Origin of the sequence: Klebsiella sp. HMSC25G12 (assembly GCF_001807705.1) — a bacterium.
Taxonomy (GTDB): Bacteria; Pseudomonadota; Gammaproteobacteria; order Enterobacterales; family Enterobacteriaceae; genus Klebsiella; species Klebsiella variicola.
Map to the genome: position 1 here is coordinate 71,414 of NZ_KV789908.1, position 55,177 is coordinate 126,590.

The window sequence follows — 55,177 nt, forward strand, 5'->3', positions numbered from 1 at the left end:
TTGCTGCTGACGCTTAGGGGGATGTTCTTCAGATATTTCAGTGACACCAGGCAACTTAACACGGTAGCTGAAAAGCTCAGCGCCGGATATCCTGCCGCCCGGCCAGCGAAAGCCGGCGGCAGGTATACCATTCAAGAGCGCATCTTACCCTTTGGCGAAATTGGCCTGGATCCGCTGCTGCAGATAATCCTCGGCGCTGATGGGCGGGTACTTTCTCTGCGGCCCGAGGATCTCGACATCTTTATTGGCCTGGCAGAAAAACGCCAGGCTGTAGCGCGGCCCCTGATATTCGTGGGGCAGCGGATTTTTCACCCGGTGGAAGTTAGACGGCAGCTGGTCGTCGCTCCAGCGCATCAGCATATCGCCGATATTGCAGGTGATCACCTCCTCCCGCGGTTCAATGCTGGTCCACTGCTGGCTTTCGCGGTCTTTACCGGGACAAACCTGCAGGCCACCCTGGCCGGGGCGCTGGAACAGCAGCGTCAGACAGTCAAAATCGGTGTGCGCGCCGGCCCGCCACATCCCCTGCTGCGACTGCTCGGTCGCATAGTAATGCAGCATGCGCAAGGTGCTCTGGTAGGTGTCTCGCTGCGGATCGTGCGCGGTGGTGAAAAACGATTCCGGAAAACCGAGCTTCAAAGCAAAGCAGGAGAGGATCTTCATCCCCAGCTGCCAGCACTGCGATTCAAACCCGAGCATCGTCTGCTTGAATGCTGGCAACTCCCGATCGCTGGGCCAGCGCCCGGCCATCAGCGGCCGGGTGATCTGATACGACTCTTTTTGATCCGGCGTGCGGGTCGATGGCCGAACCTGCGCTTTGCTTTCCCAGCCGGCGTTGCCGGCCAGCGGATACTGGCGCTTCACCTCGTCGGGCAGGTCGAAAAACGCCTCGGTCATGCTGAACGCATGGCGGATATCCGCCAGCGGAATACCGTGGTGGCTGACCTGGAAGAAGCCGATCTCCACCGCCGCCTCCCACAGTTGTTCGGCAATGTCATTTTTTCTTTCGGCAAAGTTCGACAGGTCGATACAGCGCACTTCGCGGGCGAAGGTCTCTTCGCCCTGGGCGCCCATCAGCGCCTCTTTTTCCAGTTCCTGTAAGGCGTAGCGTTGATTCTGAGTGGTTGCGTTCATCGTCATTATCCTGTTATCAGTTAAACAGCGGCGCGCTGCTGGAGGGTACGGACGGCCGCCAGCGCGTCGTGGCGCATCGCGTCAAGGTCGAGACCGGGAATGGCGTCGTCTTCCACGATGGGGCGGCCATTGAGCAGCAGCGCCTTCAGCGCGGCGCGCCCACCGCAGGCCACCGGCCCAATGGCCATATCATGCAGGCCGAAGTAGCGCGGATCGTCCAGCCGGTAAATGGCGAGGTCCGCCTGCATGCCGACCTGCAGGGTGCCGGTCTGCGCTAAGCCAAGGATCTGCGCGCCGCCGGCGCTGCCCCAGCGCACCACATCCTCCACCGTGGCCGCATCGGCTCCCCCCTCGAAGGTGCCCCCGGCGTAGCGCGGCTGCGCCAGCATCCCCTTGCGCGCGCGTTGCAGCAGCCATGCGGCATGGGCTTCGCTTTGCATATCCGCCGCTTCATTGGAGGCAGCGCCGTCCACCCCCAGCGAGACCGGGACCCCGGCCTGCTCCAGCGCCAGCAGATCGGCGATGCCGCTGCCCAGCCGGCCGTTGCTTTGCGGGCAGTGGGCGATGCCGGTTCCGGTGCGGCCCAGCAGGGCAATCTCCTCCGGCAGCAGCTTCACCAGATGGGCAAACCACACGTCATTTCCCAGCCAGTCGTGTTCCGCGCAGAACTGAACCGGCGTCATGGCGAATTTCTGCCGCGCGGCGTCGAGATAATCGACGGTTTCCGATAAATGGCTGTGCAACCGGATCCCCAGCTGGCGGGCCAGCTTCGCCATCTCCCGCAGCTGGGCGCCCGGCGCGGAGTGCAAGACGGTAGTGGGCGCCATCACCACCCGGCGCAGAGAATCGGGCCGGGGGTCGTGATAGCGGCTGACCAGCCGTTCGATATCCGCCATATAGCCGTCGAAGGTTTCCGGACGCAGCGCCACAGGCAGATCCTGTTCCACCGCCCGACCCTGGGTCGCCCCACCCCGGCACAGAACGATGCGCATCCCCAGCGCTTCCCCTTCGCTGAAGACAATCTCCGAGGTATCGAAAGGCATATCCGGCCAGTAAAGGTAGTTGTGATCCGCCACGCTGGCGCAGCCCGAGCGCAGAAGCTCCACCAGGCCGATGCGCACCGCCAGACGAAAGGTATGTTCATCGAAAGCCGCGCGAAAGCGGTACGGCGTAGCGCTCAGCCAGGCCGTCAGGCTCTGGTTCAGCCCCTGCGGCTCGCCCTTCAGCAGCGACTGAAAAAGATGGTGGTGCGTGTTCACCCATGCCGGATAGATCACGCAGTCGCGGGCATCGATCTGTCGCTCTTCCGGCAGCGGCGTCAGGCTGCCGATGGCGGCAATCTTGCCGTCGCGGATGCGAATATCCGGCCCGGCCAGCCGCGCCGCCTCTCCGGGCAGACCGCTGAGGATGGCATGGGCATTTTTAATCATTAATGACATGGCGTCGCTCCTCAGGGTTTAACCTGCATGGCCTGAACAAATTCGGTGGTGTAGGCCTGTTTCCAGTCGGTGGCCGCCGCCAGCAGACCGGCGCTGACCATAAAGTCGCGGGTCTTCTGCCAGCGCGCGTCGGTCATCGTCCCCCAGCCCTGGCTGGCGGCATCCCCGCCGTCGATCAGGTGATGCTCACGGATCTGGGTCACGCCCCAGGCGAGCAGATCGTCGGTCATTTTCGGATTGTCCTGCTTAATCAGCGCATTTCCCGGCGCCGGATCCTTGAGATAGCTCACCCAACCCTCCATTGAGGCGCGGACGAACTTCGCCATCGCCGCTTTCCGCTCGGCGATGGTGTCCGGGCGGGCGATAAGGATGCCGCCATACGGGGGATAGCCGTGCTCGGAAAAGAGGAAGAAGTTCGCCTTCACCCCGGCCTTCTGCACCTGGAACACCTCGGAGCTGACATAGGCCTGCTGGGCGACAGCGTCATCGACGACAAAGGGTTGAATATTGAAGGTATAGGGGCGAACCTGAGCGTCGCTCAGCTGGTATTGCGCCTTCAGCCACGGCCACCACGTCGCCTGACCGGAGCTGGAGACCAGAAGCGTTTTGTCTTTCAGCCCCTGCAGGGAGGTGACATCGGCATGGGTCAGCAGCCCCTGGGGATCGTACTGAAAGGGCGCGGCAATGGCTTTCGCCTGGAAGCCGCGCTGAATGCCTTCCAGCAGTTGCAGATCGTAGCCGATGATCACATCGGCCCGCTTCGACAACAGCAACTGCATGCCGTTGACCTGGGGGCCACCGGAGCGGATCTCGACGTCGAGACCATATTTTTTGTACAGCCCAGTGGCCTGGGCCTGATAATACCCCCCCTGCTCCGCCTGAGCGTACCAGGAGGTCAGCAGAACGATTTTCTCCTCGGCCTGAACGGCCAGCGAGACACCGCCGAGAGCCATCAGGCCCAGCCAGCGAAAGCCCCGGGGAAGGCGTGCACGACTTTTCATTATCCCTCTCCTCTTCATGCCGGGAGAGGGGCGAGCAAACCACGGCTCAGCCTCCCATCCCGGTCAACATTGAACCGCGACATGGTGACTGAGCAATGTCCCGTATGGATAACCCGTACTGACCGCTTCTACTCACACTCAGCTATACAAAAACAATGCCAGATTTGATCGCCCACGAGCGGCCGCGAGAAACCGCCTGCGCCGCCGCCCACGGGTATGCAACCTTTGATTCATGCACACAAAAAATGCACCATCATGGTGCGTTAATGAATGATTTTAGTGCCTGACCGGTCGCTCACAGCTGACTGAAGAGCATCTCCAGCTGGTTCAACATCATCGAGGCGGCGAGGGAAAGCTGGCGGGCGGGCGAGACGCACAGCGCCAGCGTGAAAGGCTTAAGCTGCGGATCGGTTAGCGGTACAAACGCCAGCTGGCCTGACTCGATCTCATCGAGAATATCCAGCCGGCACAGGATGCCGATGCCCATCTGCTCTTTGATCAGGGTGCGGATCATGTGAATGTTATTCGACACCGCCACCTCCTTCACCTCGTTGCCGCTGATATTCACCAGCGCCTCCACCGGCTCGCTGATCATCAACGGGGCGGACGGCAGGATAAACGGGTAGTCGATGCACTGACTAAAGCGCACCGCGCTGCGGCTGGCCAGCGGATGGCCGGTCGGCACCACGATACCCATATTCATCTCGGCAAACGCCCGCACCTGCAGTTCGCGGGAGGTCTGGGGATTGAGCATGATGCCGAAATCCGCCTCGCCGGAGATCAGCGCCTGCTGAATGTGGATATTGTTGATGGTGGTCAATGTAAAAGAGATGTTGGGATAATGTTTATGCACCTCTTTGAGCATCGTCGAAAAAAAATGCCGGTTAATGGCATCGATGGTAGCGATGCGCACATGCCCCCGCCGCAACCCGCGCAGGTCATCCAGCTGTTCGCAGACCCGGGTAAAGTCTTTTTTCCAGTTATTGGCCGCGTGCAGGAGCAGCTCCCCGGCGGCGGTCAGCCGCAGCCCGGTGGGGTGGCGCTCGAAGAGCGGCATCGCCAGCTCCTGTTCCACGCGCAAAATCTGACGGTCGATGGAAGACGCCGACACATGCAGCGCCTCTGACGCTTTACGAAACGATCCCTGACGGGCCACTTCGGTGAAATAGAGCAGAAATCGGGAGAAGGCAAACATGGTTTGGGTGCTCTCTTTTTTGCAACGGGTTGTGCGAATCAAAGCTCTGGACGCAACAGTTTTATCACAATACCGTAGCATTCATAGCGGAGAAACGATCGTTTCACCCATTTTCTTGCACGCCGGACAGTTTACCGCGAAGAGGAGTTATCTCTTCGCCGACCCTGGCCGCCCTGCAGACAGCGGAATGAGGGAGAGTAAACGGTAATGCACAGCCACGATCTTATTTCGGTCTCGGTCGGGGAAATACGCCCCAATGGAGAGGGAAATCTATCATTAATATTGCAGGCGGCGGCTGGGGAAATATTACCGGCCTACTCTGCCGGGGCGCATATCGATATTATTATTCCCGGCGTTGGCCCCCGGCAGTATTCCCTGTGCGGCACGCCTGACCGCAGTAATACTTATGAAATTTGCGTCAGGCTGACTGACACCTCCACCGGCGGCTCACGCTATTTGCACCAGCAGGTGAAATCCGGCGATCGGCTCGCCATTTCGCCTCCGCGCAACCATTTTCCCCTGCCGGAGGCCGGGCGCTACCTGCTGTTTGCCGGCGGTATCGGCATCACGCCGTTGCTGGCGATGGCTGAAGCAATTGCCGCCAGAAAGGGGGCGCTGGAGCTGCATTATTATGTCGCCAGCTCGCGCCAGACGGCCTTCTCCCCGCGCCTGACCCAGCTGGCTGCGGGCGGCACGGTGGCGATCCACTGTAGCGAGGAAGGCGCGTCGTTTCGCCAGCGGATCCCCGCCTGCTTAACCACACCCGATCCTGATACCGCAGTGGTCGCCTGCGGCCCGGAGGGTTTTATTCAGCGACTGCAGTCGGTCATGGAGGAATATCGCTGGTCGCCGTCGCAATTCGTCTTCGAGCGTTTTACTCCCGCGGCGGAAAATAATACTGCGGCGAAAAATGCGTTTTATATTGAACTGGCCTCCAGCGGGCAGCGCCTGCAGGTCGCCGCGGATCAAACCATTGCTCAGGTATTACAGCACGCCGGCGTGGAAGTGATGCTCTCCTGCGAACAGGGAATGTGCGGGTCGTGTATTACCGGGGTCCTCGACGGGATCCCCGAACACCGGGACAGCGTGCTGACGGCGGAAGAGAAAGCTGGCAACGACCAGATCACGCTCTGCTGTTCGCGGGCGAAATCGCCGGTTCTGGTTTTGGATCTGTGAGGAGACTGACGATGACCTTCCCCTCCTCTTCCGCACCGCTCGCCGGTATCAGCCGCGCCCGACTCCCGGCCTGGGCGCTGCCCGACGGCTGGCCGACGCAGGCCAACGGTGAACCGCAGCTGGCGGACCTGGCCTTTCGCGATGGACGGATCGCCGCCGTGACGCCGTCCGTCGAGCCGGCTCCCGGCCTGTGGGACCTGGCGGGGGCGTTGACGCTCCCCGGCCTGGTGGAACCCCATGCCCATCTGGACAAAACCTTTACCATTGAACGCTGCCGTCCGGCGCAGGCCGGGCTGCTGGCGGCGATCCACGCCATGCACGAGGATCGCCAGCACTGGACCAGGGCGGATATTCAACGTCGGGCGTCCGCCGCGCTGGCCCGGGCAGCAGCAAATGGTGTGACCCATTTGCGTAGCCATATCGACTGGTTTACCGCCGACGCACCGGACGCCTGGCAGGAGATCGCCCGCCTCGATACCGTCGGCATCACCCTGGAGCGGGTGGCGCTGGTCCCGCTGACCCTGTTTCGCGATCCGGCGGACGCCGGGGCCATTGCCCGAACGGTCGCCACCAGCGGGGAGGGCTGCCTGCTGGGCGGCTTCATCCACTCCTCCAACTGGGACGCCGCCGCCATGGCAAACCTGCTGGATAGCGCGGCCCGCTGGGATCTGGATCTGGATTTGCATATTGATGAGGAGCTCAGCGAGGTGTCTCAGGGGCTGACCTGGCTGGCGGACCATCTCTCCCGCCACCCTTTTCCCGGGCATATCTGCTGCAGCCACGGCTGCGCGCTGGCCGCCGGCAGCGACGAACAGGCGGCGCCGATCCTGCGCCAGCTGGCGGCGCACGGCGTCACGCTTATCGCTCTGCCGATGACCAACCTGCTGCTGCAGGATGCGACGTTCGGTCGCACGCCGCGCCAGCGGGGGATCACGCTGCTGCACGAGGCGCAGGCCGCCGGCGTGGCCACCCTGCTCGGCTGCGACAACGTACAGGATGCCTTCTGCCCGGCGGGGAGCTACGACCCGCTGGACACCCTGGCCTGCGGCCTGTTCAGCGCTCAGCTCAGCGACCTGTTCGACCGGCAGTCGCGGCTGATCTGCGATCGCGCGGCGCTAACCGGTTCGCCGGCAGACGCGGCGCCCTTTGCCATCGGCGCGGCGGCCAGCGTGGTGATTTTCCCGGGTAGCGACCGTTTTACCTGGCCTTTAAACAGCGCCGCCCGTCTGGTGGTTAACCACGGCAGGTTAACCCACCGGCGCGTGTGGCAAGAGGAGATGGCACATGAGTCTTGAAGAAGGCGCGGGGGCGCCGCTGGCGCGGTATGCCGCCTGGCGCAGAGCCGGCGATTTTATCTTTCTCTCCGGCATTATTCCGGTCAATCCCCTGACCGGCACCATCGTCAACGGCTTTCAGGATGTGCCTGAGCCGGTGCGGGAGCTGCTGGGGGCGGCCGGCGAATTTTCAACCGATGCGAAACAGGGCCCGATCCTCGCCCAGAGCTGGTACGTCCTGGAAAGCATCCGCCACACCGTGGCGTCCGCAGGAGGGCAGATGAGCGACGTTATCAAGCTGGTGCAGTACTTTCGCAACCTTGACCATTTTCCCTATTACAGCCGGGTCAGAAAGCTGTTTTATCCCGACCAGCCGCCCGTTTCCACCGTGGTCCAGGTCAGCGAAATGCTGCCCGACGCCACGGTATTGATTGAAGTTGAAGCGACCGTCTGGTTACCCCAGCCAATTCACTCCGAGGCACCGCGATGATTAACGGTTACATTCCTGCAGCGCGCTTTCTCCCTTTCCTGAGCTGGACGGACGTGGCCGCCCTGCCGGATAAAAGCAATACGGTTATCGTCCTCCCCACCGGGGCGATCGAACAGCACGGCCCGCATCTGCCCTGCTCGGTGGACAGCGTGATCTCTTCCGGCGTGGCGGGCCATGCCCTCGCCCGGCTGCCGGCGGCGATCCCGGCCTACGCCATCCCGCCGATCGTCTACGGTAAGTCCGAGGAGCATCTGCATTTTCCCGGCACCCTGACCCTCAGCGGCGATACGCTGCTGCATACCCTGCTGGAGATCGCCGAATCCCTCTATCGGGCCGGTTTTCGCAAGCTGCTGATGATCAACGGCCACGGCGGCCAGCCGCAGATCCTGCAAATCGCCTGCCGGGAAATGCGCCTGCGCCACGGGGATTTCATCGCCATCCCGCACGATGTGTTCAACGTACCCAACTGCGAAAAACAGTTTCTCAGCCCGCATGAACAGCGGATGGCGATGCACGCCGGACATAGCGAAACGGCGCTGATGCTGGCGCTGGCCCCGGAGTGCGTTCATATGGAGCGGGCGGTCGCCAACTTCCCACCGGAATTCCCCTGCCCGACCCTGTCGAAAGGCCGCCCGGCGGCGGCGTGGGCGTCGTATGACTTTGGCCCCAGCGGGGTGATTGGCGACCCGACCCCGGCGACGCGGGAGCAAGGCGAAGGGCTTCTCGACTCCCTCGCCGCCAGCTGGGCGCAAGCGATCATCGAGATCCACCGCATGGCCTGGGTCGAACGTCACGAACCGACCTGGGGCAAACAGCACTGGCACGGCTTTGTGCAGTCCCTCCCCCCCTCTTTCGCTGCTGAATCCAAGGAGCCCTGATGAATACCAGACCGACGCTCGTTTTTACCCTGCTGACCGTGGCCGCCCTCGCGACCTCAGCCTCCTGCTTCGCGGCGGAGAAGTTTACGTTTCTCACCAACTGGTATGCCCAGGCCGAGCACGGCGGGTTTTACCAGGCCCAGGCCACCGGGCTGTATCAGCACGCCGGTCTCGATGTCGAGATTAAAATGGGCGGCCCGCAGATCAACGTCATGCAGTTGATGGCTGCCGGTCAGGCCGATTGTACCCTTGGCGACAACGGTCAGGCGCTGGAGACCTGGCAGGCCGGGGTGCATGCGGTGACCGTCGCTACCGTGTTCCAGCACTCGCCGACGGTGTTTATCACTCATAACAAAGTGGAGAACCCGGCGGAGCTTAAAGACAAAACCTTCCTGCTCGCTACCGAGGCCTATACCTCTTTCTGGCCGTGGGCGAAGAGCGAGCTGGGTCTGGCTGGCAGCAAAGTGCGCCCCTATACCTTTAACGTTCAGCCGTTCCTCGCCGATAAAAACCTGGTGCAGCAGGGCTACGTGACCTCCGAGCCGTTCTCCGTCGCCAAAGGCGGGCAGCCGTTCTATGTCTATCCGCTCAGCGACTGGGGATATCCGCCCTACGGCAACTCGATTATCTGTATGGCCGACACCATCCGCAAACGTCCGGCGGCGGTGGCGGCCTTCGTCAAAGCCTCCATGGAGGGCTGGAAAAGCTACCTGCAGGATCCCGCCCCCGGCAACCGCCTGATCGGTAAAGCAAATCCGCAAATGGGCGCCGAGCAGATCGCCTTTGGCATTGCCCAGATGAAGCAGTACCAGCTGGTGACCGGGGGCGATGCTAAGACCGGCGGCATCGGCATCATCACCGAGCCGCGGCTGAAGAAAACCTGGGACATGCTGGTGAAAAACAAACTGATCGACGCCAGCAAGGTGCCGTTTGAGCAGACTTACACCCTGGAGATGGTCAAAGACGCCGGAGTGATGCCATGAATACCGCCCCGAAACTGACCGTGATGAGCGACACCCGCTTTATGCCCGCCTCTGCCACCCCGGCCATCGAGGTGCTGTCGGCGGAGAAGATCTACAGCAACGGTACCCGGGCGCTGCTGCCCGTCAACCTGACCATCAATCAGGGGGAGTTTATTACCCTGCTCGGCCCGTCCGGCTGCGGGAAGAGTACGCTGCTGAAGATGGTCGCCGGCCTGGTGGAGCCCAGCGACGGCAAGCTGATGCTGTGGCGGCGCGATAGCCGGGAGAAAGCCCAGCATCCGCTCTCGTTCGTCTTCCAGGAAGCCACCCTGATGCCGTGGAGCAGCGTGCGCAATAACGTCAGGCTGCCGCTGGATCTGGCCGGCGTGCCGCGCGCGGAAGGTAATACCCGGGTGAGTGAAGTCCTTGAACTGGTGGGGCTGGGCAAATTCGCCGACGTCCTGCCGCGCGAACTCTCCGGCGGCATGCAAATGCGCGTCTCCATCGCCCGCGGCCTGGTCACCCGGCCAAAGCTGCTGCTGATGGATGAGCCCTTCGGCGCGCTCGATGAAATTACGCGTAACAAACTCGACAGCGACCTGTTGCGTCTCTGGCAGGAGCAGAACCTGACGGTGGTGTTCGTCACCCACTCGATCCACGAAGCGGTGTTTCTCTCACAGCGGGTGATCATGATGGCGGCCCGTCCCGGACGGGTGGTCGAAGATATCGCCATCCGGGAGCCGTTCCCGCGCAGCGAGGCGTTCCGCGTCAGTCCGGCCTTTTCCCTGTATGCCCGTCAGCTGCAGGACAGTCTGTTGCAGGCCAGCCAGTCCGGTATGGAGTCATAATATGAAAAACACAACCTCAACGCCGTGGGTCCAGCATCCGCGTTTTCTCAAAATTCTCTATCCGACCCTCGTCGCGGTGGCGGTGGTGCTCCTGTGGCAGGGCGCGGTGAGCTATTTTCGCATCCCGGCCTTTCTGGTGCCGTCGCCGCTGGTGATGCTGGAAAGCCTGTGGACGCATCTCACGCCGCTGCTGCTGGCGCTGCTGTTCACCCTCAAGATCACCCTGATCTCGTTTCTGCTGTCGATTGTCATTGGCGCCGCGGTGGCGTTTATCCTGGTGCAGAACCGCTTTGTGGAAACCGCCCTGTTTCCCTACATCGTGTTTTTGCAGGTGACGCCGATTGTCGCCATCGCCCCACTGATCATCATCTGGGTGAAGGATGCCACGCTCTCGCTGGTGGTATGCGCCACCCTGATGGCGGTGTTTCCCATCATCTCCAATACCACTCAGGGACTGCGCAGCGTCTCCCCCGGCCTGCTGAGCTATTTTCGCCTCAATCACGCCAGCCGCTGGCAAACGCTGGTGCGGCTGCGTATCCCCTCGGCGCTGCCCTATTTCTTCGGCGCGCTGCGTATTTCCAGTGGGCTGTCGCTGATTGGCGCGGTGGTGGCGGAGTTTGTCGCCGGGACCGGCGGGACCAATACCGGTCTGGCCTATCAGATCCTGCAGGCTGGCTACCAGCTGGATATTCCGCTGATGTTTGCCGCGCTGCTGCTGATCTCTCTCGCCGGGATCGCGCTGTTTGGCGTGATGTCCTGGGTTTCGCGCCGGGCGCTCAGCGCATGGCATGAAAGCGAAGCCGTGCAATCTCATTAATGTTTTGCTGACGAACAGGAAGAAAAATGATGACTGATGAGCAGCGTCAACACGCGGTCGCGGCGATCCAGCAGGCACTCCCGACGCTGGAGTGGACCTTACAGCCGGCGAAGATCAAACGGCTTTCCCGCGATTTTCACTGGTTCAGTCCGGTACTCACTGAGCAACTGGCGGGGAAACAGGCGGACGCGGTGGTTCGCCCACGCGACGAAGAGGAGCTGCGCCAGCTGGTCGCCGCCTGCGCGCAGCACCAGCTGCCGCTGACGCTGCGCGGCAGCGCCACCGGCAACTATGGCCAACTGGTCCCCCTCGAAGGCGGGCTGCTGGTCGATATGACCGGACTCAACCAGATCGTCGCCCTCGGCAACGGCACGGTGCGCGCCCAGGCCGGCATTCGCCTGGCGGACATCGAAACCGCCGCCCGCCCAACGGGATGGGAGCTGCGCTGCATGCCGTCGACCTACCGCCTGGCGAGCCTGGGCGGCCTCTACGGCGGCGGGTTCGGCGGCATCGGCTCCATCAACTATGGGCCGCTGGCGGCGCCCGGCAATGTGCTCAGCGTCAAAGTGATGACCGTCGAGCCGGTCCCCCGCGTACTGACCATCCCGGCTCCCGAAGCGCTGCTGCTGCATCACGCCTACGGCACCAACGGCATTATCCTGGAGGTTGAGCTGGCGCTGGCGCCCGTGCACCAGTGGATTGAACGCCTGGACGTGTTTGACGATTTCGCCGATGCGCTGAACTATGCCAACGCCTGCGTCCGTTCGCCGGGGCTGGTAAAACGTCAGGTCGCGCTGCTGGCCACGCCGATCGCCGACTACTTTAGCCACCTCAAGGATCGTTACCGCACCGGGCAGCATGCGGTTATCAGCCTGATCGCCGAGGAGAGCGAAGGACTCTGCGCCAGCCTGTTACAGCGCCATCGCGGGAGCAACGCCATCCGTCAGGCCAGCGACGAGGCCCGGACGCAAAACGCCTCGTTAATGGAATACTGCTGGAACCACACCACCCTGCATGCGCTCAAGGTGGACAATACGCTGACTTATCTCCAGACGGCGTTTGATCCGCTGCGCTATCCGCAGCAAATTTTACAGATGGAGCAGCACTTCGCCGGGGAGGTGATTTCCCATATTGAATTCCTGCGTGATATCGAGGGCAATCTCACCGCCAGCGGTCTGCAGTTGGTGCGCTATACCACGCCCGCGCGGCTCAACGCCATCATGCAGATATTTCGCGACAACGACGTCAAGATTAACAACCCCCACGTGCTGCAGGTTGAGGACGGCAAACAGGGCGTGATTCGCCCCGACGTCGTGGCGGTGAAACAGTCTCTCGACCCGGCGGGATTGCTTAACCCCGGCAAGCTGCGCGGCTGGGCGCTGCGCGACCAGCTGGAACTGGACAGCAACCCGCTGGCGCGAGCCACCCGCGAAAGCCCCACGACCTGAGCGTCCCATCCGGGGCGCGCTAACCGGTCGCTGGCCCGCTTCTCTTCCTCCTGCCCGCGCGGCGAGTTTTTTTACGCCACTCATTCATATGAATGAGTGGCGTCTCTGTTTCCTCCGTTATACTTTTCTATAGTTGACGAGACGGCCGTTAAAAAATTGTTTACAGCATTTTCTCAATTTTCTCTTTGAGCTAAAAAGTGGGCTTCTGATAACGGCCAATCAATTCCCTTATATCGCAAGCAATTACCAAATCAGTTGCTAAGGAAATTAAAATGCCACTATCCGTTAATAGTTTTTTAAACGAAGTAGAAGAAATAAAAAATAAAGTCACAGCCCTGTCCAGTAAAAAATTCAGTACTTGGCGCTGAAACCGCTTATCAATTTCTTATCAATTTTGATTGGGATAATTACAAAGAGATTAGGAGGAATATAACTTCCGCTTATCAAAAAATCCTTCCCACTGCAAAATTAAATAGATACTTCAAAAATAAATAAACATTTCAGAAATAAAAACAGGATAATCAATAGAGATAAAAATTGAATTCAGTAAATTCATTCTGTGACGTTCACAACTTAACAATCTACCTGATGAGGATAAGACCATGCCTAATGGTAACGACTTGATAGAAACAGCAAGAAGTCAGCTTAATGTCAAAGAGCAGCCGCTTAACAGCAATTCTGGCCCGATGGTAGATACCTATCTCAAATCGGCGGGCAGCGCACCCGGCTCGCCATGGTGTATGGCTTTTGTCTACTGGTGTAGCTGGCAGGCTGGCATTCCCGGCCTGCCTAAAACCGCCAGCGTAGACACATTTTTTCAGAAGTCATTAGCGCTCGGAAAAATAATAGCTATTTCTGACATTGCCGTTGGCGATATTGTTTTAAGAGTTGACTATCCCGTCCAGGCTAACGGTCAAAAGCCAGGAGATCATGCCGGCATTTACACAGGTATAGTTGATGGGGTGCCACAATATATCTCGGGGAATACGGTCTCCGGCAAGGATTCAAAAAATGATGGAACCAGTTCCTATGTCGACGAACATCAAATGAAGCATTTTAATTACGCCGCCCGATTTTGGTGATGAGATTATTCAGTGGGAGATATTTAGCATGCTTTGAAAAATAAAGACATTCTCACCCATCCGGCCAGGGCCTGCTCAGGCACTGGCCTCCCTCCCCAATCCCCCATCTGTCCACGTTTCTCTCAGCCCAACGCCGACCTTATCCTGCGCCGGACAGTCCCGCCATATGGACGATAAGCCCTACTGCGGCGGCGGCGGCCAGTACCCAGGTCAGCTTCCACTTATAACGAAACAGCAGCCCGGCGGCGCCCAGGGCTATGGCTGCGGACCACGGGTCGAAACCGGACGGTCCCCAGACGCTATGCCAGATAAAAAACAGCGCCAGATTCAGGATAACGCCCACCACCGCGGCAGTGATGGCGGTCAACGGCGCGGTAAATCCCACCTTATTATGGGTCGTTTCAATAAACGGCCCGCCGGCGAGAATAAAGATGAACGAGGGCAAAAAGGTAAACCATGTCACCAGGCACGCCGCCGCGATGCCCCCCAGCAGCACATCATCGACGCCCAACACCGCTTTGGTGTAGCCGCCGACAAACCCGACAAAGGTCACCACCATGATCAACGGTCCGGGGGTCGATTCCCCAAGAGCGAGGCCGTCCATCATCTGCCCTGCCGTCAGCCAGCCATAGTGGGTCACCGCCCCCTGGTAAACATAAGGTAAGACGGCATATGCCCCGCCAAAGGTCATCAGCGCGGCTTTGGTAAAGAACCAGCTCATCTGGGTCAGCGGATGCGCCCAGCCCAGCATTAGCGTCAGGGCGGCCATCGGCACCAGCCACAGCAGCATTCCGGCGATCAGCACCTGAGAGGTGCGCCGCCAGCTGAAAATGGCATGGGCCGGAATCGGCGTCGTGTCATCAATGATGGCGGCTCCGCCAGGGTGACTCTGCGCACGGTGGGCGTCCGCTTTGCCGAACGTCGTCGGCGCCAACCGTCCGCCGATAAAACCCACCAGTGCCGCGGCGAGGACGATCAGCGGAAAAGGAACGTTCAGCGCAAAAATAGCGACAAAGGCAGCGGCAGCGATGGCCCAGTAGGCGCCATTTTTCAGCGCCCGCGAGCCGATGCGGTGCGCCGCCTGCAATACTATCGCCGCTACGGCGGGTTTGATGCCATAAAAGATCCCCGCCACCACGGCGACATCCCCCCAGACGAGGTAGATCCACGCCAGGGCGATGAGTAACACCAGCGAGGGCAAAATAAACAGCACCCCGGCGATGACGCCTCCCCAGGTTTTATGCATCAGCCAGCCGATATAGGTCGCCAGCTGCTGGGCCTCCGGGCCGGGCAGGACCATACAAAAATTGAGCGCATGCAGGAATCGCCCTTCCGAGATCCAGCGTCGGTTATCCACCAGCTCCTGGTGCATCATGGCGATCTGTCCGGCAGGCCCGCCGAAGCTGATGAAGCCAAGCTTGAGCCAAAAGCGAAATGCCTGCCAGAAGGAGACGGAAGCGACGACGGAAGGACTGTCACTCTGCGGAAGAACGACCGTTTTGCTCATGATTGCCAGACCTCATTTCACAGGACCTCAGTAAGCCGTCGAACAGCGAGCAAGCTGCCGCCAGCAGTTGGTCATCGTCCGTAATGGTTTCCCGCAGCCCTGCAAGAATGCTTTCTACCCCCGCCGCCTCCGGGGTCGGTACCCCACCGACGTCCAGGAAGTGGATCAACCGTCCCAGACTGTCGGGGATCACCGCGTCCAGCGCAAAACGCCGGACCAGTACTTCGAAGGTCACCAGCGTGCCGACATGGCTGAATGGCGCGCCGTCAAAATCAAAACCGACCGCTGTCGCCGGACAGTCCTCAGGCGCGGCCAGCCACAGGAACCGCGCCTCGTCGTCAATAAAGCGCCGGATAAGCCAGGCGCTGGCCAGACGATCGACCCACGGGCGTCGGCGGGTGGCCCACAGCCGGCCGCGAAAGGCGCCTCTGTCCAGCAGGCTCAGTTCGCCCGCCACCGACTGCGGCTCGTTCGGCGATAGCCGCTGATTAATGACCTGCTCGATAGTGGCCAGTCGCTCAGCGGCTTGCTCCCGGGCGGCCCCCGGAAAGAAATCAATGGCCTCGATCCGCCGGTAGTCACGCTGAATTTTACGCAGTTGTTTGAGCTGAGCCGCCAGTTCGTCGTTGGATAACGTCCCCTGCAGCGCCTGCAGATCCTGCAACAGCGCGTCGTACTGTTCACGACGATCGAATAGCGGCCTGAGCGCCTCTTCTTCCGCCGCCTCAATCGTGAAAACATACCCGGTCCCCCCTTCCGCGCGGATCGCCTGGCAGGTGCTGAGGAAAGTGTCATAGCCCTGGCGCACGTCGGGCAGCAGATAGACCCCATCGCGCAGGACCGCTGCCCCGCTCTGCTTCAGGGTTCGCCAGACACGCATGCGCAGCGTGGCTTGAGACGTTGTCAGGTTAAGGATCAAGAGATGCATTGTCATGTTGTAGAGATTACTACAGCATGTAGCGTCTGTGACGTTTTTACGCGCAAGGAGTCAGATGAATTTCAGCAATGCATAGCTGAAAAAAGCAAAAGACGGCCTGCGCAGCGGCAGGCCAGGCGCTAAGCGCGGGGTGGGGATAAGGGGCGCAGCAGCAGGGTCAACAACGCCACCGCAACCGGGACCAGGGAGCCCCACAGCACGGCGTTCCAGCCGAAGGCGTTGAGCAGAACCCCGGACGAAAACGACCCCACGATCATCACGCCGAAGACCAGAAAATCGTTGAGCGACTGAACCTGGGTCTTCTCTTCCGGGCGGTGGAAATCGATGATTTTCGCCGAGGCGCCGGTGAAGCCAAAGTTCCAGCCGATGCCGAGCAAAATCAGCGACAGCCAGTAATGATACACGCCGAGACCGCTCAGGCCGACCGCCACCGACGCGGCGGTGATCAGCAATCCCGCCGCCGCCATTCGCACTGCGCCGAAGCGCTGGATCAGCCGGCCGGTGAAAAATCCCGGGCCGTACATCGCCATCACATGCCACTGGATCCCAAGGTTGGCGGCCTGCTGGGAAAGACCGTGCATATGCATGGAGAGCGGCGCGGCGGTCATCAGAAAATTCATCACCATATAGGCCACCGCGCCGCTGAATACCGTGGTGGCAAAACCCGGCTGGCGGACAATCTCGCGCAGCGGCCGCCCTCCGCGCACGCTGGCCGCGGTGGGCTCCGCCGGCGTCACCCCTCTCAACAAAAAGGCGGCCAGCACTGCAACCAGCGCCTGAGCGAGGAAGGTGACGGCGAAGATATGTGCCGGCCAGAGGTGCATGGTGCCGGTGACCAGCATCGGGCCAATGATCCCGGCGGCCACACCGCCGCCCATCACCAGCGACAGCGCACGGGCGCGACGCGCCGGGGCGACGCCGTCGGTGGCGGCAAAACGAAAACTGAGCGCCACGGCGGCATAGGCGCCGCCAAGCATCGCGGCGAGACAAAACAGCAGAAAAGAATTCAGCACTACCGCCAGGGCGGCCGCCAGTCCGGTCACCATCCCGGCGCCGGTGCCGAGCCTGAACGCCGCTTTGCGGCCCCGCGTTCGCGCCAGCGCGCCGAAAGGCAGAATGGAGGCCGCCATCCCCAGCACAAACAGGGTGATCGGCAGCGTGGCCAGCGACGGGCTGGGGGCAATCGCGTTACCCACTATCGCGCCGGTAGCGTAGAAGACCACCGAGTTGGCGCCGGCCAGCGCCTGAGCGGCAGCCAGGCGAAGGATATTTTTGTTCTGCACCGCCAGCGGCAGCATGTGTTCTGTAGACATCCGTTGTTTTCACCGGTTTGAGAGTGGCGCCAGGCTGGCCGTCTGGCATCGCGCCCTGTTTGTTGGGTTCCCTGACCGTTACCTTAGCCGCAAAATACGCTTTTGCACCATAGCGAATCGCAATATTACCCGGCGATCTGGCCCCTCTTCTGCGTCAGATCGCCGGGCCGGGCTTCGCCGCCCGTTTTATTCCGGGGATCCGTCGCGCCGCGCGGCGGCAAATTTCGCCGCGATCATTGCGGCCGTCGGCTGGACGCCGCCCAGACTCCACTGCTCCGGGTCATGTTCGTCAATGCGGATCCAGACGGACTGACGGAACTGCGGATCGCCCTGCCCCTCAATCTCCACCAGCAGATCGGTCATCCGTCGCAGCAGCTCACTTTTCTGTTCCGCGGTCATGATCCCTTTAATGGTTTGCACGTTAACAAATGGCACGCTATTCTCCTTAGCATCTAGGTCTAAAATTCAAACTCAGAGTAGAAGGTCAATCTCGCGATGTCAAAAAATAAATCACTGCCCTACCTCGACCCGGCGCTGTGCGGCCTGGCGGAAGGGGCGAAAATCCTCGGCGACCGCTGGGTGCTGTTGATCCTCCGCGAGGCGTTTTACGGCGTGACGCGCTTTGAAACGATGCTGTCGCACACCCATATTACCCGCCAGACGCTCACCACCCGGTTAAAAACCATGACCGAAACGGGATTGCTCAGCAAAGTGCCCTACCGGGAAGCCGGCTCCCGCGAACGGTATGAATATGTTCTGACTGATAAAAGCCGTAGCCTGGCGCTGGTGCTGTTCGCCCTGATGGAATGGGGCCATCAGCACGTGCTGCACAGCGCGCCGCATATAGCATTGGTGGACAGCGCCAGCGGCGAGGCTGTCCATCCGGGGTTTATTACTGCCAGCGGCACCGTGGCGAGCCCCGCCGCCCTGCAGATCGTCAAGGCAGACGAACGCTAATAGCGCCGCTACAGAACTTTCGTACGCCTCTGGCGAAAGCCGCCGCAAGCGGGTATGTTGCATAGCCACGGTACCCGACGAGCGCGGGACATTTTTGTTTCATCGAACGGTGCGATAAAGGATGAAGGTATCCGGTGACCATTCCGACGCGCAGATCGCGCATGCTAAAGGTAGAAAATGTCGCTTCGTTCTCTGCGGGCTTTATGTCTGACCAGCTTTTTTATTGCCGACGTGCGCGACGGCCTCGGCCCGTTTCTGGGGATCTTTCTCACCCAGCGTCACTGGCAGGCGGAGGACATTGGCCTGCTGATGTCCGTCGGCGGTATCGCCGGCCTGCTGGCGACCCTGCCCGCCGGCTTCATCACCGACAGCTCGCGGCATAAGCGCTTGCTGCTGGCCGGGGTCTGCCTGGTGATCACCCTCACCACCCTGCTGCTCTGGTTTAGTCAGAAGACCAGCGTGGTCGCCCTCTCGCAAGTCGCCAGCGGCATCTGCGCGGCCTTTGTCGGACCGCTGATCGCCGGGATTACCCTCGGTCTTGCCAGACAGCGCGGCTTTAGCGCCCAGATGGGGAAAAACGAAGCCTTCAACCACGCGGGAAATTTCTTCACCGCGCTAATGGCCGGGGCTATCGCCTGGTACTGGGGCATCGGCGGCATTTTCATTCTGATGGCCTGTACCACGCTGCTTACCCTGGTCGCCCTGCTGGCGATCCGCGGCGGCGATATCGACGATGACGCCGCCCGCGGCATCGAAGCGGCATCCACGCCCTCCCTGCCGGGGTTTGCCATCCTGTTCCGCCATACGCCGCTGCTGATCGCCGGCGTAACCCTGATGCTGTTCCATCTCGCCAATGCCGCACTGTTGCCGATGCTGAGCATGCGGATCGCCGCCGCGCCGGGACACCTCAATCCCGGACTGTTTGCCGCCGCCACGGTGATTATTTCGCAGGTGGTGATGATCCCGGTGGCCATCCGGGTCGCCGGCAGCATCGACAAATACGGTTACTGGCGATGCATCCTGCTGGCGCTGCTGATCATGCCCATCCGGGCGGCGCTGGCGGCGTCCAGCGACGCCCCGGCGATGATGGTCCCGGTGCAAATTCTTGATGGCCTGGCGGCAGGGATTTTGGGGGTGGCGGTGCCCAGCTTTATCGTCTCGCTGCTGCGCGGCAGCGGGCACGTTAACGCTGGACAGAGCGTGGTGATGCTGATGCAGGGCGCCGGGGCGGCAATGAGTCCGGCGTTAACCGGGTCTATCGCCGGGCACTACTCCTATGCCACCGCCTTCGGCGTGCTGAGCGTTATCGCGATTGTCGCCCTGATGGTATGGTGGCGCAGCGCTCCGCTGCTCACCGTCTCCGCGTCACCGCCAATCGGCGAGAGCGGGCAGTAACCTACGGCACAGCGACCTGGGGAGAGAGGAAATCGCCAGCCGGGTAGCAGCCCCCTGCAGCCCGGCTGGCGTATGAGAGGCGTTAATTCACCCGTGCTTGCAACGTAATGTGCTGCAGGGCGTTCGCCATATCTATCTGAATCAGATCCTTGACACCTTCGCGCTTAATAAACTGGCTCCGGTGCTTGCTTTTCACCTCTTCAATACTTTTTTTGATCTCTTGCGCCGGTAATTTATACCAGCCGCGAGCCTGTTTCTCACCACCCATTTCCAGCCACAGCGATGAATAACTGGCTTTCACCAGATCGCTTTTCACGTGGTAATCGGAATCGATCGCGTAGACCGTGGTGATGCTGAAATAACGCAGGAAACCATACAGCACGCTCATGATGATATTTTTCGGCCGCGCGCCATGCAGCTCTTTAGTCAGCACCTTCACTTCGTCATTGGTGATATCTTTCCCGCCCTGGATGCCGCCAATATAGGCGCGGCCATCGTCGGTACAGGAAAAACAGACGCTATAGACGCGCCGGTCACCGAGAAACAGCTGCAGCATCAGCTCGCCCTCCTCCTGAAACGGCGACGCCAACAGTTTAACGTCAAGATTATCGCCATTTTTCAAAGGAATAGAGAACATCGCGCGACCAAAATCCGCCACATTGTACAGCTGCGGCAGGACATCAGGGTGAAACGTTTTCTCAATAAAATTCAGTGAACCGTGGGCAATATCCAGCTTGCGTCGTTTTGACAGCCGTTTATTGAGATACGCTTTAAACGGTTTATCCTCAAAAGGCACCAGCCCTTTGGTCACGGCGGTCAACCGCGCACACTGATATTTTGCACAAAGTTCTTGATATTCTCTGTATTTACCTCCTGCGAGCGAGAGCTCTCTGCATTTTCGTAAAACTTTTTTATAGTTTATTTTGACCTGACCGATCACTTTATTATGTTTACGCCATTCTTTGATGGCGCCTGCAACAGTATGTTCCATTGATTAAGATCCATAGATTCATCCATAATCGCGGCCATATTAACATAAAAGCTTTTCGTCAACACTTAATTACTCCTTCGTTGTCCTTTCATTTAATATATACACAGGAAATCATTCTGTATGGTGATTAATAAAGCCTACACCCGCCTGTCAACGGTTATTTATAGTAGGGAAAGCCTGCCGCCCCGCGACTTAACGCTCTGTGCGTTCGGCGCGGAGAGCGGCTACATCCGCTGGCGGTTTTGCCCTATACTTGACGCTGATTAAAAACCAGCAACGATAGGTAACTTATGGAAATTGATCTCGACAACCTGGTCTTCAGCGGCCTGGATGAAGCAGAAGAACGCAACGCGGAGCGTCTGGAAGAAGCGGACAAAAAAGCGCAGGCGATCGTTGCCGATGACGATTGCGGCGACGCCTGCAAAATCTGATTGTCAAACCGGCCAGCAGGCCGGTTTTTTTTTGCCCCTCCCGCCTGCTCAGGTCGGCAAGAACCCTTTCAGCGTATCCAGCAGCGCCTGCGCCGCCTTCGACAGCGGCATATGCCCGGCATGGATCGCACCGACGCACTTCTCAATCGGCGGATCGCTGAGCGGGATGCAGACGGCCCCCAGGGAGGTCATCTGCGTTTTACACAGCGCCGGTACCGCGCTGCCCCCCAGGCCGCTGGCCACCATTCTCCCCACCGTCACCAGCTGGTGACTCTCCAGCGCTACGTCCAGCTGGCGACCGCTGCGCGCCAGCGCCTCCTCCAGCATCAGGCGTACCGCCGAGGGACGCTGCAGGGTAATAAAATCGAGGGTCAACAGCTCCTGCCAGGTGAGCTGCTTTTTCTTCGCCAGCGGGGATTGCCGGGGAACGATCGCCACGAAGCGGTCCACCGCCAGCGGGGTAAACAGCAGGTTGTGGGTGGGCGATGGCTCGAAGGCAATACCCATCTCCACTCGCCCCTCGCGCACCATCTCGATCACCTGCTCATTAATCACGTCATGCACCGTGACGTTCACGCCGGCATAGCGGTCGCGAAAGGCCTTCAGCGCCTCCGGCAGGACGTTGGCCGCAAACGACGGCATCGCGGCCACCGAAATTTTACCCCGTTGCAGGGTAAAGCTCTGACGCATGGCCTCCTCGACGTTATCCCAGTCGGCCAGCAGCTGACGGGCCATCGGCAGAAAGAGTTCCCCCTCCTGGGTAAGGGTCACTTTGCGGGTGCTGCGCTGCAGCAGCGCGCCGCCCAGCGCCTCCTCTAACCCTTTGATGGTCAAACTGAGGGCTGGCTGCGACAAATTGAGCCTTTCGCTGGCGTGGGCGAAATTCAGAGTGTGAGCTACCGCTAAAAACGCGCGTAACTGTTTGACACTCATTCTCATTTTTCTTCCTGTTAACTAATTGAAAAAAATTAGTTAACAGGAAATTAATTAAAATTCCAAATGAGTGGGTCACAAATTCAAAATTATCAAATCAGTCTCCAGCGCCAATGATAAGGCTATCGCAAGGCAGGAGAGACAAGATGGCAGGACTGGATAAACGCGTCGCCAGCTATGAAGCGGCGCTGGAAGGGTTAACGGACGGCATGACGCTGCTCGCCGGCGGTTTCGGCCTGTGCGGCATTCCCGAGAATTTGATCGCCGAGGTGCAGCGTCGCCAGGTGCAGGGGCTGACGGTGGTCTCCAATAACTGCGGCGTCGACGGCTTCGGTCTCGGTATGCTGCTGGCGTCGCGCCAGATCAGCAAGGTGGTGGCCTCTTACGTCGGGGAGAACGCGCTGTTTGAACAGCTGGTGCTGAGCGGCGAGCTGGCGGTTGAGCTCACTCCTCAGGGAACGCTGGCCGAAAAAATTCGCGCCGGCGGCGCCGGGATCCCCGGTTTTTACACCGCCACCGGCTATGGCACCCCGGTCGCCGAAGGCAAAGAGGTGCGCCAGTTCGACGGCAGGCACTACATCCTTGAAGAGGCGATCCGCGGCGATTTCGCGCTGGTCAAAGGCTGGAAAGCCGACTGGTACGGCAATGTGGTTTATCGCCATACCGCGCAGAATTTCAACCCGCTGATGGCCACCGCCGGACGCATTACGGTGGTGGAGGTGGAAGAGATTGTACCGCCGGGCGAACTGCCGCCCTCCGCCATCCACACCCCGGGGATCTATGTCGACCGGCTGATCGTCGGGCAATTTGAAAAACGTATTGAGCAGCGCACCCTGCGCGCCGGAGGGAAGTGAGATGCTGACCCGTGAACAAATGGCGATGCGCGTCGCCCAGGAGCTGCGCGACGGCGACTACGTCAACCTCGGGATCGGTATCCCGACGCTGGTGGCCAATTACATTCCCGCCGGTATTGAGGTGATGCTCCAGTCGGAGAACGGCCTGCTGGGGATGGGCGAATTTCCAGACGAAGCCACGATCGACGCCGACATGATTAACGCCGGCAAGCAGACCGTCACCGCGCAAACCGGGGCGGCCATCTTCGACTCCGCTCAGTCGTTCGCCATGATCCGCGGCGGCCACGTTGACCTGACCGTTCTTGGCGCCTTTGAGGTCGACGTCGCGGGCAACATCGCCTCATGGATGATCCCTGGAAAAATGGTCAAGGGGATGGGCGGCGCCATGGACCTGGTAGCCGGCGCGCAGAACATCATCGTGGTGATGACCCACGCCTCAAAAAACGGCGAATCCAAACTGCTGCCGCAGTGCACCCTGCCGCTCACTGGCGTGGGCTGTATTCGCCGGGTGCTCACCGATCTGGCCCTGCTGGACATTGTCGACGGCGCGTTTGTCCTGCGCGAAGTGGCCCCGGGAGTGAGCCCCGACGAGGTGATGCGTAAAACGGCGGGACGACTGATCGTGGCCGACGATGTGCGCGAAATGCGCTTCAGCTAAGGAGAGACCATGACCGATATTGCCATTGTTGCTGCAGTACGCACCCCGGTCGGCAGCTTTCGCGGCGCCTTCGCCCCTCTTTCCGCCGTCGACCTCGGCGCCGCGGTGGTACGCAGCCTGCTTGAACGCGGCCCGTTGCCCGCCGCGGCGGTGGACGAACTGATTTTCGGCCAGGTGCTCACCGCCGGCTGCGGGCAGAACCCGGCGCGCCAGACCGCGCTGCGGGCCGGCCTGCCGGTGGACACCCCGGCGGTGACCGTCAATCTGGTGTGCGGCTCCGGGCTGAAAGCGGTTCAGCAGGCGGTGCAGGCGATCCGCTGCGGCGACGCCGAGATCGTCATCGCCGGCGGCCAGGAGAGCATGAGCAATGCCCCCTATCTGATGCACGGCGCCCGCGACGGCCTGCGTTTCGGCCACGCCAGCCTGCAGGACAGCATGATTCTGGACGGCCTGTGGGACGCCTTTAACGACTACCACATGGGCATTACCGCCGAGAATCTGGCTGATGCCTTCGACATCAGCCGTGAGCGCCAGGATGCCTTTGCCGCCGGGTCCCAGCGCAAAGCGGCGGCCGCCATCGCCGCCGGACGCTTTCGCGAGGAGATCGTCCCGGTCAGCGTCCCGCAGGGCAAAAAGCCGCCGCGTGTCGTGACTGACGACGAGCAACCGCGCCCGGAGACCAGCGAGCAGCAGTTGGCCCAGCTGCGCCCGGCGTTTCGTCCCGCTGACGGCAGCGTCACTGCCGGAAACGCCTCGTCGCTGAACGACGGCGCCGCGGCGGTCCTGCTGATGCGCGTCGATAAAGCGCACGAGCTCGGGCTACCGGTGCTGGCGCGCATTGTCAGCTCAGCGGTCGCCGGGGTCGACCCATCGGTGATGGGCATCGGCCCGGTGAGCGCCTGCCGTAAAGCGCTGCAGCGCGCCGGCTGGACGCTGGACGAGGTGGATCTTATCGAAGCTAACGAGGCTTTTGCCGTCCAGGCGCTGGCCGTCGGTCAGCTGCTTGAGTGGGATAGCGAGAAGGTCAACGTCAACGGCGGCGCCATCGCCCTTGGCCATCCCATCGGCACCTCCGGCTGCCGGATCCTCGTCAGCCTGGTGCATGAGATGCAGCGCCGGGGCGCCAGCAAAGGGCTGGCAACCCTGTGCGTCGGCGGCGGCCAGGGCATCGCCATGACTCTACAACGTTAACAGGAGCCACTATGTTTACACCACGCCTGGCGGTACTCGGCGCGGGACTGATGGGCGTCGGCATCGCCTGCCATTTCGCCCGTCACGGTCACGTCGTCCGCCTGTATGACACCGACCCGCAGCGTCTCGCCGAGGTTCCGGCGGTGGCCAGCGCCATCCTGCGCGAGCTGGAGGCGAGCGGCCAGCAGGATCCCGCCGACCGCGACGCTGTGCTGGCCCGTCTGATCCCCACCCCGGCGCTGAATGCCCTGGCCGATGCCACGCTGCTGATAGAAGCGATCCCCGAGCGGCTACCACTGAAGCACGCCCTGTATGCCGAACTGGAAACGCTGATCGCCGACGAGGCGATTATCGCCAGCAACACCAGCGGCCTGCCGCCGGACTCGCTGGCGCAGGGCATGCGCCACCCTGAACGGCTGCTGATCGCCCATTTCTGGCATCCGCCGCACCTGATCCCGCTGGTGGAAGTGGTGCCCGGGAGCGCCACACTGCCCCATCTGGCGCGCCAGGTGAGCGACTTTTGCGCCGCCTGCGCGCTGGAAGCGGTGGTGCTCAATCGCGCCGCGCCGGGCTTTGTCGGCAACCGGCTGCAGTTCGCCCTGCTGCGCGAAGCGCTGCATATCGTCCACAGCGGCATTGCCTCTGCCGAGGTAGTGGACCAGGTGATGCGCGCCTCGCTGGGCCGCCGCTATGCGATGGTCGGCCCGCTGGAGGCAGCGGACATGACCGGGCTGGCGACGGTCCAGGATATCTGCCAGCACCTGCTGCCGGAGCTGGCCAGCGGGAGCGAGATGATGTCGCTGGTGGCGGAGAAGGTGGCGCGAGGCGACACCGGCGCCCGCAGTGGACAAGGCTTTTACCGCTGGGATGAGGCGCGGCAACAGCGCATCCAGTCGCGCCGGGAACATCAGCTTCGCTACGCCCTGAAGCCCTAGTATCGCGTTCTGTACCCCTACAATAACAATGAGAGTGAGACGTCGTGATGAGTGTGATAATTGCCCTGGCCGCACTGGCGTTACTGATGCTGGCGGCCTACCGTGGATACAGCGTGATCCTCTTTGCGCCGATCGCCGCCCTCGGCGCGGTGCTGGTCACCGACCCGGGCGCGGTCGGCCCGGCCTTTACCGGCCTGTTTATGGAAAAAATGGTCGGCTTTGTGAAGCTCTATTTCCCGGTGTTTCTGCTGGGCGCCGTGTTCGGCAAGCTGATTGAGCTGTCGGGATTCTCGCGGTCGATTGTCGCCGCCGCCATCCGCATCCTCGGACGCCGCCACGCGATCCCGGTGATCGTGCTGGTATGCGCCCTGCTGACCTACGGCGGGGTGTCGCTGTTTGTGGTGGCTTTTGCCGTCTACCCCTTCGCCGCCGAACTGTTTCGCCAGAGCGGGATCCCCAAACGGCTGATCCCGGCCACCGTCGCCCTCGGGGCATTCTCGTTTACCATGGACGCCCTGCCCGGCACGCCGCAGATCCAGAATATTATCCCCACCAGTTTCTTCGGCACCAACGCCTGGGCGGCCCCCTGGCTGGGGCTTATCGGCTCGCTGTTCATTATCATTTTTGGCTTGCTGTGGCTGGAGCGTCAGCGCCGCAAAGCGCAGGCCCGCGGCGAAGGCTATGGGACCGACCTGCAAAATGAGCCGGAGACCCCGGATGACATCGATCTGCCGCATCCGCTGATCGCTATCGCCCCGTTGCTGTTAGTGGGGGTGCTGAATCTGCTGTTTACCCACTGGATCCCGCAGTGGTACGGCGCCAGCCATGAGCTCACCCTGCCGGGTCTGGCGAAGCCTGTCGTCACCGAAGTAGGGAAAATCACCGCTATCTGGGCGGTGCAGGCGGCGCTGCTCTCCGGCATTGTGCTGGTGCTGGTCTGCGGCTATCGCAATATCCGCGGCCGGCTGGCGGAGGGGAGCCGAACGGCGGTGGGCGGGGCTATTCTCGCGGCGATGAACACCGCCTCTGAGTACGGATTCGGCGCGGTTATCGCCGCCCTGCCGGGTTTCCTGGTGCTGTCGAAAGCCCTCGCGGCCATTCCCAATCCGCTGTTAAACGAGGCGATCAGCGTCACGGTGCTGGCCGGGATCACCGGCTCGGCCTCCGGGGGGATGAGCATCGCGCTGGCGGCGATGTCCGAGACCTTTGTCGCCGCCGCCCACGCCGCCAATATTCCGCTCGAGGTCCTGCACCGTGTCGCCGCCATGGCCAGCGGCGGCATGGACACCCTGCCGCATAACGGAGCGGTGATCACCCTGCTGGCGATCACCGGCCTGAGCCATCGCCAGGCCTACGGCGGTATTTTCGCCATCACGGTGATCAAAAGCCTCGCGGTACTGTTTGTCATTGCCACGTTCTATGTGACCGGCATTGTCTGATACCCGATTGAAGGAGTAATAAAATGAATTTGCACGGTAAAACGGCGCTGGTCACCGGCTCCACCAGCGGCATCGGTTTAGGGATCGCCAAAGTGCTGGCGCAGGCGGGCGCGCAGGTGATCCTCAATGGCTTCGGCGACAGCAGCCACGCCCGGGCTGAAGTCGCCGCGCTGGGTAAGATCCCCGGCTATCACGACGCCGACCTGCGCGACGTCGGGCAGATCGAGGCGATGATGCACTATGCCGAAAGCACCTTCGGTGGCGTTGATATCGTGATCAATAACGCCGGCATCCAGCACGTCGCCCCGGTGGAGCAGTTCCCGGTGGACAAATGGAACGACATCATCGCGATCAATCTCTCCAGCGTCTTCCACACCACCCGCCTGGCGCTGCCGGGCATGCGCCAGCGCAACTGGGGGCGCATCATCAACATTGCCTCAGTGCATGGCCTGGTGGCGTCGAAAGAGAAATCGGCCTACGTCGCCGCCAAGCACGCGGTGGTCGGGCTGACCAAAACCGTGGCCCTGGAAACCACGCGCAGCGGCATCACCTGCAACGCCATCTGCCCGGGCTGGGTGCTAACCCCGCTGGTGCAACAGCAGATCGATAAGCGCATCGCCGAGGGGGTCGACCCGGAGCAGGCCAGCGCCCAGCTGCTGGCGGAAAAACAGCCCTCCGGGGAGTTTGTCACCCCGCAGCAACTGGGCGAAATGGCGCTGTTTCTGTGCAGCGATGCCGCTGCCCAGGTGCGCGGCGCCGCATGGAATATGGATGGCGGCTGGGTGGCGCAGTAGACGAACTCGGGGAGTCAGGTAATGGCTCCCCTGTTACTGCAGCGCCAGGCTGACTAACCGCTAATTGACTTCAAGGTGGCAGCTGCAGTGATCAACACGCCAATCACCACAGGATAAAAAACAGCATAAATGATATAACACTCAATTTTCCGGTCTCTGGTATAGAAATAGATGGTGTTACCAATACTAATGAGAGACCCCAGGAAACCAACGGTGGCTAAAACAGCTATAAACGTTAATAGCCAGTAATATGCCCCACCCACACCACGGTTGCTGAGACAACCCAACATTGCCAGCGCTTGCAACAAACACAGTGCCATTGCGCCGGAGCAATTTTCGCAAATTTTGCCGTAAAGTCTGAATGTTGACCACACCTGTAAATTAATTTTATTCACTGACCACTCCTTGTTTAAGGCAGCAAATGATTTAACCCTGTGAAATTCAACTTCTATTTCCTGAAATGCTTAAAAGCATTAGTTTAATCAACGAATACAATAACCTACTGTTGAAAACAATAAAAAGCACAATACAGTTATATATTAATATTATCCCTCCTTTCTCTCGGAAAATTATGAGTTGGTTAACCAAAAAAGACTTTTCTCAATCTAGTCTCCCTGCATATTAAAACGTGACCGGGCAAAGGCATCATAGACTTGCTGACTGGTAAATGCCGGGAAGGTCGCCCGCGCTGCCGCTTCGCGTAGCGCGGCGCAGTATGCTTTATTTCCCTCGACGGCGTCGATTTTTTTCAGTTTACCATCGCGGGCAAACTCAAGATGCAGACGGCACTTTTTCCCGTGCCACGCATATCGATCGGCAAGCTGGGCCTCCAGCGCGTTTTTAATCGCCCTTGCCTGCTGCCCATATTCATCCTCGTCGCTAAAACGTCCGGAGCTACAGCTGCCGAGGGCCGAGGTTTTATGGCAATCGGACGGGTGCAGCGGTGCGCAGCCGCTAAGCACCGCAAGCAACATCACCGGCATCACTCTTTTTTTCATAACTCTTCCCTGTTTGTACAAGCACTGAAAGACCGCCTAACTGTAACGTGAAAGCGAAAGCATGCGGCCTGCCAATTATCAGGGGCGACAATTAAAACATCGCCAGAAAGCGTTTCACCGTGCGCGAGCGCTCAAAGCGCCGCCAGGCGATAGCGATATCGGTCTTCAGCGGCGCCCCGCTGAGCGGGTGATAGCTGACGTTCGGCTGCTGGATGCAGGTCATCGACTGCGGGACCAGCGCGAAGCCGAACCCGGCATTGACCATACTCAGCGACGACGAAATCTGCGACGACTGCCAGGCACGCTCCATGTCGATCCCGGCGCGCAGGCAGCTGTTGTACACCAGCTCATACAGCCCGGGGGCCACCTCCCGCGGGAAGAGAATCGGCGCCACGTCGCACAGCTGCTCCAGGGCCAGGGTCGGCTGCGTCGCCAGCGGGTTATCGCGCGGCAGCGCGATGACCATCGGCTCCTCATCAATAATCCGCAGATTAAAGGCTTTACTGCTCTCGCACGGCAGACGGACGAAGGCGATATCCAGCTCGGCCTCGCTCAGGGCGGTCATCAGATTGGCCATATTGTCTTCCATCTGGTGCAGGGTCACCCCGGGGTGGTCGAGCTGAAAACGGTGCAGCAACGTGAAGATTTGCGGATGGAAAGCATCAGAACTGGTAATGCCTAGCGACAGGCTGCCGTTCATCCCGCGCGCAATGCCCTTGGCCTTCTCCAGCGCCGCATCGCTCATGGCGAGGATCTGGCGGGCATCCTCATAGAACGACTCTCCCGCTTCCGTCAGCTCCACCCCGCGGGTTAAACGCCGAAACAGCGGGGTCCCCACCTCTCGTTCAAGTCGCTGAATTTGCTGACTTAACGGAGGTTGTGAAATACCCAGCTCCTTGGCGGCCTGGGTGAAGTGCCGCGTCCTGGCGACGGCGACAAAATAACGAAGATAACGAAGATAACGAAGTTCCATATCGAAAACGTCTCAAACCAGCATGGTTTCTATATTGGAACTGTGAGCTGAATCGGGTCAACATTTATTTAACCTTTCTTATATTTGTTGAACGAGGAAGTGGTATATGAATCACTCTGCTGAATGCACCTGCGAAGAGAGTCTGTGCGAAACCCTACGGGCGTTTTCCGCGCAGCATCCCGAGAGCGTGCTCTATCAGACATCGCTAATGAGCGCCCTGCTGAGCGGGGTTTACGAAGGCAGCACCACCATCGCGGACCTGCTGAAACACGGCGATTTCGGCCTCGGCACCTTTAATGAGCTGGACGGGGAGCTGATCGCCTTCAGCAGTCAGGTCTATCAGCTGCGCGCCGACGGCAGCGCGCGCAAAGCCCAGCCGGAGCAGAAAACGCCGTTCGCGGTGATGACCTGGTTCCAGCCGCAGTACCGGAAAACTTTCGACCATCCGGTGAGCCGCCAGCAACTGCACGACGTTATTGACCAGCAAATTCCCTCTGACAACCTGTTCTGCGCCCTGCGCATCGACGGCCATTTCCGCCAAGCCCATACCCGCACCGTGCCGCGCCAGACGCCACCGTACCGGGCGATGACCGACGTCCTCGACGATCAGCCGGTGTTCCGCTTTAACCAGCGCGAAGGGGTGCTGGTCGGCTTCCGTACCCCGCAGCATATGCAGGGGATCAATGTCGCCGGGTATCACGAGCACTTTATTACCGATGACCGCAAAGGCGGCGGTCACCTGCTGGATTACCAGCTCGATCACGGGGTGCTGACCTTCGGCGAAATTCACAAGCTGATGATCGACCTGCCCGCCGACAGCGCGTTCCTGCAGGCCAATCTGCATCCCGATAATCTCGATGCCGCCATCCGTTCCGTAGAAAGTTAAGGGGTTCACATGGACAAACAGTATCCGGTACGCCAGTGGGCGCACGGCGCCGATCTCGTCGTCAGCCAGCTGGAAGCGCAAGGCGTACGTCAGATCTTCGGTATCCCCGGCGCCAAAATCGACAAGGTGTTCGACTCACTGCTGGATTCCTCGATTCGCATTATTCCGGTACGCCACGAAGCCAACGCCGCGTTTATGGCCGCCGCGGTCGGACGCATTACCGGCAAAGCGGGCGTAGCGCTGGTCACCTCCGGTCCGGGTTGTTCCAACCTGATCACCGGCATGGCCACCGCGAACAGCGAAGGCGACCCGGTGGTCGCCCTGGGCGGGGCGGTGAAACGTGCCGATAAGGCGAAGCAGGTCCATCAGAGTATGGATACGGTGGCAATGTTCAGCCCGGTCACCAAATACGCCGTTGAGGTGACGGCGCCGGATGCGCTGGCGGAAGTGGTCTCCAACGCCTTCCGCGCCGCCGAGCAGGGCCGCCCGGGCAGCGCGTTCGTCAGCCTGCCGCAGGATGTGGTCGATGGCCCGGTCAGCGGTAAAGTGCTGCCGGCCAGCCGGGCACCGCAGATGGGCGCCGCGCCGGATGATGCCATCGATCAGGTGGCGAAGCTTATCGCTCAGGCGAAGAACCCGATCTTCCTGCTCGGCCTGATGGCCAGCCAGCCGGAAAACAGCGCGGCGCTGCGCCGTTTGCTGGAGGCCAGCCATATTCCGGTCACCAGCACCTATCAGGCCGCCGGGGCGGTGAATCAGGATAACTTCTCTCGTTTCGCCGGTCGGGTCGGGCTGTTCAACAACCAGGCCGGGGATCGTCTGCTGCAGCTCGCCGACCTGGTGATCTGCATCGGCTATAGCCCGGTGGAATATGAACCGGCGATGTGGAACAGCGGCAACGCGACGCTGGTGCATATCGACGTGCTGCCCGCTTATGAAGAGCGCAACTACACCCCGGATGTCGAGCTGGTGGGCGATATCGCCGGCACCCTCAACAAGCTGGCGCAAAATATCGATCACCGGCTGGTGCTCTCCCCGCAGGCGGCGGAGATCCTCCGCGACCGCCAGCACCAGCGCGAGCTGCTGGACCGCCGCGGCGCGCAGCTGAATCAGTTTGCCCTGCATCCGCTGCGCATCGTTCGCGCCATGCAGGATATCGTCAACAGCGACGTCACGCTGACCGTGGACATGGGCAGCTTCCATATCTGGATCGCCCGATACCTGTACAGCTTCCGCGCCCGCCAGGTGATGATCTCCAACGGCCAGCAGACCATGGGCGTCGCCCTGCCCTGGGCCATCGGCGCCTGGCTGGTCAATCCTGAGCGCAAAGTGGTCTCCGTCTCCGGCGACGGCGGCTTCCTGCAGTCGAGCATGGAGCTGGAGACCGCCGTCCGCCTGAAAGCCAACGTGCTGCATCTCATCTGGGTCGATAACGGCTACAACATGGTGGCTATTCAGGAAGAGAAAAAATATCAGCGCCTGTCCGGCGTCGAGTTCGGGCCGATGGATTTTAAAGCCTATGCCGAGTCCTTCGGCGCCAAAGGGTTTGCCGTGGAAAGCGCCGAGGCGCTGGAACCGACGCTGCGCGCCGCGATGGACGTCGACGGCCCGGCGGTGGTGGCCATCCCGGTGGATTATCGCGATAACCCGCTGCTGATGGGCCAGCTGCATCTGAGTCAGATTCTGTAAGTCATCACAATAAGGAAAGGAAAATGAAAAAAGTCGCACTTGTTACCGGCGCCGGCCAGGGGATTGGTAAAGCTATCGCCCTTCGTCTGGTGAAGGATGGATTTGCCGTGGCCATTGCCGATTATAACGACGCCACCGCCAAAGCGGTCGCCTCCGAAATCAACCAGGCCGGCGGACACGCCGTGGCGGTGAAAGTGGATGTCTCCGACCGCGATCAGGTATTTGCCGCCGTTGAACAGGCACGCAAAACGCTGGGCGGCTTCGACGTCATCGTCAATAACGCCGGTGTGGCACCGTCTACGCCGATCGAGTCCATTACCCCGGAGATTGTCGACAAAGTCTACAACATCAACGTCAAAGGGGTGATCTGGGGTATTCAGGCGGCGGTCGAGGCCTTTAAGAAAGAGGGGCACGGCGGGAAAATCATCAACGCCTGTTCCCAGGCCGGCCACGTCGGCAACCCGGAGCTGGCGGTGTATAGCTCCAGTAAATTCGCGGTACGCGGCTTAACCCAGACCGCCGCTCGCGACCTCGCGCCGCTGAGCATCACGGTCAACGGCTACTGCCCGGGGATTGTCAAAACGCCAATGTGGGCCGAAATTGACCGCCAGGTGTCCGAAGCCGCCGGTAAACCGCTGGGCTACGGTACCGCCGAGTTCGCCAAACGCATCACTCTCGGTCGTCTGTCCGAGCCGGAAGATGTCGCCGCCTGCGTCTCCTATCTTGCCAGCCCGGATTCTGATTACATGACCGGTCAGTCGTTGCTGATCGACGGCGGGATGGTATTTAACTAATAAAAAATAAGCTCTGACATGGCTTGCCCCTGCTTTCGCGCAGGGGCTTTTTTTTGGTTTGAGTGTAAGTGTAAGCATCCCGGGGAAACGAAGCATCAATACTTGAGGGCTTCTGGCACGACGTGGGCTATGGCAGGCTGAGATTGCTTTTCCAGCTCACGCACCCGAGGGATCACTTCCCTTCCGAAGAACTCGACTTCCTCCTGGAAATGCAGGAATGCCAGCAGCAGCAGATTGACGCCTGACTGTTTGAGCGCAATGATGCGCTCTGCAATCTGCTGCGGCGTGCCAATCAGGTTGGTTTTAAAGCCGTCGTTGTATTGCACCAAATCTTCAAAGCTGGATTTGGCCCAGTTGCCCTCGCCCTCCGGCGATGCGCTGCCGGCGTTTTTCACTTCGTGCTGGAACCCTTTCACCGCGTCCGGATTGGCGTTATCAATAATTTCCCGCAGCACCGCCTGCGCCTCTTTTTCGCTTTCACGCGCAATAACGAAGCCGTTAACCCCGATCTTCACCTGATGCTGGTTTTGTGCCGCCTTACGCTGGATGTCATCCACCTGTGCTTTGATGCCTTCAGGCGTGTTGCCGTTGGTGAAATACCAGTCGGAAACGCGCGCGGCCATGTCCCGCGCGGCACGCGAACTACCACCCTGGAAAATTTCCGGCAGCGGCGCCAGCGGCTTGGGCTTGAGGGAATAATCACGAAAGCGATAGAAATCGCCGGCAAAGGTAAAGCTGTCTTCGCGCCAGATGCCCTGCAGGCAACGGATAAACTCTTCTGAACGCAGGTAACGCTCTTCATGGTCTAGCCAGGGTTCGCCGATAGCTTTAAACTCACCACGGAACCAGCCGCTGACGATATTGACCGCGATGCGCGGGCCGTACAGATGACTGATAGTGGCGATTTGTTTTGCCGCCAGAGTGGGGTTCCAGGGGCCGGGAAGCAAGGCGGCGATCACTTTCAGATTTTCAGTTGATGCGAGTAGCGCCTGCGAAAAAGAGACCGACTCATGTTGGTTGTCGGCACCATAGCCGGCCGTAAAACGGATCTGCGTAAGCGCATAGTCAAAACCGGCACGTTCAGCAATTTGCGCCAGCTTACGGTTGTAGTCGATATCCCAACTGGTACGCTGCGGGATATTACTGATCACTAACCCGCCCGACACGTTCGGCACCCAATAGGCGAACTGCAGCGGATGATTACCTGGCTCTGAAATGGACATAGGGCACTCCCGTCATTGATGAATTTATCTGTCCGCCTTACAACGCGTCGCAGGCGAGTTGCTGTAGCCGCGAATTACCATCTTTCTATATAACGATCTTTGCCTTTCGAAAATAAAAAGACAGCTTTTGGTTATAAAGGTGTTTGCAGAATGCATGCCAAAACAGGAGGCGAAATAATTTTTTTAAAAACAGCTAATTATAAAAAAAGAAAGGAACTTATCTGCTGCATTTGCAACATGCCTGGTTACGCATATGTTGCAAATGCAACTTATACAACTTGCCGGAAGATAAATTTATCCTGACATTAATTTGGATAACAGCAGGTCTGATTACGGATGCTGTCGTTTCTGACAAGCATGAAATAAGCAACTACGACGGCAATTTCATTAACCCCGCAGTGGTTTCGTCGGCTGAGACCAGCTAAAGTCGAAAGGTCAAAAATACAGCCTTAACGTACAATATTTTTTGATATCCAAACTGCCCCCTTAACGGTACGTCTGTCTTCGACGGACTTCAGAACGGCAATGATCTGGTGTTCGATGAATCGGGCTTTACGCATGGTGATCTCCTCAGAGGACATAATCAGTATGTCGGAAGATCTCTAAACGTGAATGGTTCGTTTTACCGGGAAACCCTGCCAGTCATATAACATAAGTAATTAACAAGAAAAAATCAGATATCCTTGCCAGGTGGGCAGGACCGGCCAATGATTTCAGCCAGGAAATCCATCACCACGACAGCAGAGTGAGCGCGCTTAATTTCAGGGTAGGCAACCAGCCAAATGTTCCTCACGGGCGAAGGCAGATTTTCCGGCAGCCTTACCAGTTCGCTGTCATTATCACCCATAAAGCAGGGTAAAGTAACGATGCCCAATCCTTTCCGGGCTGCCTGTTGCTGCGCCATCAGATCGCTTGCCCGAAAGATAACTCGTCGCCCGTTCAGCAGTGATTCCAGCCATTGCTGCTGCGTGACATGTGCAAGCGTGCTGTCATAAGCAATAAATACCCAATCTTCTTGCGGAATTTCTTGCCAGAACTGAGAAGCATAAAGACCAAAGCGCATGGTACCTATACGCCTTGTCATCAGGTCTGGATCGTCAGGCCTTTCCAGGCGAACCGCAATGTCAGCCTCACTTTTATTCAGAAGAACATGGTGCGAAACGCCGGATAATGACAACGTGATACCCGGATGTTTCCGGGTGAATCCTGCTATAGCAGGCGCAATGAGGTGTGCTGCAACGGCAGGTGACGCGCTGATATTTATAGGCACGGCCGGTTCGGCACACAATGACCTCGCCTGGATTCGAATACGGTCTGCAATACGGTACATTTCGTCAGCGCCGGAGGCGATAATCCGCCCATGCCCGGTAAGCGTGGTACGGCGTGGCAAACGCTCTGTGAGCCTCAGGCCCAGAGAACTTTCAAGGGCCGCAATCCGGCGGCCCACAGTGGCATGGTCTACGCCAAGTTCCCTGGCTGCGGCCGACAGGGAACCACACCGGGCAAGGGCGAAAAAAAAATGTAAATCCTGCCAGTCCATATCTCACCTCGTGTGCATTTTTACACATGTATGGTGCTTTTATACCTGTATTCTTCCTGTAATAAACTCATTTATAGTTTTCTCACTTTATAAGTGAGGAAAAAATAATGTCGTTAGCAATGATTATTAGCCAGCCGGGTGGACCTGAGGTTCTTAAAGCGGTGGAAAGAGAGCTAGTCAGTCCCGGTCCCGATGAAGTCAGTATCAGACAAGAAATAATCGGCGTGAATTTTGTTGACATCTATTTTCGCTCAGGGCTCTACCCTCAGCCCTATCCCCAGGCGGTTCCTGGTTTTGAAGGGGCCGGAGTCGTCACAGCAACGGGCAGTAACGTCAGGTCCTTTGCAGCAGGAGACCGCGTTGCCTATACGGGAAATCCGATGGGCGCTTATGCTGAATGTCGCAATATACCTGCCAGCCGCCTTATCAGGATCCCGGATGGTGTGGACACTCGTACAGCCGGTAGTACGATGCTTCGGGGCCTTACCGCGCATATGTTACTCAACAAAGTAAGGGAAGTCAGGGCTGGCGACTGGATACTGGTTCATTCTGCTGCCGGAGGGCTGGGGCAGATAGTGACCCGCTGGGCAACGATGAAAGGTGCCAGGGTTATCGGTACAACGGGTTCACCGGAAAAAGTAGCAACGGCCCGCCTTGCTGGTGCGAGTGAAGTTTTGCTCCATACCGACGCTGCATGGCCGGACAAAGTCCGCGACATCACCGAAGGGTATGGCGTACATCTGGCCATCGACGGTATAGGAGGAACAATGCTCTCCAGAACGCTCGGCGTGGTCCGCCCTTTTGGCACTGTCGCCAGTCTTGGACAGCCTGCAGGCCCCATACCTCCCGTGCGGGTGGAAGAACTGGGATTTGCCCGATCTATAGCACTAATGCGACCAAGTTCACTCGCCTATTCAGATGATGCTGCGCTATACAGGAAAGGGGCTTCTGACCTTATGTCAGCGCTGTCGGCAGGACTTGAAAATCACATTGGCGCTGAATTTATCCTTACCGACGCAGCAGAAGCACACCGGGTTCTGGAGGCGGGTCATACAACAGGAAGCGTCATTCTCACGGTTCAGGCTTAAGACTCGGACGTGAATGAAACAAGAGACGCAGGCATCTTTAAAGAAATGCCGTATCAGTGACGTGACGACCAGGCTGGATTTATATCCCTTAAGGACAATCGTTCCCCCCTTGTCGTCTCCTTCAGGTACTGCCAGGGAGATATGCAAGAAATTAGATAAAAGGGGTGAGTCTGCTAAATCACTAACGTTCATACAATGTCCGCTCCCGGCACTCAGGCATTGCTTAATGCACGACGTAAACGATCGCCATGTTAAACGGCTATTTCTGACAAAGCGCGGCCCCTCTGAAGCGCCGTGAGGTCCGCTCTGAACGAAGAGCGGATCTTCAGTGCAAAAGAACAGCAAGGCCCGCCTTTGTGATTAATACTGCCTTATCTACAACTGCTGAGTTACCCAGCTACCATTTTCAGCGAAAAATACCGTCGCATCGGCTCCATTGACCAGGGATATTTGAGGAGGCATGTGACCAATATCAACATCATAGAGTACGGGCACGGCAATATTCTCAAAAGCGGCTTTAAGGGCATCCAGATAATTATGTTTAGTCGGGTCGCTTACGTCGGGTGCAGCACTTCTGCCGATAAGAACACCATTTAAGTTATCAAACCAACCCTGTAATCGTAAGCTAAATAATGCGCGTGTTAATTCACAGGGAGCCATTTCCACATTTTCAAAATAGAGGATTATTCCTTGAGGGCTATTGCTCGCCTTGAACAAGGGCACATTCCCGAATGGTGTACCTGCTAACCTGGATATTATTTCGAGGCAGCCGCCGATCAGTTTCCCGCTAAATGTCAGAGAAGATGTAACACCATCAAGGCGTTTCCACTGTGTTTTTTGGGTCAGATTGAAACCTCCGTCTGACGCTGTTCCCCATTGATTTTCATCCGCTTGAAATGCTGTTGAAGAGTACTGTTTGATTACAGTTCCCCGATTCGATTCCAGAATTTCCCATACGGCCTGAGTGGTGGCATCTAACTTTTGAGCGCCAAGATCCATGAGGTTCGGCCCATGCAAAGTAGCCCAGCCCGATATCGTCGTCAGTGGGAAATGAAGTGTACTAAGATCTGAAAAGCCCACAAACCATTTTGGTTTAGACCGGGACAACAGATCAAAATCAATCAAATCAAGTAATTCCATCGCCAGATCACCGCCCCAAGGTGGCATAACAGCTTTTATATCTGGGTCAGTAAGATAAGACATTAATTCTTCAACGCGAGAAAATTTAGTGGCGCTTTTATTTTTGTGCTGCGAGCGTAAGCAGCGTCCTTCGCGGACCTGGTAACCTCTTTTCTTTAGGTTTTTTATGGCGAGTTCCAGTCTGGGATGCAGATGTTCAGGTACGCCAGAAGAGGGAGCGGTTACACCAATAACATCTCCTGGAGCCAGCCTGGGTGGAAAGAGGACACTCATGGATAAATCCTTTTCAGAACATATAGAATTCCATAATCCATAAATAAAGCCAGGATGTAAAATTAACAGGCGAACACTCCGCTTGTTTTTTCTAGGAGCCTTTAAAAGGTCTGCTCATGGCACCCAAGGGACTTTACCGGCGTAGATGATGCGTCAGGCGACTAATCCTCAAAAGTGCTTACTGCTTATTCGCGGGACCGCCGGCTGATTTGGGTTGGATCATGACGACTACTCTTTTAGCTATTCCCGGTTTCCCCTTTTCAAAGCGCCATTTACTCATCATTTTCTCGATGATTTTATGTTCAAACTCCGGAGTCGTTGTCGATTCCAGTATCTTAACATTCTGAACTCTGCCATCTGAAACAACATCATACTGAATCCGCAGAGCATTCGGCAGGAGGTTTCCGTTCTTATCATGAGTGGTAATTGCTGTGTTTGCAGAGGAAATGCTGCCTGAAGGTGTGCTGGCGCTGGCCGGTAAACCGGCGCAGAGTGCCAGGAACAATGGCAGAATCAGGGTGAATAGTCTGATAGCTTGCATAAATCGTCCGAATTCCAAAATTAACCATGAATCTTCACGTTACCAACGGCGCGAGTGACAGGCTACCAGATGAAATGATCAGTGAATACCGCGTCTTCAGCGGCAATCCCTTTGACCTCCTTACCAGGCGCTTCGTACCACATCCATTCCCGGGGTCGTTTCGCTATCAGGACTAGTGGGAGCTGAGCGAGTGTATCAATGATTCCTTTGCCAGCTGTCAGCTACGCTGTCCGGCTCGTCAGGGAACATGACCGAGCTAACACCCTTAAGTGATGAGAGACGACCATGGAGTTCGTCCGTAAAGGTAAAATGCGTCGTGCCCGGATTATCAGAGATACAGACTGGTACAGACAGGTGCCGGGTAACGGCCTCGAAGCGTGAGAAGACTTCGTCGTCACGGAGTGACTGGTAGCTGACCGCCGGGAGTAACAGGACATTCGCGCCAGCTGCCTGGGCATCATCAGCCAGATGTAGAATGGCGTCGATACGGACCGATCCCACACAGACCATAACCGGGATGTCCCCGGCATGCTGTTTTGCCAGAGTGGCTACGCGCTTGCGCTGCTCCCGGGTCAGATAGGCGTAGCGTGCGGTTGACCCCAGGATGCCCATAGAATCAACCCGAGCATCTGTACGGCGGGAAAGCATATGGCTGAACCCCTTTTCATCCACGCCGCTGGCGGCTATTGGGGTTAATGGAAACGCCGATAACCGCTAAACATACCTGTTTCTCCTGAAGGATATTACTGCTGTTGTTCTTCGATGAGAGCAACGTCAAACCACAGGCCGGGCATCATTTTTTCCAGGCCGTCGGTCAGCATCTTCCCGGCTTCGTGCAGTTTTTCCAGCGGCATCTGCGGCAGGCTTTCCAGAATGAACCACATTTGCTGAGCGTCCACGCCCAGACGGGTTCTGATCCCCTGTCGCCAGTTCCAGCGGCGGCAGGTCACGCCGGTGTCATCACACCAGATAACCTCTCCTTGTGAAGGATATTCAACGGCCGTTTCACCCTCTTTGACGGTATCAAAAGGCTCTGTTCCGTTTGCCACAGCCAGACGTGGTGAACCCTGATAGGCAGAGATATTCTCCCCACCAACCGGTACGGCGTAGCGGAGACTCACGGCGTTATAAAGATCAACGATGGGATCGAGCGCGGGCATCGTTCCGTCACGTAATACGCGCTTACGTAACGCATCAGCTGAGCAAGGGGTGCGTTTAGGTTTAGCACCAAACTTTTGAAAAACGTCGGCCCAGGCTGCCAGATGAGATCCCGCCCATTCCGGTTCGCCGGCCAGAACGGCTTCACAGGCTTCCCGCAGCGCGATTTCTCCAGCGTCGGGATGAAGCACTGGCGCAGCTTTTACGCAGATACTGAGTACCCGAAAACCTGGGGCAATACGATAAATTTCAGGGGCAATTGACGGAGAGACGGTTAACACGTGATAATCCTTTAATGACTAATTTATTCTATGATAATGACCGATGACCAAAAAAGTCAATTTAATGACCGATGCAAATGCTATCGTCAACACGGTGAATGAAGCCGTATCTCAGCGAATTAAACAGTATCGTAAGCAAAAGAAAATCTCCCTCGATGAACTCTCCCGTCGAGCCGGCGTCAGCAAGGGAGCGCTGGTTGAGATAGAAGGATGCCGGGCCAATCCCAGCATTGCTCTGTTATGCCGCCTGGCTACCGCGATGGGGGTTTCGGTGGCTGATTTTGTGGATGTCAGTTCCAAACCGACTGTGCATCTCATTGCTGAAGATGAGATCCCAGAATTGTGGGAAGGTGAAAAAGGCGGGAGAGCAAGACTGCTCGCAGGGTCGGGTGGGCCTGATATGACCGAGCTCTGGATGTGGGAAATGCAGCCGGGGGAAAAGTTTGCTTCACCGGGCCACACGGAAGGAACGCTTGAACTGTTTTATGTTCAGTCGGGCACGCTCACATTGGGGGTAAAGGACCATTTGTATCGGGTAAAAACCGGCTGTTCGGCAACGGCCAGAACGGACGTTCCTCATTTCTACGAAAACCAGGGGGAGAGCCCGCTGATATTTATCATGACAGTACATGAGAAAGCATCCTGAGTGGTTGCCCGGTATGCCTGTAGGGCTTGTCTCATCAAAGCAAGTTTGCAAGGAGTCGTTTAGTGGATAATCAGCATCTGCGTTTTACCCAAGGCCAGTTTACTGTCACAACCGATCCCGCCTTTTTTCAGCTGGAAGCCATTCACGATTACCTCTCGCAATCGTCCTGGGCGCCTGGCATTGATGCTGAAACGGTCAGAATATCAATCCAGAACAGCCTTTGTTTTGCGCTTCTGGATGGAACAAGACAAATCGGCTTCGCCCGTCTGGTCACCGACTATGCCACTTTTGGTTATTTGTGCGACGTCTACGTGCTGAACGAGTATCAGAAAAGTGGTCTTGGTCGTTGGCTGATTGAATGCTGTCACGCCCATCCCGTGATGTCACGCCTGCGACGGATAATGCTGGTAACCTCTAGCGCGCCCTGGCTCTACCAGAAGCTGGGGTATAACCCATTGAACCAACCAGATTTTGTCTGGCAAATCAATCGACCCGATATTTATCGTAAACCCGGGCAAAAGTAAGACTATTTTTTGAGAGTAATGATAAATGTTAATCCGTAGAGCCCGTCCCTCTGATGCAGAAGAGCTTGCCATTTTAGCCGAACGCACCTTTAGAAAAACGTTTGAGGCGGGTAATACTCAGAAGGATATGGAGCTTCACTGCCAGGCAAGTTATTCAACAGATACTCAGTTGCAAGAAATCCTCAGAGAAGACTGGATTACATTAGTCTGCGAATACGAAAGCAAACTGATAGGGTATGCCCAACTGAGGTGGGAAGCATTTCCTCCCTGTGTAAATAGCATTCACGCCGGGGAAATCCTGTGTCTGTATATCGATGAACCTTATCATGGCAAAGGTTTTGCACAAGCGCTGATACACAAGTGCTTTGCTGAATTTGCGGCACAGGGATCGGATATTGTCTGGTTAGGTGTCTGGGAACATAACCCAAGGGCAATCTCTTTTTACCGTAAGCTTGGGTTTACCGAGGTGGGTGAACATATCTTCCAGGTTGGGACAGATCCCCAGAGAGATATCATTATGAAACGCTCAACGGGTGTTAGCTGAACAAACATTACGACGTCCGCTCTGGCACACAGCAGGCGTGATCGACACCAGGAGACGTCACGCGCTAGCGGCTAAGCGTAGCGCCGGCTCGGAAAATCCCGGATGGTGGCGCGTGGCGCCTTATCCGGCTACGCGGTTGTGCCACTCTTGTGCCGTTATTTTGCCGGGTGGCGGCTGCGCCTGACCCGGCCTACAGAAACAGGGCCGCCCGTACTCTTCTGGTGGCATGCCCCTGGCCCGCGCCTGCGCAGCGCCGCCGGGCTGTTACTGCGCCTGCTGCTGCGCTTGCGCCAGCTGGCGGACGATCGCCTCGCGCCGCGCATCCCCTTCCGGCAGCCGGGCCAGTAACGCCTGCAAGGCTGCCACGGCTTCGGGGTAATCTTCATTACGCACCGCGCTCAGGGCCAGCATCTCCAGCACCGGCAGGCTGTTCGGCTGCCGCTGATGCAGGTCACGCAGCAGCAGCTCGCCCATCCGAACCTGACCGCTATCCCCCGCCCGCACCAGCGCGCTGGCGTAATCGAAAGCCGCCGCAGGGTCATCCGCCGCCAGATCATGCGCCCGGCCAAAGGCGCCGATCGCCGTCTCGCCATCGTTCAACAACAGGCCCAGCCGCCCAAGCAGCTGCCAGCCGGCGAGGTCGTTCGGCGTAGTCTGCAGGTGGCTGCGCAGGCCAAGCCGCAGCTCCGCCAGCTCATCCATACGCAGCGGCGGCGCCGTCGGGTCCTTAACCTGCTGCAACAGCGCAGGATAATGCCGTTCAGCCTGCTGCCAGAGCAGCACCTGGCCAATATCGCTGGTTTTCAGATACAGGCCCAGACTCAGAACCACCAGCAGCAGCGCGCCCGGAAGCAGCGCCCAGCGGCTTAGCGGCCGTTCGCCAGGCTGTGCCTGGGGCGGAATATCCGTCAGCAGCGTGCGCTGCAGCTCGACGACCAGCGCCGGGTTGTCCTCGCCGCGCTCCTGCGCCAGCTCCTGCAGGCGCGACTGGTACAGGACGCGGTTGAGGGCATCGCGGTCCACCGCCCCTTTGCCCGGCCACGGGAAGTACAGCAGCCCCAGCGCGCCAGCCAGCAGCAGCGCGACGATAACCACCAACAGGCTCATCGTTCTTTTCCTTCTTTCAATAATGCCGCCAGCCGCTGGCGCTCTTCAGCGCTGAGCGCCGCGTCAGGAATGTCGCGACGACGCGCGCGGGCGATAATCACCCCCGCGCCCGCCAGCACGAACAGCCCCGGCCCCAGCCACAGCAGCACCGTGCCCGCGGTCAGCGGCGGCTCGTAGCTGACAAAATGACCGTAGCGGGCCACCATATAGTCAACGATCTGCCCTTTCGTTTTCCCCTGCTGCATCAGCTCGTACACCTTCTGCCGCATATCAGCGGCAATCATCGCGTTTGAGTCGGCGATGCTGTTGTTCTGGCATTTCGGGCAGCGCAGCTGGGAGGTGATCTCGCGGAAGGCCTGCTCCTGGGCCTCATCCTTAAACTGCCAGGTGTCGATGGCGGCCCACGCCTGGCCGGTCAGCATCAGCGCCAGCAGGATGACCATTGCACATCTCATCAGCCCGCCCTCCGGTTGTATTGATCCCACAGCGGCTGGAGCTCCTCGCGCCACACCCGTTCGTTCAGGTCGCCGGCGTGCCGCCAGCGGATGATGCCCTGACCGTCGATGAGAAACGTCTCCGGCGCGCCATAGACCCCGAGATCCAGGCCAAGCATGCCGTTGCCATCGTACAGGCTCAGCATGTACGGGTTCCCCAGGCGCTGCAGCCAGCTCATCGCCTTCTGCCGATCGTCTTTGTAGTTCATCCCCACCACCCGCACGCCCTGCTGCGCCAGGCCGTTGAGAAACTGATGCTCGGCGCGACAGGTTGGACACCAGGTGGCCCAGACGTTAAGCAGCAGCGGCTTGCCGTCAATCAGCGTGCGTCGGTCCAGCGTCTGACCGGGGGTATTCAGCGCTTCAAGGCGAAATTCCGGCAGCGGTTTGCCAATCAGCGCCGACTCGAGGGTCGTCGGGTCATCGCCATCGGCGTTGCGCATCAGTTGCCAGAACAGCGCGGCGGCCAGCGCCAGAAACAGCACCAGCGGGATAAACAGTAGCTTCCGGTTCATGAGGCCTCCTGCAGCTTCTTACGCATCCGGTAGCGCGGGTCGAGCATGCAGCACAGACCGCCGAGGGCCATCAGTACCCCGCCGTACCAGATCCAGCGAACGAACGGTTTATAGTACAGACGCACCGCCCAGCTGCCGTCGCTCAGCTCTTCCCCCAGCGCGGCGTACAGATCGCGGGTCAGCCCGCCGCTGATCGCCGCCTCGGTCATCATCATCCGGCTGGCGGTGTAAAAGCGCTTCTCGGCATACAGCGTCGCTTCCGGGCGGTCGTTGCGGGTCACGGCAATAATGCCTTCGCCGCCGGTCCAGTTGGGGCCGACGATATTGCGCACGCCGTTAAACACAAAGTGATAGTGATGGATATCAATGCTGTCGCCGGGGCGCATCCGTACATCGCGCTCCACGCTGTAGTTCTGGCTGAAGGTGATGCCGATAACGGTCACCGCCACGCCAACGTGACCGAGCACCATCCCCCACTGGCTACGGGTCAGAGTGCGCAGGCCGCGCCAGAAGCCGTGGCGATGGGTGGCCCGTTCGTGAACCTCCATCAGGGCGAAGATCAGCACCCACAGGGCCATCATCAGGCCGATGACCGCCATGGCGGTGATACGGTCCTGCAGCAGCCACGGCAGCGCCAGAGAAAGTGACAACGTCACAACCAGGGCGATAATCAGGCGCTTAATCTGCCTGGCGACGTCATCGCGCCGCCAGCGGATGAGCGGTCCCAGCCCCAGCAGCAGCGCAAACGGCGCCATCAGGGCGGTGAACATGGTATTGAAGAACGGCTCGCCAATGGAGATGCTGCCGAGGCCCAGCTCTTTATGCACCAGCGGCAACAACGTCCCGAGGAGCACCACCAGCATCGCGGCCATCAGCAAGATATTGTTGCCAAGCAGGAACGACTCGCGCGACCACAGCGTATGTTCCACCCGCGCGCGCACCCGGCCGCCCTTCAGGGCGTACAGCAGCAGCGATCCGCCGATGGCGACAATCAGCAGTACCAGAATAAACAGCCCGCGCGACGGATCCGAGGCGAAGGCATGCACTGAGACCAGCACCCCGGAGCGCACCAGGAAGGTGCCCAGAAGACACAGGGAGAAGGCGGCGATGGCCAGCAGCACCGTCCAGGCGCGGAAGCTGCCGCGCTTCTCGGTTACCGCCAGGGAGTGCAGCAGCGCGGTTCCCACCAGCCACGGCATAAACGAGGCGTTTTCCACCGGATCCCAGAACCACCAGCCGCCCCAGCCCAGTTCGTAGTAGGCCCACGCCGAGCCCAGCACGATGCCGAGGGTGAGGAACATCCATGCCGCCTGGGTCCAGGGACGCGACCAGCGCGCCCAGGCAGTATCCAGCCGCCCCGCCAGCAGCGAGGCGATGGCGAAGGCGAAAGCCACCGAGAAGCCGACGTAACCCATATAGAGGATCGGCGGATGGAAAATCATGCCGATATCCTGCAGCAGCGGATTGAGGTCGCGGCCATCAATGGGGTACTGCGGCAGACCGCGGCTGAACGGATTGGAGGTGAAGAGGATAAACAGCAGGAACCCAAAGGCGATCATCCCCATCACCGCCAGCACCCGGGCGACGGCGTCGAGCGGCATCCGGCGGCTGAAGAGGGCGACGGCGAAGGTCCAGACGCTGAGCAGCAGAACCCACAGCAGCAGCGAGCCCTCGTGCGCCCCCCAGGTCGCCGCCACCCGATACCACACCGGCAGCGCGCTGTTAGAGTTTTCCGCCACGTAGCGGACGGTAAAGTCATTGACCACAAAGGCGTGCACCAGCAGCAGGAAGGCGCCGCCGATACAGGCGAACAGCCCACAGGCCAGCGGCCGGGCCAGGGCCATCAGCCGTCGGTCCTGCCGCGCCGCGCCCCACAGGGGATAGACGCTCAGGATCAGCGCCTGTCCCGCCGCCAGACACAATAAAAAGTTGCCCAGCTCCGGCATCATGGCTGCCCCCCCGTTTTCTCCGGCGTCATGGCGTTTTTCACCTCCGGCGGCGTGTAATTTTCATCATGTTTGGCCAGCACCTGCTGGGCGGTAATATGCCGCTCGCCGTCCAGTACGCCCTGGGCCACCACGCCCTGCCCTTCACGAAACAGGTCCGGCAGAATGCCCTTATAGCTGACGTCCACGACCCCGCGGGCGTCATACAGCTTAAAGCGCACGTCGAGGGTTTGCGGGTCGCGCTGCAGAGAGCCCGGCTGAACGTAGCCCCCCACCCGCAGGCGCTGCCCGGTATGCGGCAGTGCCCGGGTTTCGGTTTTGCCGTAGATAATTTCCCCCGGGGTGTAGAACAGATCGATATTGCTGCTCAGGGCGTATAGCGTCAGGCTGACGGTCAGCCCGAGGCCGGCGAGCACCGCCAGCACGATATACAGCCGGGTTTTACGACGCGCTTGCATCCGCGGCCTCCTTGTCGTGTTCGCGGGCGGCAGCGATCCGCCGCTCGCGCGCCTGCTGGCGTCGTACCTCATGGAACAGCGCCCGCCGCGCCCACAGGGTATGCACCGTCAGCAGGCCAAAGGCGGCGACCGCCACGGCCACCGCCAGCCAGACGTACACGGCATAGCCGCCCATATTCAGGAAGGCGGCGAAAGACGAAAAGGCGGGGCTCATCGGGCAGCTCCTTTATTCACCAGCGCCACCACCCACGGTCGACGGCGCTCCAGCTGCAGGATCAGGTTACGCAGGCGCATCAGGGTCAGCGTGACCGACAGCATGAGGAAGGCAAAGATGCAGATCCGCAGCGGCAGACGCATGCTTGGGTCGATGGTTTGCTGCAGGTTGGTCGAGCCCTGGTGCAGGGTGTTCCACCAGTAGACCGAGTAATGAATGATGGGCAGATTGACCACCCCGACCAGGACGAGGATCCCCGCCGCGCGCCCGGCCAGCCGCCGGTCGTCAAAGGCGTGCCACAGGGCGATGACCCCGGCGTAAAGAAACAGCAGCACCAGCTCTGAGGTCAGGCGGGCGTCCCAGATCCACCAGGTCCCCCACATCGGCTTACCCCATGCCGCGCCGCTGACCAGTGCCACCAGGGTGCAGACCGCCCCCACCGGCGCCAGGGCGGCGATCGCCAGGTCGGCCATTTTGATCTGCCAGACCACCCCGATGAAGGCCGCGACGGCCATCGCCAGGTACAGCCCCATCGACCACATCGCCGCCGGGACGTGAAGGTACATGATCCGATAGCTTTCCCCCTGCTGATAGTCCGCGGGGGCGAAGCCAAAGCCCCACCCCAGGCCGATGACCAGCAACAGCGCGCTCAACGCCGCCAGCCAGGGGATCCAGCATCCGCACAGACGGTACAGCCGCTCGGGGATCGCCAGTTGATGTAACGCTTTCCACATAGACGCTTACTCACACGGTTATGATGGCCGCGCCCGCAGGCGCAGCGAATTATTGCACGGTCAGCCGCAGCGCGGCGGCGGTGGCGAACGGACACAGGGTGGCGCTGGCGGTTAAAAACGCCGCCAGCATCGCCAGATAGCCGCTGACCGGGAGCCCAGCGGCCGCCGCCTGGCAGGCCGCGGTGGCGAAAATCAGCAGCGGCACCGCCAGCGGCAGCACCAGCAGGCTCAGCAGGACGCCGCCGCGCTTCAGCCCGACCGTCAGGCCAACCCCCACCGCGCCGAGAAAACTGAGCGTCGGGGTGCCGAGCAGCAAGGTCAGCGCCAGCACGCCGGCATCGTGCAGACTCATCCCCAGCAGCAGCGCCGCCAGCGGCGAGACGATCAGCAGCGGCAGGCCGCTCATCATCCAGTGGGCAACCACCTTCACCAGCACAACCGCCACCAGCGGCGTCGGCAGGAGCATCAGTTGCTCCAGGGAACCGTCCTGCCAGTCGTCGCGAAACAACCGATCCATCACCAGCAGCGCCGCCAGCAGCGCGGCGACCCACACCACGCCCGGCGCAATCTGCGCCAGCAGCTGTGGCGCGGCGCCGACGCCGAACGGAAACAGGGTGATGACGATCAGAAAGAACCAGAGCGGATTGAGGATCTCCGCCCCGCTGCGCCAGGCCAGGCGCAGTTCCCGGGCCAACAGCGCTCGCATCATTGCCCGCCTCCCGCGTCGCCGCCGAGGCGCAGGGTGCGCAACGGACAGCGCAGCGGCCGCAGCGGCTGATGAGTCGTGAGGATCGCGCTTCCCCCCTGCCGGGCGTGCTGCTCCAGGCGGCGGGTCAGGGTTTCCATCGCCGTGGCGTCGAGCGCGGTGAACGGCTCATCGAGGATCCACAGCGGCGCGTCGGTTAACCACGGGCGGGTCAGCGCCACCCGCCGCTGCTGCCCGGCGGAGAGCTGGCTCAAGGGGAGGTCTTCATAGCCCGCCAGGCCGACGGCGGCGAGGGCGCTTTCCCGCTGCTGAAGGCGGCTGGATGGAAAGAAGAAACGCAGGTTTTCATCGGCGGTCAGCGCCGCGTTGACGCCGGGTTTATGGCCCAGCCACAGCAACTGACGATGAAATGACTCCCGGACCTTCGCCAGCGGCTGCCCCTGCCAGCTCACCACCCCGCTTTCCGGGCGCGCCAGGCCGCAAAGGATCCGCAGCAGCGAGGTTTTCCCCGCGCCGTTATCACCGGCGACCTGCAGCAGCTCGCCGGCAGCGAGGGACAGCGTCAGCGCCGCAAATAGCGGTCGATCGTCAACGATGCAGGTCAGTCGCTCTGCATGCAGCATGAAGGCAAACTCCTTGATTCAGACAGTATTTTACGTCCTGGCTAAGTATGGGTTGCGCAGCGTGGGCGACGCAACCCTGACGATTACTGTCCGGCCCCCGGCAGCTTCGAGATATCGGCGTTGCCTAACGCCTTCTCATCGTGCGCTGCGGTCTCCTTACGCACCTTCGCCACATCGCTGGCGCTGACCGCCGGCGCATTGTTGCCCCAACTGGTGCGGATGAAGTTGACCACATCCGCCACCTGCTGGTCGTCCAGACGCCAGCCGAACGACGGCATGGTCAGGTTGGAGACCGCATCTTTCACCGCCGGCGTGGTGCTCCCGGTCAGAACGATATGGATAAGCGAAGTGGCATCTTCGGTCTGTACCACCGGGTTGCCCTTCAGCGACGGGAAGGCGCGTTTATAGCCCGCGCCGTCGGTGCGGTGGCAGGCGGCGCAGTTATCAACGTACAGCGCGGCGCCGGTTTTACTGTCGTTACCCTTCCACAGATCTTTCGCCACGCTGTCTTCCACCGGGGCTGGGGTCTGTTTGCCGCCGCGCGGCGGGAGCGACTTCAGATAGCGGGCGATGGCGGTGATGTCGTCATCAGAAAGATACTGCAGACTGTGCTCCACCACATCGCTCATGCCGCCGAAGACCACCGATTTATCGTTGCGTCCGGTTTTCAGGAACTCGGCCAGCTCAGCCTCGCTCCAGGTCCCCAGACCGTCGCGGTTTTCGCCGCGCAGGCTGGAGGCGACCCAGCCGTCAATCGGCGCATTGCTGCCCGCCAGGTAATCATCGCCTTCGCTTTCGCTGAGCGCTTTTTCCTGCATCGTCAGACTGCGCGGGGTATGGCAGGCGCCGCAGTGGCCCAGGCCTTCCACCAGATAGCGGCCGCGCTCCAGCACCGGGTCAACCTGCGGGTTGGCGACAAAGTCGCTCGGCGTCGGGGCGAAGATGCCGCGCCAGAACGCCAGCGGCCAGCGCATCGACAGCGGCCACGGGATGTCGGTGTCCTTGTTGGCGGCATTTACCGGTTCCACGCCATGCATAAAGTAGGCGTACATGGCGCGCATGTCCGCTTCACTGATCCGCGCGAACGAGGGATACGGCATCGCCGGATAGAGCGTGGAACCGTCTTTCCGCACGCCCTTGCGCACCGCGTCGTCGAACTCTTCGAAGGTGTACCCGCCGATGCCGTGTTCTTTATCCGGCGTGATATTGGTGGAGTAGATGGTGCCGATCGGCGTCTCCATCGGCAGACCGCCGGCGAAAGGTTTCCCCGTTTTGCCGTTGGTGTGGCAGGCGACACAGTCCCCCGCCCGCGCCAGATACTCCCCCTGCTTAATCAGATTGCTGTCCGCAGGCGCCTCTTCGGCAAAAGCCGCGCAGCTCAATGCCCCAAGCACCAGGGCCGATAACCATTGCATTTTCATCATCTGCCTTCCTTTATGCCTGCACCAGGGGACCCGGATTTTTCAGATACTGCTCACGGATCGCCTTCGCTGACCAGTAGGCCAGCGCGGCCACCGTGCCGGTTGGGTTGTAGCCCAGCCCCTGCGGGAACGCGGAGGCGCCGATGACGAAGACGTTATGCACGTCCCAGCTTTGCAGATAACGGTTCACGGCGCTGGTTTTCGGATCTTCCCCCATTACCGCCCCGCCGTTCATATGGGTGGTCTGGTAGGTGGTGGTATCAAAGTGGCTGTTGGCGTTTTTCGGGCTGCCGAGGATATATTTCGGCTTCATCGCTTTGGCGATCGGCGCCATCTTATCGAACATAAACTGCGCCATCTTGATGTCGTTTTCCTGCCAGTCGAAGGTCATGCGCAGCAGCGGCTGGCCGAAGACGTTTTTGTAGTTCGGATCAAGATCGAGGTAGTTCTGCCGATAGGACTGGTGCGCGCCGTGGGCATCCATCGACAGGTGATGGGTGTAGGTATCGGCAACCGCCGCTTTCCACTTGCTGCCCCACGCCGGGGTGCCCGGCGGTACCGGGAAACCGGAGATGGGCTTGGTCCCGGCCTGGTTGACCCAGAATGGCGAACCGCCCACAAAGCCCGCCGCGCCGTGGTCGAAGTTGTCGGCGTTGAAGTCGTCGACCCCGACGCCGTTGCCGCCCGCGCCGATAAACGGGTTGGTATAGGTGTCTTTGTCGAAAATGGCCTTGATGGTGGTCATGTTCTGATAGGCGAAGTTACGCCCCACCACCCCTTCGCCGGTCTCCGGATTGTACGGTTTGCCGATCCCGGAGAGCAGCATCAGGTGCACGTTGTGGAACTGGAAGGCGCCGATAATCACCAGGTCCGCCGGCTGTTCCATTTCGCGCCCCTGGCCGTCGACGTAGGTCACGCCGGTGGCGCGGGATTTGTCGTCGGTCAGGTTGACCTTCAGCACGTTGGCGTTGGTCCGCAGCTCAAAGCGTTTTTCCTGGCGCAGCGCCGGCAGGATGTTCACGTTCGGCGAGGCTTTGGAGTACATGTAGCAGGCGTAGCCGCTGCAGAAACCGCAGAAGTTACACGGGCCCATCTGCGCGCCGTAGGGGTTGGTATAGGAGTCGGAAGTGTTGGCCGACGGCAGGTTATAGGGGTGATACCCCACTTCCAGCGCCGCTTTTTCAAACAGCTGCGCCGACCAGGTGTTTTTCTGCGCCGGCAGCGGGAAGTCGTCTGAGCGGTCCGGGGCGAAGGCGTTGCCGCCGCGGCCTTTGCCGACGACCTTGCCTTTGATCGACCAGGCGGTCCCGGAGGTGCCGAACACTTTTTCCGCTTTATCGAAGAAGGGTTCCAGCTCGTCGTAGGTGACACCGAAATCCTGGATGATCATATCCTGGGGAATGAAGTTTTTGCCGTAGCGTTCTTCATAGTGGCTGCGCATCCGCAGTTCGATGGGATCGACGCGGAAATGGACGCCGGACCAGTGCAGCCCGGCACCGCCCACGCCGGTACCCGGCAGGAAGGCCGCCAGCTGGCGATACGGCACCGCCTGCTGGCTGGTGTTATGCCGGATGGTGACAGTGCTTTTCGACAGATCCTGGAACAGCTTGCGGCGGATGTTGTAGGTCAGCTCGTCAATCACCTGCGGATAGGCGCCATCCGGCCAGGTGTCGCGCATCGGGCCGCGCTCCAGCGCGACGACGTTGAGCCCGGCTTCGGTCAGCTCTTTGGCCATGATTGCCCCAACCCAGCCGAAGCCGACGATCGCGACATCGGTTTTTTTCAATACGGTGGCCATAATTACGCCCTCTCCCCATTAATTGATACCGGCGGGAAGGGGTAGCGTTCGCCCCGTTCAACCCAGTCCATAAAGTCGGCGCGCGCGCCGGGAAAATTAATCAGCGTCCAGCCGACCATGCCTTTATTGCCGCCATGGATGGGGTCGCTGAAGAACCCTTCGCGGGTGTTCTGTAGCAGATAGGTGAAGAACAGCGAGGCCGGCAGCTGTTTGAACTCGGCTTTGCCGGATTCCCACAGGCCGAGCGCCTCGTCCTGCTGCTCGCTGCTCAGTTCAGCGAAGGTTTTATGATATTTGTCCTGGCACCACGCCTCGGCATCAGCGATCCCGAGGTTATAGATCTGTTTAGGCACCAGCGGCAGCTGATAACCCATCTCTTTCGGCACGTCGGGGTTGAAGGGCCCCTGCATATACCAGATGGAGCCGGTGGCGTAGGGGGTATTGAGCTGGCGGTCGATAAACTCCGGGACGCCGGCCTCTTTGGCGCCGGGACCGAGTTCATCCGCCGGGATTAAGCGAGCGACGGCGGCGTTGATAAACGCCCACTCACGATCGTTGAAGAACTGCGGCTTCCAGTCGCTGGCCGCCGCCGTGTTCCCGGAAGCAGGCTCAGACGCGGGGGCCGCCTGCGCGGTCGCGCTGGTGGCCACGCCAATGGCCCCTGCTCCCGCGCCGCCGATCACCACCGTCGGGATCAGCGCCATCGATTTCACCAGGAAATCACGCCTGGAATTGTTGGTTTTCTCGCTCGACATCATCACATTCCTGTCATTGAAAATTACTGTTTTTGTCGCAGACAAACCCAGTGAATGTCGTGCTGGAACCGATACCATTGCGCTTTCAAACCGCTTAGCGTCTGGCCCGGCCCGGCAAGTCGGATAAAACATCGCCAGAGGCGATATCATTTATAGGGTTATCGTTTGGATAGTAGACGATTCTCAACGAAACGCGGGAAATCGGAGAGAAATTCACCGGAATGTCATCGTGAGAAGGGTGCTGCCATAACCTTGAGGCGGTAAACCAGCGGCATTCACACCGCGCTGAGCTTACCCATGCGCCATAAAAGAGTGACTTGTATCACAAATGTTATTTTTTGTTTATGGTACATGGCAGATTAAACGTCTGTAAATACTCGTATTAGGAATAATTAAACATTTTGAGCTGTTAAAAAAGTTAATAACCGTTGTTAACTATTTTGCATCTATTTCCCGGCTAACGCGTTCAGCTGGCGATCCCCATCCACAGGAGAAGAGAAGATATGTTCGATCATGTGAAATTCGGCGCTAGCGACTATGCCGCCAGCAAAACGTTCTTTTTACAGGCCCTGGCCCCGCTTGGCGTAACGCTGGTTGGCGAAGGCGAGCCGAGCTACGGCGCAGAGCTGGCTGGCAGCGGCGATGTCTCTCTATGCCTCTATCAAAGTACGGAAAAACCGGCGCCGCTGCACATTGCCTTTCGCGCCGACAGCCGCGAGCAGGTCGATGCCTTCTGGCAGGCGGCGCTGGCCGCCGGAGGAAAGGACAACGGCGCGCCGGGGTTACGGCCAAACTACCACGCCAGTTACTACGCCGCCTTTGTGATTGCGCCAGACGGGCACAATATTGAAGCCGTGTGCCATCTGGCGGGGTAAGCCGAGCGGAAAAAAATTCCCACGTCCGTGGGAAACGCTGAAGGTATGGATGTCTCGGATTCAGCTGACCGGCTCAATAAGGGCGGACAACAGTCCGGTGAAGTTGGTATGTGACTCAATGACATAATCCGAGGAGACTTTATCGCGGATTTCGAAACGGTCATCTGTGAAGCTGTAGACAATCACGGACATGCCCTCTTCACCAATCACTACTTTGTCATTGAGGTTCGGATCGACATAGATTTCGTTAATACGCGTATCAAAGTTTCGAACAAAGATATTCGACCATGCAGGTTCACCGTTCTCTGCCTGCACCAGGCTGTACAATGTCATGCCATTGTACTCACCTCCATCCATAATATTGAACATATCCGCGTAGTCCGGCCGACTAATCAATAGTCGTTGAATATCCTCATAGACCCTTCTTTTCTTGTCCTCCCATTCAACAGGCGCGACTTTGTGCATTAAATCTGCCATGACATCTGGGTCTACAGGGTCGGCTACGGGATAATTACCTTCCACCATCAGCGACTTCAGGTTACCAATCGTGAAATAGCGCTTTAGCTGGGCGGGGAATAAAACTGGCATTGCGATTGTTTTTCCTTTCTCGTCGCAAAACTCGACCAGATAGCCAGTTGTTGGCGTATTAAAAACCATCACAATCGTACCAAGCGTTCCTTTTACCAGCCCTTCATTCGGTAAATCCTCACCTAAAACCACAACGTCTAATTCGGCTCTTTTCATTTTAATTTCCTTATCAAACGAAAACAGGCCCCACACGTGTGGGGAAGACCCGAACAGGGAAGCGGAGAGTTTTTCTTTTTTAGACACACCCCCACACACGTGGGGAAGACAGTCCATATACTCTGACAAAACCATGCTTAACAGAAACACCCCCACGCATGTGGGGAAGACGTCACGTATATGCGCCTGCTAGATGATGCTGAAGAAACACCCCCACGCATGTGGGGAAGACACCAGCATATTGTGTTTAGCGGCGTATTAAAACGCCAGATTTACGATAATTGCACTCCGCAGGGTTTCCGCATCAGCATCAACATTTATCAAACGAAAAAGTATGTCCCCATATCACCACCGTCGACTTGCTGCTGACCAGGACCGATATACCCTACTGGCCTGCCCGCCCCGCAGCC

Annotated in this window: 57 protein-coding genes and 1 pseudogene; 26 read left to right on the forward strand and 32 right to left on the reverse strand. The window is 59.3% G+C overall.

What is annotated here, in order from left to right; genetic code table 11:
- Positions 1–144 precede the first annotated feature (144 nt).
- The 4 genes from HMPREF3096_RS18945 to HMPREF3096_RS18960 form a co-directional block, all read right to left on the reverse strand.
- Entirely contained in the window at positions 145–1,134 is a 990-nt protein-coding gene (locus HMPREF3096_RS18945; RefSeq protein ID WP_077264156.1) for an isopenicillin N synthase family dioxygenase, read from the reverse strand.
- A 20-nt stretch (positions 1,135–1,154) separates the two neighbouring features.
- The gene (locus HMPREF3096_RS18950; RefSeq protein ID WP_008804574.1) at positions 1,155–2,573 is read right to left on the reverse strand and encodes an amidohydrolase family protein; all 1,419 of its coding nucleotides are present in this window, start codon (positions 2,571–2,573) and stop codon (positions 1,155–1,157) included.
- A gap of 11 nt (positions 2,574–2,584) precedes the next feature.
- Positions 2,585–3,574 carry an ABC transporter substrate-binding protein gene (locus tag HMPREF3096_RS18955; protein ID WP_012541484.1) on the reverse strand — a complete coding sequence of 330 codons (990 nt, stop codon included), beginning with the start codon at positions 3,572–3,574 and terminating at the stop codon, positions 2,585–2,587.
- Between the two features lie 295 nt (positions 3,575–3,869).
- Positions 3,870–4,769 (reverse strand): LysR family transcriptional regulator, encoded by a 900-nt coding sequence (locus HMPREF3096_RS18960; RefSeq protein WP_004202952.1) that lies wholly within the window; start codon positions 4,767–4,769, stop codon positions 3,870–3,872.
- A 207-nt stretch (positions 4,770–4,976) separates the two neighbouring features.
- Here HMPREF3096_RS18960 and HMPREF3096_RS18970 point away from each other — a divergent pair, with 207 nt between their 5' ends.
- The 9 genes from HMPREF3096_RS18970 to HMPREF3096_RS19010 all read left to right on the forward strand — a co-directional run bounded on the left by HMPREF3096_RS18970 (position 4,977) and on the right by HMPREF3096_RS19010 (position 13,744).
- Positions 4,977–5,945 carry a PDR/VanB family oxidoreductase gene (locus HMPREF3096_RS18970; protein ID WP_008804572.1) on the forward strand — a complete coding sequence of 323 codons (969 nt, stop codon included), beginning with the start codon at positions 4,977–4,979 and terminating at the stop codon, positions 5,943–5,945.
- 11 nt (positions 5,946–5,956) lie between these two features.
- Entirely contained in the window at positions 5,957–7,240 is a 1,284-nt protein-coding gene (locus HMPREF3096_RS18975; protein ID WP_023297765.1) for an amidohydrolase family protein, read from the forward strand.
- The gene (locus HMPREF3096_RS18980) at positions 7,230–7,709 is read left to right on the forward strand and encodes a RidA family protein (protein ID WP_050887076.1); all 480 of its coding nucleotides are present in this window, start codon (positions 7,230–7,232) and stop codon (positions 7,707–7,709) included. Before HMPREF3096_RS18975 ends, HMPREF3096_RS18980 begins: the two co-directional genes overlap by 11 nt.
- Positions 7,706–8,587, forward strand: a complete 882-nt coding sequence (locus HMPREF3096_RS18985; protein WP_016161231.1) for a creatininase family protein — start codon at positions 7,706–7,708, stop codon at positions 8,585–8,587. The genes HMPREF3096_RS18980 and HMPREF3096_RS18985 overlap by 4 nt, the downstream gene beginning before the upstream one ends.
- Positions 8,587–9,570, forward strand: coding sequence for an ABC transporter substrate-binding protein (locus HMPREF3096_RS18990; protein ID WP_023322766.1), 984 nt, complete (start codon positions 8,587–8,589; stop codon positions 9,568–9,570). Before HMPREF3096_RS18985 ends, HMPREF3096_RS18990 begins: the two co-directional genes overlap by 1 nt.
- Positions 9,567–10,397, forward strand: a complete 831-nt coding sequence (locus tag HMPREF3096_RS18995; protein ID WP_008804567.1) for an ABC transporter ATP-binding protein — start codon at positions 9,567–9,569, stop codon at positions 10,395–10,397. Before HMPREF3096_RS18990 ends, HMPREF3096_RS18995 begins: the two co-directional genes overlap by 4 nt.
- Before the next feature lies 1 nt (position 10,398).
- A complete protein-coding gene (locus tag HMPREF3096_RS19000) occupies positions 10,399–11,214 on the forward strand; it encodes an ABC transporter permease (protein WP_004175779.1) in 816 nt (271 codons plus the stop codon).
- A 26-nt stretch (positions 11,215–11,240) separates the two neighbouring features.
- Complete coding sequence (locus HMPREF3096_RS19005; RefSeq protein WP_064169285.1) at positions 11,241–12,662, forward strand: FAD-binding oxidoreductase; 1,422 nt, start codon at positions 11,241–11,243, stop codon at positions 12,660–12,662.
- Positions 12,663–13,264: 602 nt separating this feature from the next.
- On the forward strand, positions 13,265–13,744 hold the full coding sequence (locus HMPREF3096_RS19010) for a C40 family peptidase (protein ID WP_012541475.1): 480 nt from the start codon (positions 13,265–13,267) through the stop codon (positions 13,742–13,744).
- 139 nt (positions 13,745–13,883) lie between these two features.
- Here HMPREF3096_RS19010 and chrA read toward each other — a convergent pair whose 3' ends face one another.
- From chrA to HMPREF3096_RS19030, 4 genes are all read right to left on the reverse strand, one after another.
- Complete coding sequence (gene chrA, locus HMPREF3096_RS19015) at positions 13,884–15,251, reverse strand: chromate efflux transporter (RefSeq protein ID WP_032733163.1); 1,368 nt, start codon at positions 15,249–15,251, stop codon at positions 13,884–13,886.
- Positions 15,220–16,179: a chromate resistance protein ChrB domain-containing protein gene (locus HMPREF3096_RS19020; protein ID WP_016161236.1), complete on the reverse strand. Its 960-nt coding sequence runs from the start codon at positions 16,177–16,179 to the stop codon at positions 15,220–15,222. The genes chrA and HMPREF3096_RS19020 overlap by 32 nt, the downstream gene beginning before the upstream one ends.
- 128 nt (positions 16,180–16,307) lie before the next feature.
- Positions 16,308–17,501 carry an MFS transporter gene (locus HMPREF3096_RS19025; protein WP_223861307.1) on the reverse strand — a complete coding sequence of 398 codons (1,194 nt, stop codon included), beginning with the start codon at positions 17,499–17,501 and terminating at the stop codon, positions 16,308–16,310.
- A gap of 186 nt (positions 17,502–17,687) precedes the next feature.
- Positions 17,688–17,936, reverse strand: a complete 249-nt coding sequence (locus HMPREF3096_RS19030) for a tautomerase family protein (protein ID WP_004175772.1) — start codon at positions 17,934–17,936, stop codon at positions 17,688–17,690.
- Between the two features lie 60 nt (positions 17,937–17,996).
- On the opposite strand from HMPREF3096_RS19030, the gene HMPREF3096_RS19035 reads away from it, so the two are divergent.
- Together HMPREF3096_RS19035 and HMPREF3096_RS19040 are read left to right on the forward strand one after the other, a co-directional pair.
- Positions 17,997–18,458, forward strand: coding sequence for a winged helix-turn-helix transcriptional regulator (locus HMPREF3096_RS19035; protein ID WP_009307678.1), 462 nt, complete (start codon positions 17,997–17,999; stop codon positions 18,456–18,458).
- Positions 18,459–18,635: 177 nt separating this feature from the next.
- Positions 18,636–19,853 carry an MFS transporter gene (locus HMPREF3096_RS19040; protein ID WP_008804557.1) on the forward strand — a complete coding sequence of 406 codons (1,218 nt, stop codon included), beginning with the start codon at positions 18,636–18,638 and terminating at the stop codon, positions 19,851–19,853.
- 82 nt (positions 19,854–19,935) lie between these two features.
- Here HMPREF3096_RS19040 and HMPREF3096_RS19045 read toward each other — a convergent pair whose 3' ends face one another.
- Positions 19,936–20,844 (reverse strand): DUF535 family protein, encoded by a 909-nt coding sequence (locus HMPREF3096_RS19045; protein ID WP_016161239.1) that lies wholly within the window; start codon positions 20,842–20,844, stop codon positions 19,936–19,938.
- Positions 20,845–21,134: 290 nt separating this feature from the next.
- On the opposite strand from HMPREF3096_RS19045, the gene HMPREF3096_RS29615 reads away from it, so the two are divergent.
- Positions 21,135–21,275: a hypothetical protein gene (locus tag HMPREF3096_RS29615; RefSeq protein ID WP_002908189.1), complete on the forward strand. Its 141-nt coding sequence runs from the start codon at positions 21,135–21,137 to the stop codon at positions 21,273–21,275.
- A 48-nt stretch (positions 21,276–21,323) separates the two neighbouring features.
- Here HMPREF3096_RS29615 and HMPREF3096_RS19050 read toward each other — a convergent pair whose 3' ends face one another.
- On the reverse strand, positions 21,324–22,214 hold the full coding sequence (locus tag HMPREF3096_RS19050; protein WP_012541468.1) for a LysR family transcriptional regulator: 891 nt from the start codon (positions 22,212–22,214) through the stop codon (positions 21,324–21,326).
- A gap of 140 nt (positions 22,215–22,354) precedes the next feature.
- Between HMPREF3096_RS19050 and HMPREF3096_RS19055 the strand changes: the two genes are divergently transcribed.
- Genes HMPREF3096_RS19055 through HMPREF3096_RS19080 form a run of 6 tightly spaced genes read left to right on the forward strand, consistent with a single transcriptional unit; the run spans position 22,355 to position 28,079 of the window.
- A complete protein-coding gene (locus HMPREF3096_RS19055; protein ID WP_023340302.1) occupies positions 22,355–23,062 on the forward strand; it encodes a CoA transferase subunit A in 708 nt (235 codons plus the stop codon).
- 1 nt (position 23,063) lies between these two features.
- Positions 23,064–23,720, forward strand: a complete 657-nt coding sequence (locus tag HMPREF3096_RS19060) for a CoA transferase subunit B (RefSeq protein ID WP_012541466.1) — start codon at positions 23,064–23,066, stop codon at positions 23,718–23,720.
- Positions 23,721–23,729: 9 nt separating this feature from the next.
- Positions 23,730–24,911 carry an acetyl-CoA C-acetyltransferase gene (locus HMPREF3096_RS19065; RefSeq protein WP_064169286.1) on the forward strand — a complete coding sequence of 394 codons (1,182 nt, stop codon included), beginning with the start codon at positions 23,730–23,732 and terminating at the stop codon, positions 24,909–24,911.
- Positions 24,912–24,922: 11 nt separating this feature from the next.
- A complete protein-coding gene (locus tag HMPREF3096_RS19070; RefSeq protein WP_048268513.1) occupies positions 24,923–25,846 on the forward strand; it encodes a 3-hydroxyacyl-CoA dehydrogenase family protein in 924 nt (307 codons plus the stop codon).
- 44 nt (positions 25,847–25,890) lie between these two features.
- Positions 25,891–27,285, forward strand: coding sequence for a GntP family permease (locus HMPREF3096_RS19075; protein ID WP_008804551.1), 1,395 nt, complete (start codon positions 25,891–25,893; stop codon positions 27,283–27,285).
- A gap of 23 nt (positions 27,286–27,308) precedes the next feature.
- On the forward strand, positions 27,309–28,079 hold the full coding sequence (locus HMPREF3096_RS19080; RefSeq protein WP_064169287.1) for a 3-hydroxybutyrate dehydrogenase: 771 nt from the start codon (positions 27,309–27,311) through the stop codon (positions 28,077–28,079).
- 53 nt (positions 28,080–28,132) lie between these two features.
- Here HMPREF3096_RS19080 and HMPREF3096_RS19085 read toward each other — a convergent pair whose 3' ends face one another.
- From HMPREF3096_RS19085 to HMPREF3096_RS19095, 3 genes are all read right to left on the reverse strand, one after another.
- Positions 28,133–28,474, reverse strand: a complete 342-nt coding sequence (locus tag HMPREF3096_RS19085; RefSeq protein ID WP_023322774.1) for a hypothetical protein — start codon at positions 28,472–28,474, stop codon at positions 28,133–28,135.
- Positions 28,475–28,684: 210 nt separating this feature from the next.
- Positions 28,685–29,077 carry a cell envelope integrity TolA C-terminal domain-containing protein gene (locus HMPREF3096_RS19090; RefSeq protein ID WP_023322775.1) on the reverse strand — a complete coding sequence of 131 codons (393 nt, stop codon included), beginning with the start codon at positions 29,075–29,077 and terminating at the stop codon, positions 28,685–28,687.
- A 91-nt stretch (positions 29,078–29,168) separates the two neighbouring features.
- Positions 29,169–30,050, reverse strand: a complete 882-nt coding sequence (locus HMPREF3096_RS19095) for a LysR family transcriptional regulator (protein ID WP_064169288.1) — start codon at positions 30,048–30,050, stop codon at positions 29,169–29,171.
- A gap of 106 nt (positions 30,051–30,156) precedes the next feature.
- Between HMPREF3096_RS19095 and budA the strand changes: the two genes are divergently transcribed.
- Genes budA through HMPREF3096_RS19110 form a run of 3 tightly spaced genes read left to right on the forward strand, consistent with a single transcriptional unit; the run spans position 30,157 to position 33,419 of the window.
- The gene (gene budA / locus HMPREF3096_RS19100) at positions 30,157–30,936 is read left to right on the forward strand and encodes an acetolactate decarboxylase (protein WP_064169289.1); all 780 of its coding nucleotides are present in this window, start codon (positions 30,157–30,159) and stop codon (positions 30,934–30,936) included.
- A 9-nt stretch (positions 30,937–30,945) separates the two neighbouring features.
- Positions 30,946–32,625, forward strand: a complete 1,680-nt coding sequence (gene alsS, locus HMPREF3096_RS19105) for an acetolactate synthase AlsS (protein ID WP_023297780.1) — start codon at positions 30,946–30,948, stop codon at positions 32,623–32,625.
- A 23-nt stretch (positions 32,626–32,648) separates the two neighbouring features.
- On the forward strand, positions 32,649–33,419 hold the full coding sequence (locus HMPREF3096_RS19110) for a (S)-acetoin forming diacetyl reductase (RefSeq protein WP_064169290.1): 771 nt from the start codon (positions 32,649–32,651) through the stop codon (positions 33,417–33,419).
- Positions 33,420–33,514: 95 nt separating this feature from the next.
- Here the strand turns inward: HMPREF3096_RS19110 and sfnG are convergent, their stop codons facing one another.
- Both sfnG and HMPREF3096_RS19120 read right to left on the reverse strand, forming a co-directional pair.
- Complete coding sequence (gene sfnG, locus HMPREF3096_RS19115; RefSeq protein WP_022066442.1) at positions 33,515–34,642, reverse strand: dimethylsulfone monooxygenase SfnG; 1,128 nt, start codon at positions 34,640–34,642, stop codon at positions 33,515–33,517.
- A 673-nt stretch (positions 34,643–35,315) separates the two neighbouring features.
- Positions 35,316–36,182 carry a LysR family transcriptional regulator gene (locus HMPREF3096_RS19120; protein WP_044613448.1) on the reverse strand — a complete coding sequence of 289 codons (867 nt, stop codon included), beginning with the start codon at positions 36,180–36,182 and terminating at the stop codon, positions 35,316–35,318.
- Positions 36,183–36,289: 107 nt separating this feature from the next.
- Here HMPREF3096_RS19120 and HMPREF3096_RS19125 point away from each other — a divergent pair, with 107 nt between their 5' ends.
- A complete protein-coding gene (locus HMPREF3096_RS19125) occupies positions 36,290–37,270 on the forward strand; it encodes a quinone oxidoreductase family protein (RefSeq protein WP_032735822.1) in 981 nt (326 codons plus the stop codon).
- 375 nt (positions 37,271–37,645) lie between these two features.
- Here the strand turns inward: HMPREF3096_RS19125 and HMPREF3096_RS19130 are convergent, their stop codons facing one another.
- From HMPREF3096_RS19130 to HMPREF3096_RS19145, 4 genes and pseudogenes are all read right to left on the reverse strand, one after another.
- The gene (locus tag HMPREF3096_RS19130; RefSeq protein WP_023340307.1) at positions 37,646–38,683 is read right to left on the reverse strand and encodes a S66 family peptidase; all 1,038 of its coding nucleotides are present in this window, start codon (positions 38,681–38,683) and stop codon (positions 37,646–37,648) included.
- 178 nt (positions 38,684–38,861) lie between these two features.
- The gene (locus HMPREF3096_RS19135) at positions 38,862–39,224 is read right to left on the reverse strand and encodes a TonB family protein (RefSeq protein WP_064169291.1); all 363 of its coding nucleotides are present in this window, start codon (positions 39,222–39,224) and stop codon (positions 38,862–38,864) included.
- Between the two features lie 204 nt (positions 39,225–39,428).
- Positions 39,429–39,935: pseudogene (locus HMPREF3096_RS19140) on the reverse strand (dihydrodipicolinate synthase family protein); the annotation flags it as partial.
- Positions 39,936–39,967: 32 nt separating this feature from the next.
- Positions 39,968–40,663: a B3/B4 domain-containing protein gene (locus HMPREF3096_RS19145; protein WP_064169293.1), complete on the reverse strand. Its 696-nt coding sequence runs from the start codon at positions 40,661–40,663 to the stop codon at positions 39,968–39,970.
- Between the two features lie 43 nt (positions 40,664–40,706).
- Here HMPREF3096_RS19145 and HMPREF3096_RS19150 point away from each other — a divergent pair, with 43 nt between their 5' ends.
- The 3 genes from HMPREF3096_RS19150 (at position 40,707) to HMPREF3096_RS19160 (ending at position 42,377) form a co-directional block, all read left to right on the forward strand.
- The gene (locus tag HMPREF3096_RS19150) at positions 40,707–41,309 is read left to right on the forward strand and encodes a helix-turn-helix domain-containing protein (RefSeq protein WP_064169294.1); all 603 of its coding nucleotides are present in this window, start codon (positions 40,707–40,709) and stop codon (positions 41,307–41,309) included.
- Positions 41,310–41,371: 62 nt separating this feature from the next.
- Positions 41,372–41,833, forward strand: a complete 462-nt coding sequence (locus HMPREF3096_RS19155) for a GNAT family N-acetyltransferase (protein WP_012967969.1) — start codon at positions 41,372–41,374, stop codon at positions 41,831–41,833.
- A 25-nt stretch (positions 41,834–41,858) separates the two neighbouring features.
- The gene (locus HMPREF3096_RS19160; RefSeq protein ID WP_023297784.1) at positions 41,859–42,377 is read left to right on the forward strand and encodes a GNAT family N-acetyltransferase; all 519 of its coding nucleotides are present in this window, start codon (positions 41,859–41,861) and stop codon (positions 42,375–42,377) included.
- 264 nt (positions 42,378–42,641) lie between these two features.
- Here HMPREF3096_RS19160 and ccmI read toward each other — a convergent pair whose 3' ends face one another.
- From ccmI to HMPREF3096_RS19220, 12 genes are all read right to left on the reverse strand, one after another.
- Complete coding sequence (ccmI, locus tag HMPREF3096_RS19165; protein ID WP_050887066.1) at positions 42,642–43,484, reverse strand: c-type cytochrome biogenesis protein CcmI; 843 nt, start codon at positions 43,482–43,484, stop codon at positions 42,642–42,644.
- On the reverse strand, positions 43,481–43,927 hold the full coding sequence (locus HMPREF3096_RS19170) for a cytochrome c-type biogenesis protein (protein ID WP_014599186.1): 447 nt from the start codon (positions 43,925–43,927) through the stop codon (positions 43,481–43,483). Before HMPREF3096_RS19170 ends, ccmI begins: the two co-directional genes overlap by 4 nt.
- Before the next feature lie 11 nt (positions 43,928–43,938).
- A complete protein-coding gene (locus HMPREF3096_RS19175; RefSeq protein WP_008804532.1) occupies positions 43,939–44,493 on the reverse strand; it encodes a DsbE family thiol:disulfide interchange protein in 555 nt (184 codons plus the stop codon).
- Positions 44,490–46,442, reverse strand: a complete 1,953-nt coding sequence (locus HMPREF3096_RS19180) for a heme lyase CcmF/NrfE family subunit (RefSeq protein WP_064169296.1) — start codon at positions 46,440–46,442, stop codon at positions 44,490–44,492. The genes HMPREF3096_RS19175 and HMPREF3096_RS19180 overlap by 4 nt, the downstream gene beginning before the upstream one ends.
- Positions 46,439–46,897, reverse strand: a complete 459-nt coding sequence (gene ccmE, locus HMPREF3096_RS19185; RefSeq protein WP_064169297.1) for a cytochrome c maturation protein CcmE — start codon at positions 46,895–46,897, stop codon at positions 46,439–46,441. Before ccmE ends, HMPREF3096_RS19180 begins: the two co-directional genes overlap by 4 nt.
- On the reverse strand, positions 46,881–47,111 hold the full coding sequence (gene ccmD / locus HMPREF3096_RS19190) for a heme exporter protein CcmD (protein ID WP_002908220.1): 231 nt from the start codon (positions 47,109–47,111) through the stop codon (positions 46,881–46,883). Before ccmD ends, ccmE begins: the two co-directional genes overlap by 17 nt.
- Entirely contained in the window at positions 47,108–47,845 is a 738-nt protein-coding gene (locus tag HMPREF3096_RS19195) for a heme ABC transporter permease (protein WP_064169298.1), read from the reverse strand. Before HMPREF3096_RS19195 ends, ccmD begins: the two co-directional genes overlap by 4 nt.
- 49 nt (positions 47,846–47,894) lie before the next feature.
- Positions 47,895–48,554 carry a heme exporter protein CcmB gene (gene ccmB / locus HMPREF3096_RS19200; protein WP_012967964.1) on the reverse strand — a complete coding sequence of 220 codons (660 nt, stop codon included), beginning with the start codon at positions 48,552–48,554 and terminating at the stop codon, positions 47,895–47,897.
- Complete coding sequence (ccmA, locus tag HMPREF3096_RS19205) at positions 48,551–49,174, reverse strand: cytochrome c biogenesis heme-transporting ATPase CcmA (protein ID WP_070544547.1); 624 nt, start codon at positions 49,172–49,174, stop codon at positions 48,551–48,553. The genes ccmB and ccmA overlap by 4 nt, the downstream gene beginning before the upstream one ends.
- 83 nt (positions 49,175–49,257) lie before the next feature.
- Positions 49,258–50,598 carry a c-type cytochrome gene (locus HMPREF3096_RS19210; protein ID WP_016161257.1) on the reverse strand — a complete coding sequence of 447 codons (1,341 nt, stop codon included), beginning with the start codon at positions 50,596–50,598 and terminating at the stop codon, positions 49,258–49,260.
- 10 nt (positions 50,599–50,608) lie between these two features.
- Positions 50,609–52,393 (reverse strand): GMC family oxidoreductase, encoded by a 1,785-nt coding sequence (locus tag HMPREF3096_RS19215; RefSeq protein WP_002908285.1) that lies wholly within the window; start codon positions 52,391–52,393, stop codon positions 50,609–50,611.
- A 2-nt stretch (positions 52,394–52,395) separates the two neighbouring features.
- Complete coding sequence (locus HMPREF3096_RS19220) at positions 52,396–53,151, reverse strand: gluconate 2-dehydrogenase subunit 3 family protein (protein ID WP_004175724.1); 756 nt, start codon at positions 53,149–53,151, stop codon at positions 52,396–52,398.
- 500 nt (positions 53,152–53,651) lie between these two features.
- On the opposite strand from HMPREF3096_RS19220, the gene HMPREF3096_RS19225 reads away from it, so the two are divergent.
- Positions 53,652–54,023 carry a VOC family protein gene (locus tag HMPREF3096_RS19225; protein ID WP_046881198.1) on the forward strand — a complete coding sequence of 124 codons (372 nt, stop codon included), beginning with the start codon at positions 53,652–53,654 and terminating at the stop codon, positions 54,021–54,023.
- Between the two features lie 60 nt (positions 54,024–54,083).
- Here the strand turns inward: HMPREF3096_RS19225 and HMPREF3096_RS19230 are convergent, their stop codons facing one another.
- On the reverse strand, positions 54,084–54,767 hold the full coding sequence (locus HMPREF3096_RS19230) for a YrhA family protein (RefSeq protein WP_048330391.1): 684 nt from the start codon (positions 54,765–54,767) through the stop codon (positions 54,084–54,086).
- Between the last annotated feature and the right edge of the window lie 410 nt (positions 54,768–55,177).

Excerpts from the sequence above, each read along its gene's own strand:
- HMPREF3096_RS18960 (WP_004202952.1), bottom strand. The coding sequence starts at position 4,769 with ATGTTTGCCTTCTCCCGATTTCTGCTCTATTTCACCGAAGTGGCCCGT.
- HMPREF3096_RS19210 (WP_016161257.1), bottom strand. The coding sequence starts at position 50,598 with ATGATGAAAATGCAATGGTTATCGGCCCTGGTGCTTGGGGCATTGAGC.
- HMPREF3096_RS19000 (WP_004175779.1), top strand. The coding sequence starts at position 10,399 with ATGAAAAACACAACCTCAACGCCGTGGGTCCAGCATCCGCGTTTTCTC.
- HMPREF3096_RS18945 (WP_077264156.1), bottom strand. The coding sequence starts at position 1,134 with ATGAACGCAACCACTCAGAATCAACGCTACGCCTTACAGGAACTGGAA.
- HMPREF3096_RS29615 (WP_002908189.1), top strand. The coding sequence starts at position 21,135 with ATGGAAATTGATCTCGACAACCTGGTCTTCAGCGGCCTGGATGAAGCA.
- HMPREF3096_RS18950 (WP_008804574.1), bottom strand. The coding sequence starts at position 2,573 with ATGTCATTAATGATTAAAAATGCCCATGCCATCCTCAGCGGTCTGCCC.
- HMPREF3096_RS19045 (WP_016161239.1), bottom strand. The coding sequence starts at position 20,844 with ATGGAACATACTGTTGCAGGCGCCATCAAAGAATGGCGTAAACATAAT.
- ccmB (WP_012967964.1), bottom strand. The coding sequence starts at position 48,554 with ATGATGCGAGCGCTGTTGGCCCGGGAACTGCGCCTGGCCTGGCGCAGC.
- HMPREF3096_RS19130 (WP_023340307.1), bottom strand. The coding sequence starts at position 38,683 with ATGAGTGTCCTCTTTCCACCCAGGCTGGCTCCAGGAGATGTTATTGGT.
- HMPREF3096_RS19070 (WP_048268513.1), top strand. The coding sequence starts at position 24,923 with ATGTTTACACCACGCCTGGCGGTACTCGGCGCGGGACTGATGGGCGTC.
- HMPREF3096_RS19055 (WP_023340302.1), top strand. The coding sequence starts at position 22,355 with ATGGCAGGACTGGATAAACGCGTCGCCAGCTATGAAGCGGCGCTGGAA.
- HMPREF3096_RS19160 (WP_023297784.1), top strand. The coding sequence starts at position 41,859 with ATGTTAATCCGTAGAGCCCGTCCCTCTGATGCAGAAGAGCTTGCCATT.
- HMPREF3096_RS19020 (WP_016161236.1), bottom strand. The coding sequence starts at position 16,179 with ATGCATCTCTTGATCCTTAACCTGACAACGTCTCAAGCCACGCTGCGC.
- HMPREF3096_RS19225 (WP_046881198.1), top strand. The coding sequence starts at position 53,652 with ATGTTCGATCATGTGAAATTCGGCGCTAGCGACTATGCCGCCAGCAAA.
- HMPREF3096_RS19125 (WP_032735822.1), top strand. The coding sequence starts at position 36,290 with ATGTCGTTAGCAATGATTATTAGCCAGCCGGGTGGACCTGAGGTTCTT.
- HMPREF3096_RS18985 (WP_016161231.1), top strand. The coding sequence starts at position 7,706 with ATGATTAACGGTTACATTCCTGCAGCGCGCTTTCTCCCTTTCCTGAGC.
- HMPREF3096_RS19220 (WP_004175724.1), bottom strand. The coding sequence starts at position 53,151 with ATGATGTCGAGCGAGAAAACCAACAATTCCAGGCGTGATTTCCTGGTG.
- HMPREF3096_RS19005 (WP_064169285.1), top strand. The coding sequence starts at position 11,241 with ATGATGACTGATGAGCAGCGTCAACACGCGGTCGCGGCGATCCAGCAG.
- HMPREF3096_RS19025 (WP_223861307.1), bottom strand. The coding sequence starts at position 17,501 with ATGTCTACAGAACACATGCTGCCGCTGGCGGTGCAGAACAAAAATATC.
- HMPREF3096_RS19065 (WP_064169286.1), top strand. The coding sequence starts at position 23,730 with ATGACCGATATTGCCATTGTTGCTGCAGTACGCACCCCGGTCGGCAGC.
- HMPREF3096_RS19215 (WP_002908285.1), bottom strand. The coding sequence starts at position 52,393 with ATGGCCACCGTATTGAAAAAAACCGATGTCGCGATCGTCGGCTTCGGC.
- chrA (WP_032733163.1), bottom strand. The coding sequence starts at position 15,251 with ATGAGCAAAACGGTCGTTCTTCCGCAGAGTGACAGTCCTTCCGTCGTC.
- ccmI (WP_050887066.1), bottom strand. The coding sequence starts at position 43,484 with ATGAGCCTGTTGGTGGTTATCGTCGCGCTGCTGCTGGCTGGCGCGCTG.
- HMPREF3096_RS19150 (WP_064169294.1), top strand. The coding sequence starts at position 40,707 with ATGACCAAAAAAGTCAATTTAATGACCGATGCAAATGCTATCGTCAAC.
- budA (WP_064169289.1), top strand. The coding sequence starts at position 30,157 with ATGAATCACTCTGCTGAATGCACCTGCGAAGAGAGTCTGTGCGAAACC.
- HMPREF3096_RS18995 (WP_008804567.1), top strand. The coding sequence starts at position 9,567 with ATGAATACCGCCCCGAAACTGACCGTGATGAGCGACACCCGCTTTATG.
- HMPREF3096_RS19040 (WP_008804557.1), top strand. The coding sequence starts at position 18,636 with ATGTCGCTTCGTTCTCTGCGGGCTTTATGTCTGACCAGCTTTTTTATT.
- HMPREF3096_RS19060 (WP_012541466.1), top strand. The coding sequence starts at position 23,064 with ATGCTGACCCGTGAACAAATGGCGATGCGCGTCGCCCAGGAGCTGCGC.
- HMPREF3096_RS19230 (WP_048330391.1), bottom strand. The coding sequence starts at position 54,767 with ATGAAAAGAGCCGAATTAGACGTTGTGGTTTTAGGTGAGGATTTACCG.
- HMPREF3096_RS18955 (WP_012541484.1), bottom strand. The coding sequence starts at position 3,574 with ATGAAAAGTCGTGCACGCCTTCCCCGGGGCTTTCGCTGGCTGGGCCTG.
- HMPREF3096_RS18970 (WP_008804572.1), top strand. The coding sequence starts at position 4,977 with ATGCACAGCCACGATCTTATTTCGGTCTCGGTCGGGGAAATACGCCCC.
- HMPREF3096_RS19180 (WP_064169296.1), bottom strand. The coding sequence starts at position 46,442 with ATGATGCCGGAGCTGGGCAACTTTTTATTGTGTCTGGCGGCGGGACAG.
- HMPREF3096_RS19195 (WP_064169298.1), bottom strand. The coding sequence starts at position 47,845 with ATGTGGAAAGCGTTACATCAACTGGCGATCCCCGAGCGGCTGTACCGT.
- HMPREF3096_RS19170 (WP_014599186.1), bottom strand. The coding sequence starts at position 43,927 with ATGGTCATCCTGCTGGCGCTGATGCTGACCGGCCAGGCGTGGGCCGCC.
- HMPREF3096_RS19110 (WP_064169290.1), top strand. The coding sequence starts at position 32,649 with ATGAAAAAAGTCGCACTTGTTACCGGCGCCGGCCAGGGGATTGGTAAA.
- HMPREF3096_RS19035 (WP_009307678.1), top strand. The coding sequence starts at position 17,997 with ATGTCAAAAAATAAATCACTGCCCTACCTCGACCCGGCGCTGTGCGGC.
- HMPREF3096_RS18980 (WP_050887076.1), top strand. The coding sequence starts at position 7,230 with ATGAGTCTTGAAGAAGGCGCGGGGGCGCCGCTGGCGCGGTATGCCGCC.
- HMPREF3096_RS19095 (WP_064169288.1), bottom strand. The coding sequence starts at position 30,050 with ATGGAACTTCGTTATCTTCGTTATCTTCGTTATTTTGTCGCCGTCGCC.
- HMPREF3096_RS19135 (WP_064169291.1), bottom strand. The coding sequence starts at position 39,224 with ATGCAAGCTATCAGACTATTCACCCTGATTCTGCCATTGTTCCTGGCA.
- HMPREF3096_RS18990 (WP_023322766.1), top strand. The coding sequence starts at position 8,587 with ATGAATACCAGACCGACGCTCGTTTTTACCCTGCTGACCGTGGCCGCC.
- HMPREF3096_RS19080 (WP_064169287.1), top strand. The coding sequence starts at position 27,309 with ATGAATTTGCACGGTAAAACGGCGCTGGTCACCGGCTCCACCAGCGGC.
- ccmD (WP_002908220.1), bottom strand. The coding sequence starts at position 47,111 with ATGAGCCCCGCCTTTTCGTCTTTCGCCGCCTTCCTGAATATGGGCGGC.
- alsS (WP_023297780.1), top strand. The coding sequence starts at position 30,946 with ATGGACAAACAGTATCCGGTACGCCAGTGGGCGCACGGCGCCGATCTC.
- sfnG (WP_022066442.1), bottom strand. The coding sequence starts at position 34,642 with ATGTCCATTTCAGAGCCAGGTAATCATCCGCTGCAGTTCGCCTATTGG.
- HMPREF3096_RS18975 (WP_023297765.1), top strand. The coding sequence starts at position 5,957 with ATGACCTTCCCCTCCTCTTCCGCACCGCTCGCCGGTATCAGCCGCGCC.
- ccmA (WP_070544547.1), bottom strand. The coding sequence starts at position 49,174 with ATGCTGCATGCAGAGCGACTGACCTGCATCGTTGACGATCGACCGCTA.
- HMPREF3096_RS19050 (WP_012541468.1), bottom strand. The coding sequence starts at position 22,214 with ATGAGAATGAGTGTCAAACAGTTACGCGCGTTTTTAGCGGTAGCTCAC.
- HMPREF3096_RS19120 (WP_044613448.1), bottom strand. The coding sequence starts at position 36,182 with ATGGACTGGCAGGATTTACATTTTTTTTTCGCCCTTGCCCGGTGTGGT.
- HMPREF3096_RS19090 (WP_023322775.1), bottom strand. The coding sequence starts at position 29,077 with ATGAAAAAAAGAGTGATGCCGGTGATGTTGCTTGCGGTGCTTAGCGGC.
- ccmE (WP_064169297.1), bottom strand. The coding sequence starts at position 46,897 with ATGCAAGCGCGTCGTAAAACCCGGCTGTATATCGTGCTGGCGGTGCTC.
- HMPREF3096_RS19010 (WP_012541475.1), top strand. The coding sequence starts at position 13,265 with ATGCCTAATGGTAACGACTTGATAGAAACAGCAAGAAGTCAGCTTAAT.
- HMPREF3096_RS19175 (WP_008804532.1), bottom strand. The coding sequence starts at position 44,493 with ATGAACCGGAAGCTACTGTTTATCCCGCTGGTGCTGTTTCTGGCGCTG.